A 56645-nucleotide genomic window follows, 5' to 3' on the forward strand; every position below is an offset into this window, starting at 1 on the left:
TTTGGTCCTGCCGATGATGACACCGAGTTCGTTGATGTGCGGGTTGCTCGGGGGATTGATTTGGGGTGCATCGCTCATGAGGATCCTCACGTGGTCCTGCAGGGCGTTGGTAGCGCGTCACCGTACCCACCCAGGAGTGGTCCGCCCGGATCCGGTATGGCCTTCGCTTCGGCTCATAACGCTTGGTGCTGCGCAGGATCCACGCCTACACCTCGCCGTTCGCAAGGTCGGTGCGGGCCTTGGCGTAGGCACCGGTGATGTAGTCCTCGAGTTTGGTGCGTTCGATGCGCCACTGGCCTCGGCCGCCGATCTGGATGGCCGGCAGGTCTCCTGAGGCGATGAGTGCCCGGATGGTGTTGTGCTTGGTGTTCAGCTCGTCGGCTACCTGCTGCAAGGTGAGGAACCTCAGCGCCCTGGGCTGCCCCATCGTCCTGAGGTTGGTCTGTCATATACCCACCATTTCAGGGGCAAAGCACGCCGAGGCTCACTGACGCCTTAAGAGGTGGAAGTGGGTCCAGCACCATGAACTGCTCCCCCGGAAGTCACGCCGCTCTGTACAACCCCGAACCCTGCTGAACCCGAAACCACAAGGCCGGAACGAGGGCAAACACTCCCTGACTGATCCAACAGCCAGGGCTCAAGCACTACGGCGATGCTTGCGGTAACAATGGGGCATGATGGCGCACGGTGAGTAAACACAAGGGAGCACCGGGTGGAAGGCAGACGGAGTTCAGTTCGTGGAGCGGACGGCGTGGACATTGGTCTTCTGACCTGCGGATCCGGGCGGCCGTTGCTTCTTATCCATGGCGGGATGGGACGCCTTGAGCGCTGGGAGCCGATGTGGCAACTACTGACCGACCAGTGGCGTGTGACCGCGATGGACCGCCGCGGGAGGGGTACCAGCGGGGACAGCGAACCGTATCTGGGCAGCAAGGAAAGTGCCGATATCGCCCATGTAGCCGCCGCCTTGGCTCACGAGCATGGCGGTGCCATCGACGTGTTCGCACACAGTATTGGCGCAACCTTCGCTTTGGGAGCTGCCGCCTCGGCTGCTTTTCGCCGCCTCGCCCTCTATGAGCCTCCTGGCCCACTGACCGTTGCCGGCGGGTGGGTGAACCGCGTCTCGGCCCTGGTCTCCGAAGGCCAAACTGGCAGGGCTGCATTCAGTTTCCTCACCGAGATCATTGGTCTGAGCGCGGAACAGGTGCAGTCGCTTCGAGATTCACCCCGAGATATGGATGTCCTGCCCATTGTCGCCGCGACGATCGAGCGCGAAGCCCGCGCCCTGACAGAGGTCGATCTCGTCTCCGCGGCCCAAAAGGTGACGTCTCCAGTCATGCTCCTGCTCGGTTCCCGCAGCCCTCACTGGGCACACGAGATCACCGGCTCTCTCGCAGACAACCTTGCTTCAGCCCATGTCGTCACCCTCCCGAACCAGGGACATGAGGCTATCGATCATGCTCCCGGCCTCGTCCTGCACGAGCTGGAAATTTTTTTCAACAACTAGCTGCGAGGCCCACCCGGCATGTCAGCCCGGGGCCGAGAATGATGGTCACCTGAAGCCATTCACTGAGTCTCCCGGGCTTTCACTCGTCCTCCTAATAACTCCCCTACTTGTCGCCGTACGGCTCCTCCGATACCGGTCAGAGAATGCTCAATCAACTTCTGCTGCGAGATCTCCTCGGCCTCAGCCACCCGCCGTGTGCGTCGCTGCGCCGGCAATCGGTTAGTGCTGGCGGCGAACAGTTCCGCGTGGTCCTGGTAGCCATTCCTTTGATGATTCTTGGAGTGAATTACAATCGTCTCTGTTCCCCTCCGGCGACACCACTGCACCGGACCTGTACCGTTCGATGAGTGAAAAAGAGTCGAATGAAGAGGATCGACCGGGCGCTTCGGCAGTCGATGTCCGACGCCACTCCGGTCGCCATACGCCGATCGGTTGAACGGCACGAAACCCAGCAGGGCGTCGTCCTTGCACTGAGCGATGAGTGGGCGCTCTTTGCCAACCTCAACGATGCCGTCATCCTCAACGGCTACGACGTCGTTCGCCGGGCAGAGATCATCCGTGCCTGGCACAAGCCACTCTTCGCCGACTACCTGACCCGCCACAACGTATGGCCGCCGACGGCACCGCAAGGAATCGACCTTACCGATACCCGCACTGTCATCGAGTCGACCTCCGTGTCGACCGTGGCCTCCATTGCCTGCGAGGAGAAGCATGCCCAGAAGCTGCTGATCGGCTTCGTCGCTCAGTGGCGGAAGAAGAGTCTGTGGCTGCGCACGATCGACACCGACTGCCAGTGGGAGGACTTCGATGTGAAGCTCCGTCTGAAGGACATCACCCAGGTCAGTTTCGGCAGCGCGTACGAGAGAGCTGTCCTCGAGGTGGCCGGCCCGTTCCCGTCCCGGAATTCCGAGGGTGCGGTTCCCGCGCGTGCTTGATCAAGCCCGCTGCTCGTTAGTCGATCTGGCTTCTCGACAACCCTGTCCCGCTGGCTGGCTCACGGTTTACGGTTTACGGTTCAGGGTTCACGGCAGAACGTCGTAGACATATCAGGACTGGATGCGACGAGGAACAGCCTGGCCCGAACAGGGCCGGAGCGAAGCGAGAGGACCGCTCAGAGCTTGTGATTGTAACTAGGCTCGGTGGGCGTGTACGGGGCAGTAGTAGCGGCCGACGTCGACGGTAATCGTCCGGTACACCCAGCCCTTGGGTAGGGGCTGCCCTCATCGTCAAGTTTGATAGTGGCGCGGCAGATGCAGCACTGCGCCAGGGCTGGCCTATCCACGCTCTGGTGCGGGCTGATCGAAGCGTGCACGGACTTCGTTCACAGGCAGCTGCAGCACCGTCGCTATCTCAGACCAGGACACGCCCTCATTGCGCGCGAGTCTGACAGCGGCCACCATCTCACGTTCCGCGCGCTCGAATTTCGCCTGCTGGCCTTTCAGGAGATCGCGCCATCCCTCGATGAGCCACCCCCGCCCAAACATGTCCTCGTCGTCGGACAACTCAAAGCAGTCACCGAGGAGCCGATAGGAGTTGAGCATCCTGGCAGCCCCGTGGGGCGTGAGGCTGTCGAAATCATTGGTGCCATTCGGGCCGGTGTAGGGCGTGTTCCTCATCGTGCGACTCCTCATGCTCTGATTGGCCGGAAAACGGTCGCCCGGGGTACAACTATGGGGAAGGTCCAGCCGCCTACGTGTTTCCCCCATTCACGTAGTCCGCTGGGCCTTCACTCATCTGGGAAAGATCCTGCTGGTAGTGCCTTATGGCCTTTACCGTACTTCTCTGCCAGCTCGGCCCGGCTGTAGGTCTGAACAAAGTCCTTCCACTCGGCTGGCGGCTGGAACCTGTTGGATAAGCTCTCCGGCGGACAGCAACAAAAGATTCAACTCGCGGTGACGATCATGAACGAGCCCGAGCTGTTGATCCTGGGGCTTGATCAGGCCGGCGTTTGACCGAGGCGATTGATGATGGCGATCTGCTGCTCGCGGAGAACCTGGTCGGACACAGCCACGGAGGTGACCCCACCGGAAAACATCCCTGATCTGAGGGACCACCGGTTGATGCCTCTTGACGATCAAGAGGTCCATCCTTTCCTCAGCCCAACGTGCGCTCTATGTCTGGTCTGGGTGCGGTCATCCTTGCGCTGGATCGCCCGCCGCACTACCCGCCGGGCAGTGCATCGAAGGGACAGGGCGCACACTAGGGGTACCTAGCTGTTATCGGACGCGGCACGTGAAATCTCACTACGGCACTGCAGCAACCCGACATAGGAGTATCACCATGAACACCAGCAACACCTCACCCAAACCGGTCATTGTCGGATACGACGGCTCCGACGGATCCCAGCGGGCCGTGCGTTGGGCGGCCCGGCATGCCTCAGCAACCAAGGTCCCCCTGCTCGTCGTCCACTGCTCGACATGGCCGCTCTTCACCCACAATCTCGGCCCGGTGGAGGGCATCAAGGACAGCGGTTTGCAGCACGAAGCCGAAAAGACGCTTGCTGAGGGCTGCGAACTCGCCGCACAGGCCGCGCCCCATCTCGAGATCACACAACGCCTCCTCACCGGCTTCCCGGCCGAGGTACTGACCAAACTCTCGGCAGACGCCTCGTTGCTCGTCACGGGAACCCGGGGGCTGGGTGGTTTCGCAGGATTGCTCGTGGGGTCCGTCAGCCTGCACCTGGCAGCTGGTGCATCCTGCCCGATCATGATCGTGCGCGAAGACCAGCCCGACCAGGACAAGGTCCTGGTCGCCGTGGATGGGTCACCCGAGAGCGACCGCGCAGTGCTTCAAGCCGCGGACCTGGCAGAAACCCTGAACCAGCCCCTCCACCTTCTTCACGTACTCCCTCACCGCCGGCACCTGAAGGACGTCGCCGTCGACGCCGAGCGCGACCCCATCATCCAGCAATCCTTCAACCTGCTGCCGACCGACACGAAACTCACCATCACCGAGGAAACCACGACGGCCACCTCGACACCGAAAGCGATCATAGAGCGAGCCCGCACCGCATCCTGCGTCGTGCTCGGAGCCAAAGGCCGCAACACTCTCGGCGCCCGACTGGGATCCACGGTCCACGCCGTCCTGCACCACACCAAGGGCAACGTCATCGTCGTACGCTGATACACCCCTTCTTCAAGGTGGCCGGTCAGTCGAAGGCCGCACTGGTTACTCGCTCCTGGGTGTGAGGGGGCCTGTGCAGCAGGACAAGTCAGCTTCGGTCCTCGGCCCCCTGGTCGGCGATGCAGAAAACCTGCGCGAGAACCTCCTCGCCTCTATCAAGGCGTTTTCCGACAACGTCCGTGACATCTTCACCCAGTACAAAATCGAGGACCGCATCGAAGAACTGGAGGAGAGCAATCTCCTCCTGCTTGTCCTTCAACGGTTTGCTGAGGTCGATCTCCACCCCGCACCGCAGGACCACGTAAGGCACCTAGACTGGCGACGGGCCCGGCCACCAGGACGGGCCGGTGGAGTGAGGACGGACATGCGATGACGGTGCTGATAGCGGGCTGCGGGGACCTGGGCACCGAAGTGGGGCTGCGGCTGGCGGCTCGCGGAGAGCGGGTGATCGGGTGGCGCCGCTCACCCGGACGCATCCCCGAAGGCATCGAGGGAAGAGCCGCCGACCTGACGCAGCCGCTGCCACCGATCCCGCAGGACACCGACGTCGTCGTCATCGCGACCGCCGCCGGTGACCGGAGCGAGGCCGCCTATCGCAGTGCGTACGTCGACGCCACCCGCAATGTACTGGACGCCCTCGAGCGCGACGGCGTGACGCCCCGGCGCATCCTCTTCGTCTCTTCGACGGCGGTCTACGGCGATGCCGACGGCGGTTGGGTCACTGAACAGTCACCCGCGGAGAGTGCCGCGCCGACGGCTCGTCTGATCAGGGAGGCCGAGGAAGTGCTCCTGGGCCGGACGGACCGCGGCACCGTCCTCCGGCTCTCCGGCATCTACGGGCCCGGCCGCACACGCCTGATCGACCAGGTGACAGGGGGAAGCGCCGTCCTCCCGTCCGAACCGCAGTGGACCAACCGCATCCATCGCGACGACGCCGCCGCCGCGATCGTGCACCTCGTCCTGGACGTCCATGCACCCGCTCCGATCTACCTCGGCAGTGACGAATTACCCGTGGACCTCGGCGAGGTGCTGCAGTTCCTGGCCGCCGAGCTCGACCTGTCGGAGCCGCCGCGCGGTGTGACGTCGTCGAGCCGGGGCGGAGCCCGCCGCGTGGACAGCGGCCTGCTGCGGTCCACCAGTTTCGCCTTCTCCTACCCGACCTACCGGGAGGGCTACCGGGCGGTGCTGGCAGGAAAGGGCGTCAGGCACCCGTAGCCGGGCCGGCGGGGCGCAGGACCTTGGCCTGAGCCGTCAACCGACCGAGCCGCAGGAGCGACCAGACGAAGATGCTGACCACGAGCAGGTTGCGCAGTGTGAGCAGGACGGCGACGGCGGGATCGAGGTCGTAGCGCAGGGCGTCGTAGAAGATCGGGTACACGAGGGTGGTCAGGGCGGCGGTCGCCAGCATCGCAACAGCCGGGTAGCGCCACTCGGACGCACGGTCGAGCACGAGGCCCACGGCGATCACCGCCGTGATCCACAGCATGAACTGCGGGGAGCCCACCTTGTTGAACACCACGAGGGTGCTCACGAGCGCCAGCGATCCCGTGGCGAGCAGCGCTCCGGCCGGCGCGCCGCGGTGCAGGGCGATCGCGAGGAAGGCCGCGACCAGCAGCACGGACAGGACGAGCAGCGGGGTCATGAGGTCCCCGACCAGCCCGCTCAACGCGCCCCGGACCTCCATGGTGTTGATGACCTCGTCCTCGAAGAAGTAGGCGCCGGAAGTTCCCGTGATCGCCTGCCAGACTCCCGGCGTGCTGAGCGGCGCCTCGAGCTGCATGCCCCGGGCACCCTGGGCGCTGAGGAAGCCGGTGAGGTTGCGGATGTCGCCGAAGACCGCGACCACGACGGCGATCCCCGCGCTCACCGCGACACCTGCGCCGACGATGCGCAGCCTCCCCTGCCGGACCACGACGAGCGCGGCGAGGACGACGGCGGCCGGCCACACCTTCATCCAGGTGGCGGCGCTCAGCACCAGGGACGCGACGAAGGGACGCGCGGCGACCAGGAGGAGCGCCGTGATGACGAGCGGCGCCGTCAGGCCGTCGATCCTGCCGACCGCGACGGGCCCGAGGAGTGCGGTGGCTGCGAGCCACCAGTATGCCGCGGTGAACGACGACGCGGTGCCCCGCCGGACCAGCGCCGCGGTGCCGAGCGCGTTCAGCCCGGCGAAGAGGACGAACCAGGCCAGCTGGTACAGGTAGGGCCCGAACGCGCTGGCGAGCACCATCGGCACGAGTGCTCCCACGGGGTAGACCCACGCCGTATCGATACCCTCCCAGACGCCGTCGTCCAGGGCACTGTAGGCCCACTCGCGGTAGAATCGGATGTCGCTGAGCACTCCCCCACCGATGATGAACGGGAGCAGCCGTGCGAGGAAGCCCGCGTGGATGATCGCGAAGAACACCCAGACCGAGGACGCGGTGTTCCGGGACTCCGGACGGGGCAGGCGGATGCGCACGGGTTGCTCCTGGTCAGCGGGGTGGCGGCAGCGGCAAGTCTCTCACCCCCCGCGGCGCCCACGCCAATTCCACCGGAGTGCCGGAACCTCAGCCGCCGCCCGCACGAAGACCGAGTTGCTGGGCGATCCGACCGACCGCGTACCCGAAGAGCGCATCAGTATCCGCGAAGGTGCCCGCACCGTATTGCCCGAAGACCTCGAACGAGACGGCTCCGAAGAGCGCAGACCACGCCTGGACCGTCGCCGCGACCAGGGTGTCGGGAGTAGCAAGGAACAGCTGATCCCGGATCGCCTGGAAATCCGCCTCCAGGCCGGCCGGCACGGTTCCACCGACCTCTTCGAGCTCCCCTGACCGCCAGGCGTCGTCCATGATGCGCGCGAGCAGTGTGATGACACGGGTCCCCTGGGCGGTGGTCCGCTCCGCCGGTGCCGCGTACCCCGGCACGGGGCTGCCGTAGAGCAGCGCATAGCGTGATGGCTCGCGTACCGCCCAGGCCCGCACGGTCAGTGCGAGCGCAGTGAAACGGTCACCGGCGCCGGCTCCGGCCGCCTCCACGGCGGCGTCCACCTGGTCCCCGAGTTCCGTGTAGGCGTCGACGACGAGGAGCGTGAGCAGCTCGTCGCGGTTGGCGACGTAGCGGTAGATGGCCGACGACACGACACCCAGCTCGCGGGCGACGGCACGCAGTGAGAGTGCGGCCGCCCCCACCTCGACGAGCTGCTGACGCCCGATGCGGGTGATGTCCTCGAGGGTCTGTTCGCGGGCACGTTCCCGGGGGGTTCCTGGCATGGGGCCACTTTCGCACCTTTTTGAGAGCAGCGTCAACTTATGAGAGCACCGCTCTTGACAGGGGCGCGGACGAGGGTCATCGTTGATCGAGAGAGCGCTGCTCTCGCTTCTCCGTCCCTCCGTCGAAAGGCCCCATCATGACCCTCTACGTCGTCACAGGAGCAGGACCCGTCGGCTGGACCGTCGCCGAGCAGCTTGCGCAGAGCGGCAACACGGTGCGCATCCTCACCCGGTCCGGCACCGGTCCGGATCATCCAGATATCGAGAAGCTGCGCATCGACGCCTCCGACCCCGTGGCCCTTGCCTTCGCCGTGCAGGGAGCAACCGCGATCTTCCACTGCATCCACGGCAGCGCCTACAGTGCGGCCGCCTGGCAGCGCGAACTCCCGGCGGCGGAAGCCGTGGTCCTCGAGGCCGCGCACCGGGAGGGCGCCGTCGTCGTGTTCCCCGAGAGCCTCTACTCCTACAGCCGCCCGGACGCCATCATGACCGAGGACAGCGAACGGTCCGCCGACGGCGGCAAGCGCGGAGTCCGCACGCAACTGCTTGCCGCGCGGGCGGCATCACCCGCCGACACGATCTCCGTGGTCGCATCCGACTTCTACGGCCCCCGGGTCAGGACCGCGCACGCCGGCGACCGTATGGTGCCGGCAGTCCTGAAGGGATCGCCGATCCAGCTCCTCGGCAGCCCCGACGCACCCCACTCCTTCACCTACATCCCCGACCTGGCCGCTGCCATGATCGCCGCCACCCATCTGCCGCGGACGTCGAACCGCGTCCTGCACGCTCCGACGCTTCCGGCCCTGTCCCAGCGCGCCCTCGTGTCGGCCCTTGCCGAGGACGCCGGCGTGGTCGCACCCAGGCTCACCGGCATGCCGGGCTGGCTGGTGCGGGCCCTCGGCCTGGTTCTGCCCTCCATGCGCGAACTCGCGGAACTCGCCTACCAGTTCGAACGCCCGTTCGTCATGGACTCCTCCGCCTCCGAGGCACTCCTGACACTGACTCCGACGCCCTTGGACGAGGCCGTCGCCCGGACGGTCCGGTGGTGGCGGGCCGAGCTGGCCACGGCTCAGGTGAACGCCGTGTCGGATCAGCGGCTGGTGCCGGACGGGACATAGCCCAGCGCCTTGTCGACGACGCCCGGCAGCGGCTCCCCCGCCATCCACAGCAGGAAGTTCCGCTCGAACTGCGCGGCGAGGTCATCGAGCCAGGAGTCGGCGTTGCTCGCCATGTGCGGTGTCACCAGCGCCGATGGCAGGGACCACAGGGGATGTCCGGGAGGCAGCGGCTCGACGGCGAACGTATCGAGCACGGCGCCGGCGAGCGTCCTGTCGGTCAGGCTGCGCACGAGGGCTTCCTCGTCCACGAGCCGGCCGCGACCGGCATTGATGAGGACCGCATCGGATGGAAGGGCGTCGATGACACGTGCGTCCACGAGGTTCTCGGTGGCCGGTGTCAGGGGCGCCACGAGGATCAGCCAGTCGACTTCACCGACCACGCCGGCCAGGTCCGCCGACGCGTGCACCCGCCCGAAGTCGTCGTCGTGCTTTCTGGCGGTGCGTCCGACACCCTCGACGTGCACGCCGACGGCTCGCAGCAACCGGGCCGTGTGGCGGCCGATACTGCCCGTCCCGACGACGAGGGCCCTGGTGCCGGCGATGATCCTGCCCTCGCGCCAGCCCCACAGGCCCTCGTTCTGCTGGTCCCGCAGGGGACCGAAGCCCTTCGCGGCGTGCAGCATCGCCCCGAGCACGTATTCGGCCATCGGCTGGTCGAAGATGCCGTGCGCGTTGGTCACGACGACGTCGGAGGCCACCAGCTCGGGGAACAGGAGCTTGTCGACGCCGGCCGCCGCGACGTGCAGCCAGCGCAGCGACCCGGCCGCGTGCCACGCCGCGGGGAGGGCACCGGAGAAGTAGTCCCACAGGTAGAGCACGTCGGCACCGGCGAGAGCCTGACCGAGGTCGGGCGCACGGGTGATGCGTACCTCGGCGAGTCCGGCGACGCGCTCGAGGCCGCGCACGGCACGGGTTCCCTCCAGCACCGCGACCACGGGACGCCTAGGCACCGGGCTGCTCCGTGCGGTGGCCCACCGGCCCTGCCTCGGGCACCGCGGCGTCGTCGGGCGGAGATCCGCTCGGAGTGCCACCGGCCCGCATACTGGCCGGTACCGCGTCCGGATCACCCGAAGCGACACCGGTCTCCGGTCTGTTCTCGATCGACTGGTCACGCAGGTACCGCAGCACCACGATCGCGACAGCCGTCGTCGGGACCGCGAGGAAAGCGCCGATGATGCCGAACAACGTACCGCCGGCCGTGACGGAGGCCAGTACGACGGCAGGGTGGATCTCGAGGGTCCGTCCCACGAGCAGGGGCTGGATGAAGTTGCTCTCGAGCTGCTGCACCAGGACCACGAGCCCCAGCACGGCTAGCGCACTCACCCAGCCGTAGGCGAGGAAGGCGACGAGCGTCGCGACGAGGCCGGACACGATGGCCCCGACCACCGGGATGAACGCCGAGAAGAAGACGAGTACCGCCAGCGGGAAGGCGAGCGGGATGTCCATCAGTGCCAGGCCCAGTCCGATGAAGACGGCGTCGACGAAGGCCACGGCGGCCTGCGCGAGGATGTAGGAGGAGAGCGCCTTCCAGGTTCCGCCCGCGATCATGGAGGCGTGCCCGTAGGCGGTGGAGTTCGTCCAGCGCGACGCCCACGGCATGAAGCGGTCGCCGTCCTTCAGGCAGAAGAACGTGAAGACGAGGGCCAGCAGCACGACGACGGTGCCCGAGGTCAGTCCGCTCAGGCCCGTGGTGATACCGGTGACGACGTTGCCGACATTGGCCTGGAGCTGCGCGAGGGCCGTGTCCACGATGGTGTCGAGGTTCGCCGCCTCGAAGTTCAGCGGCGGACCGGCCGCGAACTCGGCGAGATCGGCCACGTTGTCCCGGGCAAGGCCCGAAAGCTCCGTGATCCCGCTCCCGATGGCCGGGATGGTCAGTGCACCGATCCCCACGACGACCCCGATGAATCCGAGGAGCGTCACCACGGCGGCAAGGACCTTCGGGAGTGCGCGCCGCAGGAACCGGTTCACCGGCCAGAGCACCGAGGCGAGCAGCAGGGCGAGGAGCGTGGGCAGGACGATGGACCAGAGCGCCTTCGTCAGGTACCAGAGGACCACCAGTCCCGCGAGGACGATGATGCTCCGGCCCGTCCACGCCGCGCTCACCTTCAGGCCGTCGGCGAAGGCGTGCGGCCGGAAGCGCCGCGCGACGGAGGACCCGTGCGACTCTCGAGCATGGACCACGGGCGTCGGCCTCCACCGCCGCCGGGCTGGGCTACGGGAGTCAGGCGTGGTGGCGTCCGTGCTGGTGGAATCTGCGTCTGTCACGTAGCCATCCTGCCCTAGTCCGGAGCGCGCGGGCAGGACGTGGCGGACGACGGCACTCCTTGCGGCGGCCCCTCGCCTCCCTCGTCCGTGCAGGCGGCCCGGACTAGGGTGGGAGGAAACCCCCGACGCCAGCAAAGGTGACCCATGCGATACGTGAAACTCGGATCCACAGGCCTCGACATCTCCCCGCTCGCCCTCGGTTGCATGAGCTACGGCACGCCGGATCGCGGCAACCATGCATGGACCCTGCCCGAGGAGGAGAGCCGGCCGCTCATCAAGGCCGCCGTGGACGCCGGGATCAACTTCTTCGACACGGCGAACGTCTACTCGGACGGCTCGAGCGAGGAGATCGTCGGGCGCGCGCTGGCCGAGTTCACGCGCCGCGAGGACACCGTGATCGCCACGAAGGTCCATGGGCGCATGCACGAGGGACCCAACGGCGCCGGGCTGTCCCGCAAGGCGATCATGGCGGAACTGGACAACAGCCTCCGTCGGCTCGGCACCGACTACGTGGATCTCTACCAGATCCACCGATTCGATCCGGCGACTCCGCTGGAGGAGACCCTCGAGGCCCTGCACGACGTCGTGAAGGCGGGCAAGGTCCGCTACCTCGGTGCGTCCTCGATGTATGCGTGGCAGTTCTCGAAGGCGCTGTACCTGCAGCGCATCAACGGCTGGACCCGCTTCGTGACCATGCAGGACCACTACAACCTGATCAATCGCGAGGAGGAGCGCGAGATGTACGGTCTGTGCGCGGACCAGGGCATCGGCGTCCTGCCCTGGAGTCCCCTCGCGCGCGGCAAGCTCGCGCGTCCGTGGGACGAGACCACGTCGCGCTCCGCGTCGGACCAGTTCGGCAAGACCCTCTACGGCACCTTCGACTCGGACCGCCGCGTCTCGGATGCCGTCGGCGCCGTGGCCGACTCCCGCGGGATGACGCGGGCCCAGGTGGCCCTCGCCTGGGTGTCGCGCAACCCCGTCGTGTCAGCGCCGATCGTCGGCGTGGGCAAACCGCACCACCTCCAGGACGCCCTCGCCTCGCTCGAACTGGACCTGTCCGAGGACGAGGTGCGCGCCCTCGAGGAGCACTACGTGCCCCACGCGATCGTCGGGTTCTGACGGTGGCGCTCACGCGGTTCGCCTTTCACGCCGGTGGCCGGACGGTCTTCGACCGGGCCGGCGCGCCGTGAGCCTCCCCCAGCATCCGGGCTTATAACGCAGCGGCTGCGGCACTTCAACTGCTTCGCTCGGGCTGGAGGTGTGTTGTACGTTGTGACCATCCTCACTCGGAAGGCATCACGATGACCATTTCCAGACGACAGATCCTCGGCGGAGCGGGCTTCCTCGCAGCCGCTGCAGCACTGAACGGCTGCGCCGGATTCTCGGGTGGTGGCAACAGCGACGGAGAGGGCGGCGGCGACGAGAACACCCTGACCTTCACCACCTGGGGCAGCCCGGCCGAGGAGGAGGGCTTCAAGCGCGGGATCGCCGCGTTCGAGGCCGCGAATTCCGGCACCAAGGTGGAGCTCAACCTCGTGCCCTACGAGCAGATCTTCCAGAACATCGACGCGCAACTGCAGTCCGACACCGCTCCCGACCTCTTCCGGGTGGACTACGGAACCATCGGCGCCTACAGCAGCCAGGACCAGCTCCTGGACCTCAGCAGCTACTTCGATACAGCGGCCGGCGAGGAGTTCCTGCCCGCGATGTGGCAGGCCATCCAGTTCGACGGAAAGCCCTTCGGCGTCCCGCACCAGACGGATACCTCCGCCCTCGTCTACCGGACTGATCTTTTCGAGCAGGCGGGGATCAGCAGTGTCCCGGACAGCCTCGACTCCGCGTGGACCTGGGACGAGTTCCGCCAGGTCGCGGAGCAGCTCCGCGGATCCCTTCCCGATGACCTCTACCCCTTCGTGTACAACTGGCAGCTCGGCGGATCCACCCGCTGGCTGAGCTGGCTGTTCCAGGCGGGCGGGCGGCTCTTCAACGACGACCTCACGGGCTCCGCCATCGAGTCCGATGCCGGCACCAAGGCCCTCGCCTTCACCCAGGGCTTCTTTACCGACGGCCTGGTGCCTCCGAGTAGCTCGGTGAAGTCCTCGACGTACGCCGACGGCGCGTTCTCCGCCGGTACAACCGCGATGGCCTTCGTCGGGAACTTCGTCCTTCCGAGCCTGGACGAGGCGATCACGGACTTCGAGTGGAGCGCCACGTACCTGCCCCGCGACGAACGGGGTGCGTGCGATCTCGGCGGCAACGCCCTCGTGGCCACGAAGAACGCCCGCAACCCCGATCTGGCAGCCGAGTTCCTGAAGTTCATGACGCAGCCGGATCAGATGTCGGACTTCTGCGCCCGGGCCATGGAGCTCCCTACCCTGAACAGCCTTGTGACCACCGAGCTCGATTACCAGACGCGGCCGGACATCGCCGGGATCTTCGTGGAGCAGGCCACCACGCTCGAGCCGTCCGATGTCCAACAGCTCACCTCCCCTGCCATGGCCGCGATCAACCCGAAGCTCCGCGACGAGCTCGAGGCAGCGTTCACGCAGGGCCAGCCGGTGGACCGTACCCTGGCGAACATCGCCGCCGCCGTCGATGAGGCAGCCAGCTGATGTCTGCCGACACCTCCGCCCGCGAGGAGTCGACCGACAGTACCGGCCCCCCGCCGTCCCCGGCGGACACGTACGCCGTGAGGTCGGGGAAACCGTCCCACCGCCAGCTCGCCACGCTGACGTCCTACGGCTTCCTCGGGCCGAACCTGATCCTGCTCGGCATCTTCCTCTTCCTGCCGCTGGGCTGGGCTTTCCTGATCAGCTTCCAGGAGTCGAACGGTTTCGGCGCCAGCGGGTGGGTGGGCCTCGAGAACTACCGGCGACTGGCGACCGACCCCACGTTCTGGCAGTCGGCGCTCAACACAGCGGTGTTCACGCTCATCACGGTTCCGCTGAGCCTGGCACTCGGCCTGGGCCTCGCGGTCCTCATGAACTCGGTGCTCCCGGGGCGGAAGCTGTTCCGCACCCTCATCTACCTGCCGATGGTGATCTCGGGAGTCGCCACGGCCCTCATGGGCGTGCTGCTGTTCGACGAGGCGACGGGCATAGTCAACAAGCTCCTGCGCGAAGGCGGCCTCGGCGGAATACCGTGGCAGTCCCAGGGCTCCGCCGCCTTCGCCTCGATCGTCCTGGTGACCCTGTGGATCCGCGTGGGCTTCAACATGGTCATCTACCTCGCCGGACTGCAGGGCATCTCCCCCGAGCTCTACGAAGCCGCCCGCCTCGAGGGAGCGAGCTCCTGGCAGCAGTTCCGCTACCTCACCGTGCCCCTCGTGGGTCCCTCCACGTTCTTCCTGCTGATCATGGACGTCATCTACTCGTTCCAGGTGTTCGACACCATCTTCGTCATGACCGGCGGCGGGCCCGGCCGGTCCACCTCGGTGCTCGTCACCTACGCCTACGAGAACGGCTTCGTCACCCGCGACCAGAGCTACGCGGCGGCGATCGGCATCGTCATCTTCCTGCTCACCCTCATCTTCACGGCCATCCAGTGGCGCGGCAACCGCTCGCGCGACACCGCCGGATAGCCCCCCCGGAGCACCAGGACAGGATCCCCATGGCTCATCCCCTACCCCTCACGGGCGACGGCACCGCAACGGACGCGGCGTCGCGCGGCGCCCGTCCAGGTTCTGTTTCCCGCTCCGGCACCGGGTCGGGCAACGGGACCGGGGGCTTCGTGCCGCGCGTCAAGCGCGTATCACCGGCGCAACGGGCGTCGGCCATCGCCCGCCTCGTGACCGCCGTCGTCGTGGGCCTCGTCATGATGTTCCCGCTCTACTGGATGGTCACGCTGGCCTTCTCGCCGAACGCCGACGTCTTCAGCCGGGAGCTGCGCATCTGGCCGTCCTCGTGGACGCTCGACAATTTCCGCACCGTGTTCGGCAGCTTCCCCACCGCCACGTGGTTCGGCAACTCCGTGGTCATCACGGCGATCGTCACGGTCCTCACGGTCACCGTGAACCTCCTGGCCGGCTACGCATTCGCCAAGCTCGATTTCCGCGGCAAGGGCGCCATCTTCCTGATGGTCCTGAGCACCATGATGATCCCCGTCCAGGTGCTGATGGTCGCGCAGTTCCGCCTGGTGACCCAGCTCGGCATTTACGGCACGTTCTGGGCCGTGATCCTTCCCTCGGCAGCCTCCGCGTTCGGGATCTTCCTGGCCCGCCAGTTCATCATCGCCATTCCGGACGAGCTGATCGAGGCGGCAAAGGTGGATGGGGCCGGTCCCGTCCGGATCTTCCTGCAGATCATCCTGCCGCTGTGCAAACCCCTGATCGCCGTCCTCGTGCTGCTCACCGTCATGTACCAGTGGAATGATTTCGCCTGGCCGCTGATCGCGCTTAAGGACAGCCAGCTGTTCACGCTGCCCATCGGCCTGCTGTACCTGCGGGGCCAGTACGGTGCCGACTACGGCGCCATCATGGCCCTGGCACTGATCTCCATCACGCCGATCATCATCATGTTCCTCGCGTTCCAGAAGTACTTCGTGCAGGGGCTGGCACGCAGCGGTATCCGCTGATCGATGCGGCTGGTGTCACCACCTGCGGAAGCCTCCCTCGGTACTCAGGACCTGGCCCACCATCCAGCGGCCCTCGTCGGTCAGCAGCCAGGCGATGAGGCGCGCGGGGTCGTCCGGTTCGCCGAAGCGGCCGCCGGGGAAGTGAGCCAGGACATCCCGAAGGATCTCGGGTGGTCGGTCTGCGGTGTCGGCATCGAGATAGCCCGTGTTCACCGGTCCTGGGTTGACGGTATTGAGCACGATCCCCCGCTCCACGAGGTGATCGGCAACGGAGGCTGTCAGTCCCGCGAGGGCCGCCTTCGAGGCGACGTAGGCGATCTCCGATGACATCGGACCTGCCACCTGCCCAGAGGTCATCCAGATGACGCGTCCGCCCTCCCGCCCGTCGTGCTGGTGGGCGAAGTGCTTCGTCGCGAGGATGGTCGAGCGCGCGTTGACCTGCCAGTGCGCATCGAGGTCCTCCCAGGAAATGTCGTCCAGCCGTCCGTCCCCTCCGCTCTTGGCGTGGTTGCAGACGAGGCCGTCGAGGTGCCCGAGAGCTGCGCGGGCATCAGCGATCAGCAGTTCGCCACCGTCGGGCTGCCCGAGGTCGATGCTTCCGTGGTCGAGCAAGGCACCCTCGCGGAGGTGGCCGCGGACACCTTCGACGACGTCGTCGATGCTGTCCCCACCCCACGGCTGCTCGGCGTCGTGCGGGGCGAAGTGATGGAGGTACAGGGAGGCGCCCATACCAGCGAGACGGGAGGCGATCGCGTAGCCGATGCCCTTGCGGCGGCTCACCCCGGTGACCACGAAGGCGCGCCCTGTCAGCGGACAGATGGAATCCATGGGCCCAGCCTAGGTCGGTGCGCTTCGCTAGGCTGGAAAGACCGCTCGTCGCTTTCCAGCACCTCCCGACCCCCGAGGAATGTCATGCACTGTCTGGCCGCCCGCTCCCGCATCCTGGCCGCCGGGATGTGCCTGGCCGTCCTCGGGCTGGCCGGCTGTGCCGGCCCGGTACTCGGCGTCCTGGACCGGGACCAGACCGATCAGGACGTCCTGACCATTCAGACGGACCTCGACGGCATAGACCTCGCCTCCACCCGGTTCCTGGCCGAGCGCGACGGCGTCGAATACTTCGCGGCACGGCCGGTGGAAGGGAACGGCACCGCGGACACCGTCTGCCTGCTGATCGAGGAAGGCATCGGGGTGGGGCTCGAGTGCGCCCCACTCATGGCGGGCGAGGCGGGTGCGACCATCCGGGACAGCAGGGTCACGGCCGTGCTCCTGCCGGACGACATCGACCGCAACGACCTGGCGGACGAAGGCTTCCAGTTGCTCCACCCGAATCTCGCGGTGCGGCCTGCGGACGCCGGGTGATCCCCGTGCCGCCGGCCGGGGTCGGGTAGTCCCCGTGCCGCCGGCCGGGGCCGGATAGTCCCCGTGCGACTCGGGCTGCCGCCGGAGCCCCGCACCCGGCCCGGAAATGCTGGACACGGCCATCGCCGCCGTGCCTAGCATGGAAAGGACCGGCGGACGGGATCGAGGAGGAACCATGGCAGTTGCAGAGGACGACGGCGGCGAACTGATCGTCGGCGACGTGACGAGGACAGGCGGCCGTGCACTCGCCGTGGGCTTGTCCCACACGGCGGACGCAGAGGGCAGGCCGATGGTCGGCATCGGCTGGGTGGAACAGGATCAGCGGCTCGAGATCACCGTCGACGAAGCACGCGCCCTGCGGGACGAGCTCACACGCATCATCAGCGACGCCGAGAGCTCCTAGGCCGAGACCTGCGTCTCCCCGACCGTGATGCGGTGGTTCTCCTCGCACTGGAACACGGCGAGCGTTCCCGGCGGCACCGGCCCCTCGGCCGGCCACTGGTCCTCGCCCAGTTCCATCAGGGCGGAACCGCAGCTGGGGCATCGAGCTTCCATCGGGTACGTCCTCTCTTCGCTTCGGGCCCGGCCGGCGGAGGCAGGACCGGGACTGGGCCGGCAGCCGGAGGGCGCTCAGCCCAGTACATACCGCCCGGGCTGCCGGCGCCATCCACAGGCTGGGAACCACACGGAACTGGACGGGCGGCGGGACAGGGTCTAGCCGTTCCGCCTCACCGCTCTCAGGGCTTCGGCTCCGATCAGCCCGGCTGCCGCGATGGCCAGGACCGCCGTTCCCCAGGGAAAGGGCGGCGTGCCGGCGACAGAGCGGGTCGACGGGTCTTCTCCTGTCCGCATGATCGGCAGCAGTTCGACAGCATGCGAGGCCTTCGCGAGCGCCGAGCTGACCCGGTGCAGCACCGGCACCAGGTTCCCGGGAGCCGAGAGGATCGCGAGGTCGACGGCGTCGCGCCCCCTGTCGAGCACCGACAGCGGCAAAGCGGCCACCACGTTGCCGGGAGGCCTCCGCGCCACCACGGGGTGGGCTCGCGTGGGAGCGACTCGCCGCACCAGTTCCCAGAGCACGCCCAGCACCTGGAGCTCACGCCGGGAGACCCTCGCCTGGAGCCGCGGGAACAGGGCGTCCTCCTCGTCCCGGACGTCGTCGTCGAGCACCTCGGTCAACCGACCGAGAACATCGGCGCGCTCGGGAGAGCTGTCATCAAGCCCCTCGAGCTTCTTCACCAGCTCGTTGACCTCCTGGTGTTCGCGCTCCACCTCGAGGGTGAGCTCGCCGCCGTCGGGCAGGACCCTGCGCATGACGGGCCACAGCACGGATTCCTCTGCGAAGGCGTGCGGGAAGACCAGGCGGTAGATGTCGAGCAGCACCCCGGCCTGGTCCTCGCCCGTTGTCCCCCGTAGCCGTTCGATCAGCGCGTTGAGCTTCACGTGGTCGCGCTTCTGCCGTACGAGGACGCTGAGCGGTCCGCCGAGCTGGTCGGTGGTCTGGTCTGCAACCGAGGTGTACACGGGTTCTCCTGGTCTGGATGGTGCTCCGGATGGCGGTTCGCGGCGCCGGGCGTGAGCGGGCGCCTCCTCCATCTGAACCCCTTCATGACCGCCCGATACAGCGACCCTTGCCTCTGGTGGGCCTTCCCACCGGTGCCTATAATCGGGGATGCTCACAGCGGGCTGGACTCGCCGCCGAAGAGAAGGGCAGGCGTACCGGCCGTGGGACGGTTGCAGGACGTCGCCGATGGCAGGGCATCCTGATGTCGAGGAAGGACGTGTGGCCGTGGACCTGACGGACCAGGCAGCAGAGCTCTATGCCCTTCCCCTCGACGAGTTCATCGGGGCGAGGAACGCAGCCGCCAAGGAGGCAGCGCAGCACGGCGACAAGGACCTTGCAGCCGCGGTGCGGAAACTCCCGAAACCGGCGTCGGCCGCCTGGCTCGTCAATATGCTCGTGACCCGCAGGCGCGACGAGGTGGAGCAGGTGCTCGAGCTCGGCGCGTCCCTCAAGGAGGCGCAGGCAAGCCTCGACCGGGCACAACTCCATGCCCTCGGCCAGCAGCGACAGCGGCTTCTCACCGCCGTCGCCCACCAGTCCCTGGACGCGGCAGCCGAGGCGGGGCACGAGGTCGGACCCGCAGCCCTGCCCGGCGTGGAACAGACCCTCAGGGCGGCCCTTGCGGATCCGGCCGCGGCGGCCGCGGTGCTCACGGGCCGGCTCGTGAGGACGCTGGAAGCCACCGGCTGGGAGGCCGTGGACCTCGAGGATGCCGTCGCGGGCCCCTTCACGCCCCCGGCGCCGGATGACGACGGGGACGGCTCCCCGTCCGAGAAGAGACCCTCGGCCCCGCAGTCGGCGGGTAGGAAGCCCTCGGCCGCGGACCGCCAGAAGGCCCAGGCCCGGCTCGACGCCGCGCGGGACGCGCTGACGGACGCACAGGAGGCGGCGGCCACGACAGAGCGGGCCGCGCGGAGACTCAGCGTGCGCCGCGACGGCCTGGTGGCGTCCGTCGAGGACCTCGAGGAGCGGCTCGACGCCCTGCGGCGGGAGCTGGCCGACCTCGAGGCGGAGACGGCGCGTCGCGAAGCGGAGAGGCTTGCCGCCGAGCGGAGCGTCGAGGAGGCGGAGAGGATTGAGCGGGGTGCACGGGCGGCGTTGGAGGAGTTGTCGGCCTAGGTCGGCTCGGCCCGTCGACCAGGGAGGTCCCGGCGGCGCTGCGACAGGGATTTCGCGGCACCGGGGCGGCAACGACGGCGTAGGATGTGTCGGATAGCAGCGGAATCCGCGATGCCAGGGGGAATGGTGACCGAGCAGGAAATACTGAGCGACGTCAACGACGAACTGTTCGCGCTCCTGACCGAGACGGCCGGCATGCAGGAGTTCCTCGACGACTTCGCCGTCATGGCGGCGCGACGCCTGTCGACGCCCGGCCACGTCTCGTGCGCGATCACCCTCGTCCGGCGCAAGAAGGCCGGCACACTGGCCGCCAGCGACGACGTCGCGCGTGCTGCCGACGAGTTTCAGAACCGCTTCCACGAGGGTCCCTGCGTGCAGGCCGCCGAGACGCTCGAAGCCGTGTACTGCCCGGATACGTCGACGGACGTGCGCTGGCCCGCCTATCTCTCGAAACTCGATACCCAGCGCATCCGGTCCATTCTCGGTGTCCCGTTCTCCCTCGAGGACAGTGGCCGCGCCGCCCTGAACATCTACTCCTCGCAGCCCGACGCCTTCGATGCGGCCAGCATCAGTGCGGCCCGGGCGCTCGCGGAAGCAGCCTCGTCGTCTATCAGGTTCACGGTCCGAGCGGCATCGGCGGATGACGAGCGGCTCAATCTCGAGGCGGCGCTGACCTCGCGCCAGACCATCAACACGGCAGTGGGCATCATCATGTTCCAGAACAAGTGCTCGCAGGCCGACGCCCTGGCGATCCTGCAGCGCGCTTCCAGTAGCCGCAACGTGAAACTCAGGCTGGTGGCCGAGCGGGTGGTGGGATCGGCCACGCAGGAATCCTAGACGGACCGTCGGGCAGCCGGTGCGAAACCCTGGGCGTTAAGCCTCAGGCGAATGGCGCGCCGCTCGGATTGCTCCCTCCCGCTCGGATTCAGTATTCTGAAGGGGTCCAGAAGCGGGCGGCTGACTTTCGCCGGGTGAACCGGCACCTGGACATTCGAGGCTTATCTTGGACTCAGAGCCTACCCTCAACGAACTTGCCGTCGTGTTCGGCCGCGTCCGCGGTCTCCTTCTCACAGAAGAGACGGTGCAGCACGCCGTCGACCTCCTCGCCGAAGCCGCGCGTGATCTGATCCCCGGCGCGATCGGGGCCGGCGTCTCGCTCATCCACCACGGACAGCGCACGAGCACCGGGGCGACCGATGCCCTCGTCCGGCGGGCGGATGAATTGCAGTACGAGTTGTCGGAGGGACCATGCCTCAGCGCCTGGTCCACCTCGACTCCGGTCCGGACGGATGACACCACCGCGCTCGACCAGCGGTGGCCCCGCTGGGCGGCGGCTGCCGCCGGGATGTCGGTCCGTTCGTGCCAGAGCGTCCCCCTGATCCAGGGGGACACCACGATCGGAGCCATGAAGGTCTACGCGACCGAAGCGTTCGCCTTCGACGGGACCACCGAGCGGGCGCTCACCCGCTTCGCTGTGCCGGCCGCCGCTCTGCTCAGTCACGTCCAGACCACGGACACACCGCAGCAGATCCGTTCGGACCTTTCCGCGGCCCTGCAGACACGCGACCGCATCGCGATGGCGAAGGGAATCCTCATGGCGCGCCTCGGGATCGACGATCGCGCCGCTTTCGCCGAGCTCGTCACACGTGCTCGGGATGGTCGGTGCTCGGTCGGGGATGTCGCCCTCGAGCTCACCGAAGGGGCGGGACGGCCCGCCACCTAGCACCAGCCGTCCGGAGCGGCAGGTGATATCCCGGGCTTCGAGGTGCTGACCCCGCAGCAGTGTCAGCGCAGGCCGGCCGACGGTCCGACGAGCCGGACGATGTTCCCCAGCAGCGCCGCGTTGAAGTCCACGCCGAGCTGGTTCGGGATGGTGACGAGTAGCGTATCGGCTGCCTGCACGGCGGCATCGGAGGCCAGTTGCTCGGCGATGACGTCGGGCGCCCCGATGTAGCTGCGCCCGAAGCGGGACCGGGCGCCGTCGAGGATGCCCACCTGGTCGTGCGACTCGCGCTGTGCCCGGATACCGAAGTAGTACTCGTCCGCCTCGCTGACGATCGGCAGGATGCTGCGGCTGACCGAGACCCTCGGCGTCCAGGCGTGTCCCGCGTTGGCCCAGGCCTTCCGGAAGATGTCGATCTGCTCGGCCTGCAGCTCGTCGAAGGGCACGCCGGTGTCCTCCGTCAGCAGGGTCGAGCTCATGAGGTTCATGCCCTGCTCCCCCGCCCACTGCGCGGTGGCCCTGGTGCCGGATCCCCACCAGATGCGTTCGGGCAATCCGGGCGAGAGCGGGTCGATCGGCAGTTTTTCCGTGCTGCCCGACATGCGCGGGTTCACATCGGCGATGCCCTGTCCCGCGATAGCCCTGCGGAACAACGCAGCCTTGTCGCGGGCCAGGTCCGCGTCGGTGGCGCCCACGTCCGGCAGGTAGCCGAAGGTGCGGGATCCGTCGAGGGCGGTCTCCGGTGAGCCCCGGCTGATCCCGAGCTGAAGGCGCCGATTGCTGATGAGGTCGGTGACCGCGGCCTCCTCCGCCATATAGAGCGGGTTCTCGTAGCGCATGTCGATCACGCCCGTACCGAGCTCGATGGTCTTCGTCCGGGCAGCCATGGCGGCAAGGAGCGGGAAGGGTGACGAGTACTGCGGCGCGAAGTGGTGCACACGCATGTAGGCGCCGTCGACACCGAGTTCCTCGGCAGCCACGGCCAGTTCGATGGCCTGGACCAGGGCCTCCTGGGCAGTGGGCACCAGCGACCCGCGCACATCCTGGTAGTGGCCGAAGGACAGGAATCCGATCTTCTTCATGCCGGGTGAAGCGCTGGAAGGCGTCGCAGCATTCCCGCAGGAGGCGTCATGCCGACGGCGGGTCCCCTCCTTCTGGAGGAACCCGCCGTCGTGGAAGAAGCGTCAGGTCAGCTTGACCGCTAGGACGTTGCAGCGTGCCGAGAGCAGGATGGTCTGCGCCGTCGATCCCATGATCAGCTTGCCGACCGGGGTCCGGTGCCGCAGCCCGATCACGATCAGGTCCGCATCCACCTCCTCGGCCGTGTCCACGACCTCCTCGGCCGCGGTGGCCTCGGAGATGCTGTGGCGGATGGAGTACGGGACACCCGTGGCCTCGAGCATGCCCTCGAGCTTGGATACGTCCTCGGAGTCGGCGTACGCCGGATTGACGAGGCGATCGGCGCGCGTGGTGTTGATGACTACTAGCTCCGCCCCCCGGCGTCGTGCCTCCTCCACGGCCTCGGTCACGGCCGCCTCGCCCAGGGCGTTGGGTACATAACCCACCACGATGATGCTCATCGGTCGGTGTCCTCTCGTTGATCGGTGGTCTTCGCGGTCGGTGCGACAGCGGCCTCGGAGTTCGAAGCGGAACCGCGCACGACGTCGGACGCGTCGGCATTCGCCGCGACCATCGCCTCGAACTGGCGCTGGCGACGCTTGAGCAGCAGGGACAGCGCGAAGATCACGATCAGGACCACGTAGATGGTCGCGGCAACCGGCGACTGCACGAGGGCCACGGGATCGCCCTGCGAGATCGCCAGCGAACGGCGCAGCTGGCTCTCGAAGATAGGGCCGAGGATCAACCCCACCACCATCGGCGCGATCGGATAGCCGTAGCGCCGCATGAAGAACCCGAGGATGCCGACGATCAGCAGGATGATGACGTCGATCGGGGTGAAGTTCACCGAGAAGGCGCCCAGCACGGCGAACACCAGGATTCCCGAGTACAGGTACGGCCGCGGGATCTGGAGGATCTTCACCCAGATACCCACCAGGGGCAGGTTCAGGACGAGGAGCATCAGGTTGCCGACGTAGAGGCTCGCGATGAGCGCCCACACCAGGGTGCTGTTGGACTCGAAGAGCTGCGGGCCCACAGGGATCTGGTAGCGCTGGAAGGCGACGAGCATCATCGCAGCCGTGGCCGTCGTCGGGATGCCGAGTGTCAGCAGTGGCACGAGGACACCGGCCGCAGCCGCATTGTTGGCGGCCTCCGGACCGGCGACGCCCTCGATGGCGCCCTTGCCGAACTGCTTCTTGTTCTCACCCTTGGCGAGCTTGCGCTCGGAGGCGTAGGACAGGAAGGTCGCGACGTCGGCGCCGCCCGCCGGAATGGTCCCGACGGGGAAACCGATGAACGTGCCACGGAGCCAGGGCTTCCAGGAGCGGCGAAAATCCTCCTTGCGGAGCCAGCTGGTCCAGCCGCCGGTCACGGGGATGATCTTGATGGGCCCGTGCCGCAGGCGGGAGCCCACGTACAGGGCCTCCCCGACGGCGAAGAGGGCAACCGCCACGAGGACGACGTCGATCCCGTCCGCCAGGAAGGGGCTTCCGAACGTGTAGCGCTGCTGCGCGGTGAGCGAGTCGAAGCCGATGAGCGCGATGAACAGGCCCAGGCCCAGCGAGGCAAGGCCGCGCAGCACCGACGAACCGAGGAGCGCGCCGACCGTGAGGAAGGCGACCACCATGAGCGCCACGTACTCGACGGGACCGATCTGCACCGCGAACGCCGCGACATAGGGTGCCACGAAGCTCAGCAGGACGGTGGCGATGGTGCCGGCCACGAAGGAGCCGACCGCCGCCGTCGCCAGCGCTGCCGCTCCCCTGCCGGCCTTGGCCATCTTGTTGCCCTCGAGCGCCGTGACGATCGAGGACGACTCCCCGGGGGTGTTCAGCAGGATCGACGTCGTCGACCCGCCGTACATGCCGCCGTAGTAGATGCCGGCGAAGACGATGATCGCCGCCGTCGGCTCGAGGCTGTAGGTGATGGGCATCAGCAGCGCCACGGTCATGGCGGGGCCGATGCCGGGCAGCACGCCCACTGCGGTTCCGACGAGCACGCCGCCCAGCGCGAACAGGAGGTACATGGGCTGCATCGCCGTGGCGAAGCCCTCCATGAGCAGGAAGAAGTTATCCACCGAAGACACCGAGCCCTTCCAGGAATCCGGGGGGCAGGGAGACGCCGAGGAGCCCCCCGAAGACGAACTGCAGCACCAGCGCGAGGATGATCGCGGTCATGAGGTTGCGCCACCACGGGCGGGCTCCGAGCGACCAGGCGGCGCCGAAGAACAGGATCGCTGCGGCGACGGGCCACCCGAGCGGAACGATCAGGAACGAGTGCAGCAGGACGAAGCCGGCGAGCTTGCCGACGGTCAGCCAGTCGGTCTTCGCGTCGAGGTCCACGTCCTCGCCCTCGTCGGCCGCGCCCCGGTGGCCGCGGAGCACCTGGAACACCAGGCTCGCCCCGACGGCGACGAGCAGGCCCGAGACGGCGAAGGGGAAAGCGCGGGGGCCGATGTCGCTGGCGGACGGAGGGGTCTGGATGCCCGCGCCGGACACGAAGCCGACGACGCCGATGCTGACGATGATGAGGGCGAAGACCAGCTCACCGATCGGCGCGCCGGGAGCGGCGGCCGTGCCGCTCCCGGGGGCGTTCTGGACGGAGGTACTCATCGGCTACAGCAGTCCGATGTCGGTGAGGGTCGTCTTGACGCTGGCGATGTCCTCGTCGAGGAAGGTTCCGAATTCCTCGCCGGTCAGGAAGGCGTCCGCCCAGTTGTTCTCCTCGAGGGTGGCCTTCCAGGTGTCCGTCTCGTGCAGGTCGGTGACGAGCTGGGTCAGCTTCTCCGCCTGGGCGTCGTCGATGTTCCCGGGGGCGACGACGCCACGCCAGTTGGTGAGGACCAGGTCGATGCCCTCTTCGGTGAGTGTCGGGGTGTCGGGCAGCTGCGGTGCGGCTTCCTCGCCGGAGACCGCGAGGGCGCGGAGCTTGCCGGCCTCAACCTGCTCCGCGTACTCGCCGACGCCCGAGATGCCGGCGTTGACCTTGTTGCCGAGCAGTGCCGCGAGGGACTCGCCGCCGCCGGAGTAGGGGATGTAGTTCAGGTTCTCGGGCGCGATACCGGCCTCCTTGAGGACCGAACCGGCGAGGATGTGGTCCGCGCCTCCGGCCGAACCGCCGGTGATGGAAACGCCCTGGCCCTTGGACTCGATGTCATCGAGCAGGTCCTGGACGGACTGGTACGGCGAGTCGGCGGGGACCACGATCACGAGGGGCTCCTCGGTGAGGCGGGCGATCGGCGTCGTGTCCTCGATCCGGTTGGCCGCGTTGTTGGTCTCGACCGCGCCGACCATGACGTAGCCCATGACCATGAGCGTGTTGGGGTCCGTCTCGGTGACGAGCTGGGCGAGGCCGTTGGTACCGCCGGCACCACCGACGTTGACCACGGAGGCATTGCCCACGAGGTCGTTCTCCTTGAGGTCCGCCTCCATGGCACGGCCTGTCTGGTCCCAGCCGCCACCCGGATCTGCGGGAACCACGATGTTGAGCTTCTCGATGGTTCCGTCCGGTTCCTCGGCGGTAGTGCTCTGCGTCATCGAACCGCAGGCCGAAAGGGCCAGGGCGGAGACGAGGGCGAGGGTGGTGAGGGTCGAACGGCGCGCCGTTGTGCGATCGATCGTCATGATCTTCTCTTCCTTGAGATGTGCTGCGAGGTGTGATGGGGGTCACCACTGCTTTCCTCAGGGTAGGAAGCACACCGACCGGGGGTAAAGAATGCGGTCGTAGTGCTCGTAGTGGTCTTTGTGGTCACAGGTCCTCAGGCAGCCGATCGGAACGCAGAAGTGCGTGTCACACTAAGGGGATGATCAAAACGATGTCGCTTCGATCGCAGCTGTTCCTGCTGCAACTGGCCATCGTGCTCGTCATCGTCGCCGTCGCCGGTTCCACTGCCGTCACCATGCAGCGCATGCAGATCCGCGAGCAGTACGAGGACCGCATGGTCGGCGTCGCCCAGTCGGTGGCGCAACTGCCCTCCGTGATCGAGGCCTTCGACGAAGCGGACCCCAGCGCCACGATCCAGCCCATCGCGGACCTCATCCGCCAGTCCACGGGCGTGACGTACGTCGTCGTCACCGATGAGGAGGGCATCCGATACTCGCACCCGAATCCCGACCTGATCGGTCGACTCGTCTCCACGGACCCATCGGTCCCCCTGTCGGGAAAGACCTTCGTAGGCACCCAGACCGGGACCCTCGGTGAGTCGTGGCGGGTGAAGGTACCGATCTACGGCGACGACGGCGGCATCATCGGCACTGCGTCGGTGGGTACCCTCGAATCAGAGCTCGACGCCGACCTCTACGAGGACCTTCCCCGCCTGCTGGCGTGGCTGATCGTCGCCGCACTCGTCGGGTCCGCCGGGGCCATCTGGATCTCCAGGCTCGTCTGGCGGCGGATCTACCGCCTGGAGCCGGAGCAGATCGCCTCCCTCCTCGAGACCCGCGACGCCATGATCCACGGCATCAGCGAAGGCATGGTCGCCGTCGACGAGCACCACCGGATCGCGCTCCTCAACGACGAGGCCAAACGGCTCCTCGATCTCGACGATTCCGCCACCGGCCAGCTGGCGGAGGACGTCATGGAGCCCGCCCTCGCGCTCCTCCTCACCGATCCCGCCGACACCGATGAAACAGTCCTGTCCGGGGAACGTGTGCTCCTTGCCCGCACCTCCGATGCCTCCGTCGACGGGACCCGGGTGGGACGCGTGATGATCCTTCGTGACCGCACGGAGCTCTACCAGCTGCTGACCGACCTCGACGGCGAGCGCGACGCGACCCAGGCCCTCCGCGCCCAGGCCCACGAATTCGCCAACCGGATGCACACCATCTCGGGGTTGCTCGAACTCGGCCGGACGGAGCAGGCCGTGGACTTCATCTCCCGCTCGGGCCACGGCGGGTCGCTGGTCTCCGGGACCATCGCACCCGGGATCCAGGACCCGGACGCGGCGAGCCTGCTCATGACCAAGAGCACCATCGCCGCAGAGAAGGGCATCACCCTGTCCATCAGCGACACCTCGACGCTCGAACCCGACGGCACCACCGACGTCGTCACCATCCTCGGCATCCTGATCGACAACGCGATCGAGGCCGTGACCGGGAGCGGCCGGACGGACGGCCGCATCACCGTCCACCTGGAGATGGATGCCGACGCCCTGCGCATCGAGGTCTCGGACAACGGACCCGGCATCGCGGCCGAGGACATCGACGGCATCTTCTCGTCCGGCTACTCGACCAAGGACGGCGGGCACACCGGGACGCGCGGCTTCGGCCTCGCGCTCGTGGACCGCATCGCCCGACGCCGCTCCGGGCAGGTCGTGGTCGATGACGCCGAGCTCGGGGGCGCGGAGTTCACCGTGTGGCTCGCACCCTCGCTCGTCGCGGCGCCCCGTTCCACGCTGCAGGTGCCATGACCGTGCTTCCCCCGGGTTGTCCGCTGATCCCCACCCTCGTCGTCGACGACGACCACGAGGTGGCGGGGATCCACACCGGGTTCCTGCTCGCCCACGGCGCCTTCGACGTCGTCGGCGCGGCCCACACCGGGGCCCGGGCGCTGGAACTGGCGGACGAACTCCGGCCGCGGCTGGTGCTGCTGGACATCCACCTCCCGGACATGACGGGCATCGACGTGCTGCGCGCGCTGCGGAACCGGCCGGGCGAGCCGCTCGACGTCATCGCCATCACCGCCGCCCGGGAGCTCGACACCGTGCGGGCCGCAGTCGCGGGCGGCGTGCTGCATTACCTCGTGAAGCCCTTCAACGCAGCCGTCCTCAACCAGCGGCTCGACCACTACGTCGCCTACCGCCGCGAGCTCGACACGCATGCGGTCGACGGGTCCGCGGCGCTCGACCAGGGGCGCATCGACCAGCTGCTGCGCACGACGGCGGGAGCAGGCGCGGGCGGGGCGCCGTCGGGCCCTGTCACCGTCGCGACGCCCAAGGGACTGTCGGCTCCGACCCTCGACGCCGTCATGCTGGACCTGCGCGGCCACGGGCGCGGCACCTCGGCCTCGGATGTCGCCGATCGTCTCGGCATGGCCCGTGTCAGTGCCCGTCGGTACCTCGAGTTCCTCGTCTCGCGGGGGCAGGCACGCATCGTGCCGCAGTACGGTTCGGCGGGGCGCCCGGAGAAGTTCTACGTATGGACCGACGGCGGACGGGCCGGCTGAGGAATAACCGCGGTTCCCAGGGGTTGTCCAGGGCATGACTGAGAACACGACACCCTCGACGGACACCACGCGCAGCACCATCGGCTTCATCGGCAGCGGCAACATCGGCTCGCAGCTCGCCCGCCTCGCCGTCGCCCGCGGCTACCACGTGATCATGAGCAACTCACGGGGTCCGGAGACGCTCCGCGGCCTCGTGGACGAACTCGGCGACGCGGCACGGGCCGGGAGCGTCGAGGACGCCGCGAGGCTGGGCGACGTCGTCGTCGTCACCATTCCGCAGAAGGACATCGACTCCGTTCCGGTGGAACCCCTCGCGGGCAAGTTGGTGATCGATACCTGCAACTACTACCCGCAGCGTGACGGCCGGATCGCCGACCTCGAGGACGAGACCTCGACCACGAGCGAGATGCTTCAGCGCCACCTCCCCGACTCGTCCGTGGTCAAGGCCTTCAACACCATCCATTTCGCGCAGCTGACCACCGGCGGCACGCCCGCCGGGACACCGGGCCGGCGGGCGCTTCCGATCGCGGGCGACGCGCCGGATGCCAAACAGGCCGTCGTGGACCTCCTTGACGAGTTCGGCTTCGACGCCGTGGACGCGGGTGCCCTCGCCGAGGGATGGCGATTCCAGCGGGACACCCCGGCCTACGGAACGGTACTGGACGCCGACGGCTTGCGCGGAGCGCTCGGGCAGGCGAAGCGGTACGCGGAGATGTAAGGACACACCGTCTCCAGCCGACCCCCCGCGTGTACGGTCGTCGTCCCACTCTCGGGTATTTTGGATCCAATGCTGCGAAGGTCCCTCAGGGACCCGGTGAGTGTCTCAGTGCGGTCAGCCCGGCGCACATAAGTCACCGAGGCGGTGCCGCCGTGCGCCGTGGCAGCGAGTGGAGAGACCTGGACCATGTCAGCGAGCCATCCTTCCGCCGAGGCACCACGCTCGGATTCCGGCGGCAGGACCTTCCTCATCCGTGCCATCGTGCTGGTGACGGCACTCCTCGGCATCAACTACATCGCGTGGCGCTGGCTGTTCTCCATCAACTGGGATGCGTGGTGGATCGCCATCCCCCTGGTGCTGGCGGAGACGTACTCGCTGATCGATTCGCTCCTGTTCGGCTTCACGGTCTGGAGACTGAAGCGGAGGGAGCCCCCGGAGGCGCCCGAGGGCCTCACGGTCGACGTCTTCATCACCACCTACAACGAGCCCCTCGACCTGGTGCTGACGACGGCCCGGGCCGCGAAGGCCATCCGGTACCCGCACAACACCTGGATCCTCGACGACGGCAACCGGGCCGAGGTGCGCGAAGCGGCAGAGGCGGAGGGCATCGGCTGGATCACGCGGTCGGCTGACTGGAAGGACATGCCGCGCCACGCCAAGGCCGGAAACCTGAACAATGCGCTCATGTCCACGGACGGTGAGTTCCTGGTCATCCTCGATGCCGACCAGATCCCGGATCCGCTCATCCTCGACCGGACGCTGGGGTACTTCACGAACGAGAAGATGGCCCTGGTGCAAACGCCCCAGGTCTTCATCAACGTGCCGGACTCGGACCCCCTGGGCAGTCAGGCACCCCTCTTCTACGGACCCATCCAGCAGGGTAAGGACGGGTGGAACGCCGCCTTCTTCTGCGGATCGAATGCGATCATCCGTCGTGAGGCGCTCATGCAGCTCGGCGTCACCCGCTACGTCACCGAGATCGAGCTCGCCCTGCACAAGGCACTGAAGACGTCGGGGAAGGTCCTTGCGAAGGCCAAGAAGAACCTGGAGCCGGACAACGAGCGCGTGGAGGAAGCCCTCGACCTCGTGGCGAAGGATCTTCGGCGCGTACGGCGCCGCCTCCAGAAGGGCCACGGCATCTCCGAGGTGACCTACGAGTTCCAGCAGCGGGTCGTGGCGGTCACGCGCAACCTCGTCGCCGCGGATATCGCCGCCTTCCACGAGGACCTCGCGTCCCTTGCGGACCTCGGCATCGAGGGTCTCGACGAGGGACTGCAGAACGCCTCGCTGGGCACCCCCGGCCTCGCCGTCGTCGACGACACCGCGCTGGACCAGCTGGCGCAGCGCTCCTGGTCCCCCCTCGCCGCGATCGACGCCGTCCGGCTGCTCCTCGAGTCGGTGAATGCCGACCGCGGCGGCGAGGCGCAGGCCGTCATGCCGATGGCCACCATCTCGGTCACCGAGGACATGGCCACCTGCATGCGCCTCCACTCCCTGGGCTGGGAATCGGCCTACCACCACGAGAAGCTCGCGGACGGCCTCGCCCCCGAGGACTTGAACTCCATGCTGACCCAGCGCCTGCGCTGGGCCCAGGGCACCATCCAGGTGATGTTCCGCGAGAACCCGTTCGCCCAGAAGGGCCTGACTTTCGCCCAGAAACTGATGTACGGGGCAACGATGTGGAGCTATCTCTCCGGCTTCGCCGCCCTCATCTACATCGCGGCACCGATCATCTACCTGACCCTCGGGATCCTTCCGGTCAACTCGATCAGCACCGAGTTCTTCGTCCGCCTCATCCCGTTCCTGCTGGTCAACCAGCTGCTGTTCGCCGTCGTCGGGAAGGGTGTGAAGACCTGGCGCGGCCAGCAGTACTCGCTCGCACTCTTCCCGGTCTGGATCCGTTCGATCACGTCGGCGTTCGGCAACGTGTACATGGGCCGCAGCCTTGACTTCGCCGTGACGCCCAAGACCCTGCAGCAGGACACGACGCTCCGGTGGGACCTCGTGAAGCCCCAGCTGTGGGCTATGGGCCTGCTGGTCGCGGCGGCGGTGGTCGGCGTCATCCGCATGGCGGTCGGCCAGGCCGACATCCTCGGCACATCGGTCAACATCGTCTGGGTCGTCTTCGACCTGGTGATCTTCAGCGTCATCATCGAGGCCGTCAGGTACCGCGGCTATGAGCACTACCAGTCGGACATAGCGGCGGCGAAGGCGAGGCAGGAAGCGAAGGGATGACGGCGATCACTGCGGGGCCGAGGCAGCGGTGGACGGCCACCCTGCTGCTGATGGTGACCCTCGTCGCCGGCATCCTGACCGGCGCCCTGCCTGCGCAGGCGGCTCCGGGTAGCGTGCCTGCTACCACCACGACCACCGACCAGCAGCCGGTCGAGGATCCGGGGGTGTTCGCGGAGGGCCTCTCCTTCGGTCCCGAACTCGACTGGTCGACCGACAATGCCCGCGCCTACGCCGACCGCACGGGCATCACGCCGTCGTTCTTCAGCAGGCCTGTCGCCTACCCGCTCGACGACGAGGCCGAGCGGTCCCTCGAAGACCTCGCCCGCCAGGGATCATCGCTGGGTTCGCTCGCCGTCATCACCCTCGAGCCCACGGTGTCCCTCGATCAGCTCACCGAGGACGACGCCCGACGCCTCGCCGGCACCCTGCACCGCATCAGCGAGGAGTTCCGCACCGCGTTCTTCGTCCGCTTCGCGCCGGAGATGAACGGCACGTGGTTCCGTTGGGGCCAGCAGCCCGAGGACTACATCGATGCCTTCCGCACCGTTGCTGTCGCTGTCCACGCCGAGGTTCCGACCGCGGAGATGGTGTGGTCGCCGTCGTACGCGGCCGGCTATCCCTTCACCGAGGCCTACGGAGCACTGGAAGGGCGCACGGCAGGAGCCGTCACTACCCTCGACACGAACGGCAACAGCCTGATCGACGCGGGCGATGACCCCTACCAGCCCTACTATCCGGGTGATGACGCCGTGGACTGGGTAGGCCTGTCCATGTACCACTTCGGCAGCTACGAGTTCGGCAACTCCGAGCAGGGAACGACGACGGCCGAGGACGGCACGCGCGAGTACTCCGGCGCGATCACGACGTCCGTGCTGCCTGAACCGGACAAGTTCGCCGACCAGCTCGCGGGCACCTACGGAATGGCCCCCGGAGCCCCGCGTATCGATTTCGCCAGAACCTACGCCGCGGAGAAGGGCAAGCGGTTCCTGGTCCAGACCGCGGCGCTGTTCGACCCCGAGGACGCTGACAGTGCGCCCGAATCCGACATCAAGCGGGCGTGGCTCGATCAACTGTTCGACCCCGCACTCGCAGCGCAGTACCCGGAGCTGGGCATGGTGGCCTGGCTCGAGGCATCCCGGCCGGAGCCCGAGGCGGACGGGCACGTCGTGGACTGGGGCCTGTCAGCGGACAGTGCGACGGCGGCCGTCCTGCGCGGCACCCTCGACCGGACGCCCGGCATCATCCGTGGTCCTGTCACCGACGTCGTCGAGCAGGAGGACGCGAACGAGTCGACGAACCAGGTATGGCAGCCTGGTGGAACGGTCAGCGCGGTCATGGGGTGGCTGGTCCTGTGCGTCGTCGGACTCTTCGCCCTGGTCCTGCTGGCAGGAGTCGCCAAGCGTGTCGTACCGCAGTGGCGCTACCCCCATGAGCGGGAGCCCCGGGACGCCCGGATCGACCTCCTCCGCGGCTGGATCATCACCTCGGTCGTGGTCACCCATATCGAGGTGGCCGGGCCGTGGTCCTTCATCTCACGCAACCTCATCGGCACCATCACGGGCGCGGAACTGTTCGTCCTGCTGTCCGGAGTAGTGCTGGGAATGGTCCACCCCATCGCCGTGGAACGGCGGGGAGCCCTGGCTGCCGCGAAGGCCACCTCGCGCCGGGCACTGAAGCTCTACCTGACGGCCCTCGCGGTGGTGATCACCGTCTACCTGCTCTCCCTGGTGCCCTTCATCGATGCCTCCGTGCTGACCACCTTCACGGACCGCGGGACCGGTGGAGCGGGCACGGAAGCCGCAGGCCGCGTGTACGACCTCTACCCGAACGTGCAGCGACTGTTCGACTATCCACCGCCCGGCTACGCCGTGCGGGACCTGCTGCTGCTGAGTATGGGCCCGTGGGCGTTCAACATCATGGGCCTCTACGTGGTGCTGACCCTCACTGTTCCCCTGCTGGTCCTGATGCTCCGGAAGAAGCTGTGGTGGCTTCTCCTGGCCATCAGCTGGGCTCTCTACCTGCTCGATGCGATCTTCTCCCTGCGGGTGCTGAACTCCCAGTTCCAGGATGTCTTCCCGCTGCTGACCTGGCAGGTGATCTTCGTCCACGGCGTAGTCCTCGGCTTCCACCGCCGGGCCATCATCGACGCGCTGAGCACGCGGAAGGGGAAGATCCTGGTCGCTGCCCTCACCGGCAGCTATGCACTCGTGCTCGGGACGCTGTGGCTCAACCATGCGCTGGGGGTCGGGCTTCCGTTCGTTCCCCCCGGCTTCTACGAGACGCTGTACGAGTCCGCGTACGTACGGGTGTCCCTCCAACCCGGCAGGCTCGTCAACCTGGCCTTCTTCATCCTTGCCGCACACGTGATCCTGACCTCGTTCTGGCGACCGATCAGCAGGTTGACGGGCTGGTTGTACGTTCCGCTGGGGCGCGCGAGCCTGTACGTGTTCATCGTCCACGTCTACTTCGTGCTCATGGTCGGCAACCTGCCGGGCCTGGACCGATCGAGCTTCTGGCAGGGCTTCGTCATCCACGCCGTGGTGACCCTGGTCATCTGGGTCATGGTGAGAAAGAAGTTCCTCTTCTCCGTCATTCCCAACTAGGAACCGGCCCGCAGGAGAGGCCGGAACGAAGCGTCATACCCGCGACCCGCACTCAGCTGGAGCCGCGCCAGACCCGGCGCCAGAAGGTCGCTTTCACAGGCTCGGGCGGAGCGGCGGCCTCGGCTGCCCGGCGGGACGCCTCCCGGCGCTCGCGCCAGCGCTGCACTTCGGCGTCGACGTCGCGGAGCTTCGTGATGACGGGTGGGCCGCCGAGGAGCTGTCGTCGCGCATCGATGACGCGGTAGTTGAAGTCCTCGAGGACCTCCCGCACCTGTTTCTCGGTGTACTGGCGGTCGAGGCGGTCGTCCAGCTCGGCGTCCTCCGTCCGCAGCAGGATGGCCCGCGGTCCCAGACCCGTGATGTTCTCGCGCTGGATCAGGCCCTTGACCCACCAGTCGGGGTCGTGGGCCTCCCCCAGCCCCGGGATCGGCTTGCCGGCCAGCGCGAGGTTGTCGAATTCGCCGCGCGCCATGGCACGGTCGACGATCAGCCGCGCCCGCTTGACCTCGTCCTCGCCCTCGCGCAGCGGCGCGAGCTCGCCGTTCGGTGCGTCGCCGTCGTCGTTCTGGCGTGCCAGTTCGGCCATCACGTCCGATGGATCGCCGCCGTCACGCGCCGCACGATACTGGCTTGCCTTCCGCAACCGCTCCTCGTGCTCCCTGGACCCGCTGATGCTGCTGCCCTCCCGCGTCGTTTCCACTTCGACTCCAGTATTCCGAGGCCGCGACAGGGCGTGCAACCCATTTCCCTGGGCCGGACGAGCTGGCGGTGCGGTGCCGCTGCGTGTGGGTTCGGGTGCGGAGTGCGGGCTGTGCCGCGTGCGGGCTGTGCCGCTGCGTGTGGGTGCGGGTGCGGCGGGTTCGGGTGCGGGCGCGACGCTCGTTCACGGCTTCAGCGGACAGATCGGCCGGACGACGGCGTGTCCTGGTGCGACACACGTTTCCCGCGCAGAAGACGTGAACGACGGCCGTTCGAGCACGCTGCGGAACTACCCCGGACGACGGCGTGTCGTGGCACGACACTCGCTTCCCGTGCAGAAGACGTGAACCACGGCCGTTCGAGCACGCTGCGGAACCACCCCGGACGACGGCGTGTCCTGGCGCGACGCTCGTCCGGTTGCGGGTGCGCTGGCGTGCGGGCGCGACGCTCGTTCACGGCTTCAGCGGACAGATCGGCCGGCCGACGGCGTGTCCTGGCGCGACACACGGTTCCCGCGCAGAAGACGTGAACGACGGCCGTTCGAGCACGCTGCGGAACCACCCCGGACGACGGCGGCGGGCCGCCCTCGAAGGGTGACCCGCCGCCGGCCGGGAAAGCGAGGAGCTAGACCAGCCAGGCCGTCGTGCCGGCGGGCAGCCTGCCGTCCTCCAGGGGTGAGCTGCTCAGCAGCACCGTCCCTGAGGGCAGGTCCACCGGGGCCGAGCCGAAGTTGGTGATGCTGTGCCAGCCGCTCGGACGCGTGAAATGCAGGACGTCGGCGGAGGGCTCGTCGATCCACTCGAACTCCTCCTCCCCCTGCAGCTCGCGCCGCAACTCGAGCGCGCGGCGGTAGAAGCTGAGGGTGGAAGCGGCGTCGCCCTCCTGCACCTCGACGGCGTACTCGCCGAACCAGGAAGGCTGCGGCAGGTGCGCCCCTGCGAAGCCGAAGCCGAAGGACTCCCCGTCGGCCGTCCATGGGAGTGGCACCCGGCACCCGTCGCGGCCCACGTCCACGCCCCGGTTACGGAAGAACGTGGGGTCCTGGCGATCCTCGTCGGCGATGTCGGCGACCTCGTGCAGGCCGAGCTCCTCCCCCTGGTAGAGGTAGGCGGAGCCGGGCAGGGCGAGCATGAGCTGCGAGACTGCGCGCGCCCGTCGCTCACCGAGCTCCCGGTCCAGTTCCGGCTCCGTGCCGCCGCTCATCAGCCACGCGGCGCCGTCCTGACCGCCCTGACCACCCTGGCCGGCCTTGCCGTCGTTGCTATCGGGGCCTGCCGGCGGCAGGCCGTAGCGCGTGGCATGGCGGACGACGTCGTGGTTGGAGAAGACCCAGGTCGACGACGCGCCGGAGGACGTCGCCTCGACGAGGTTCTTCGTGATGATGTCGCGGAACTGGCGGGCATCCCAGTCGGCCTTCAGCAGGTCGAAGTTGAAGGCCTGGCCGAGTCCCTCCGGGCTGGCATAGCGGGCGCGGCGGTCGGCGTGCACCCAGGCCTCGGCGACGGCTGTACGCGGTGGGGTGTACTCGTTGAAGACCTCCCGCCACTCGGCGAACACCTCGTGGACCTCGTCGCGGTCCCAGAAGGGGTGCAACCCATTGTTGTTCCCGCCCTCTGGGCCGAGCTCGGCCTTGGACGGAAGCGGCTCGGTCATATCCTTGGTGAGGGCATGAGCCACATCGACGCGGAACCCGTCCACGCCGCGGTCGGACCAGAAGCGGAGGGTCGTCAGGAAGTCGTCGCGGACCTCCCGGTTGTCCCAGTTCAGGTCCGGCTGCTCCCGGGCGAAGATGTGCATGTACCACTGGCCATCCTCGGTGCGCTCCCACGCCGGGCCGCCGAAGACGGACTCCCAGTCCGAGGGAGCCTCGTCCCCGTTCGGTCCCCTGCCGTCGCGGAAGATGTACCGGTTGCGGGCGGCGGAATCCCTCGGAGACGCCAGCGCCTCCCGGAACCAGGCGTGCCGGTTGGAGGTGTGGTTGGGAACGATGTCCGCGACGAGCTTGATACCCGCCTCGTGCAGGGCGGAGATCATCTCGTCGAAGTCCTCGAGCGTGCCCAGCTTGGGATCGACGTCGCGGTAGTCGTCGACGTCGTACCCGCCGTCCGCGAGCGCGGAGGGGTAGAAGGGGCTGAGCCACACGGCGTCCACTCCGAGTGCCTTCAAGTACGGGATGCGGGACGTGATGCCCTTCAGGTCGCCGATGCCGTCGCCGTTGGAATCGGCGAAGCTCCGCGGGTAGATCTGGTACACGGCGGCCTGGCGCCACCAGTCCGGATCCTGCATGCGCTCCGCGAGTGCCTCGGGAGCGAGCTGCGCAGTGGCGTCAACGGCTGATTCGACGCCGGGGTTGACGGTTGAAGTCACGGGTTTGGTCCCTCTTACTGCGTGGGGGGATGAATGTATCGGCGGAACAGGGCCGGAGAGGGGGCGCCGTTCCACGCACAGCATTCTTCTTACGGGAGGGATCAGAGGCGTGTCAATCGAGCGACGAAGGCCTGCGGGGCCTTGCGGCGGGCGCCCTGCTTGCCCTGGCGCCGCAGAGCCCGGCGCATGCGATCGCACCGATTCGCCGCAGGGCCCGGCCTGTGCGCTTGCTCGGATTCAGTGCACAGCCCGGCCCTGCGCTGCTGCACCGAAGCAGCAGCCGTGGCCGCTCGCCCGGAATTATTCAGAGGCCTGATCAATTGCACCAAGCATGACAACTATTGCGATCATCGGAGCAGGACGCGGCCTCGGGGCCGCGGTGGCACGGCGTTTCGGGGCAGAAGGGTTCTCCGTCGCCCTCATCTCCCGCAGCCAGGGAAAGCTGGACGCCCTCGCTGAGGACCTCGGCAAGGAAGGCATCCAGGCCCGCGGATTCGCCGCCGACGTCCGTGATCCGGAGTCCATCGCCGCGGCACTCGAGGCAGCCACCGAGACTCTCGGGCCCATCGAGGTGCTGCAGTACAGCCCCCTTCCGCAGAAGGACTTCATGCGGCCCGTCCTGGAGACGACTCCGGCCGACCTCAAGGGTCCGGTGGAGTTCTCCATCTACGGCCCGGTGGCAGCCGTCCACCAGGTTCTTCCGGGCATGCGGTTCCTCGGCGAGAACCGCGGCACCATCCTGTTCATCAACGGTGGTTCGGCCGTGAAGCCGGGCCGTGCCGTCACGGGTACGTCGGTCGCCTTCGCCGGCCAGGCCGCCTACGCCCAGCTGCTGCACGAGGTGCTCGGCGAGGAGGGGATCCACGTGTCGCAGCTCATCATCGGCGGCCGGATCATCGAGGGCGACCCCGAGAAGGACCCCGCTGTCCTGGCCGGGGTGATCTGGGATCTCCACGCGCAGCGGAGCACTTTCCGCCACCAGATCAGCGCCGACTGATTCCCTCCCGCCGGCGAAGGAGAACACCATGAGCAAGATCTGGTTCATCACCGGGACATCCCGCGGCTTCGGCCGTGAGTGGGCGGAAGCCGCCCTCGAACGGGGAGATTCCGTCGCTGCCACCGCGCGCAGCACCGACAGCCTCACGGCCCTGGTCGATACGTACGGCGATCGGGTCCTGCCGCTGGCGCTCGACGTGACTGACCGCGCCGCCGTCTTCGCCGCCGTCCGGCAGGCGCAGGAGCGCTTCGGCAGGCTCGACGTCGTCATCAACAACGCGGGCTACGGGCAATTCGGCATGGTCGAGGAACTGTCGGAGGCCGAGGTGCGCGATCAGCTCGAGACGAACCTCTTCGGCGCCGTCTGGGTCACCCAGGCGGCACTTCCGTACCTCCGCGCTCAGGGCAGTGGCCACATCATCCAGGTGTCCTCGATCGGCGGTATCTCGGCCTTTCCGACCGTCGGCGCCTACCACGCGTCGAAGTGGGCCCTCGAAGGGCTGAGCCAGGCGTTGTCCCAGGAGGTTGCCGGGTTCGGCGTCAAGGTGACGCTGATCGAGCCGGGCGGGTTCTCGACCGACTGGGGCGGCAGCTCTGCGAAGCATGCCACCGCGATCCCCGCCTACGACGGCGTCCGGGAGCAGGCCGCGAACCGACCGAGCCGTGCCGGGACGCCCGGCGACCCCAAGTCGACACGCGGACCCATTCTCACGATCGTCGACAGCGACGATCCGCCGCTGCGCGCGTTCTTCGGCGAGGCACCGCTCGGCATCGCGAAGGCGGACTACGAGTCGCGGCTGGCGTCGTGGGAGAAATGGCAGCCGGTGGCCGTCGAGGCCCACGGCGGCAAGGACTGAACCACGCCCGACGCAATACTGTCGTGGGGACATCAACCAGCACCCGGAGGACTTCATGAAGATCGCACTGCTCGGCGTCGGACGTATGGGACACGAACTCGGTGTGCACCTGCTGCAGGCCGGCCATGAGGTGACCGTTTGGAACCGTACGGCCGCCGCTGCGGAAGGCCTGCGTGACGCGGGAGCCACGCAGGCGACCTCCCCCGAAGACGCGGTTCGGAAGGCGGACGTCGTGATGACCGTGCTCTTCGGGCCGGACACCGTCCGGGAGGTGGTGCTCTCCGGCCTGGAGATCCCGGCGGAGGCCGTCTGGTTCGACGTCACCACGGTCTCGCCCGAGGACGCCCGCGAGTTCGCCAACTACGCCTCGGCGGCCGGCATCCGCTATGTGCACGGCCCCGTCATCGGAAGCCTCGCCCCGGCGCGGGCCGGTCAGCTGGGCGTTCTGCTCGGCGGCGCGAAGGAGGACGTCGACGTCGTCGAGCCCCTCGCGATGCTCTGGGGCGACGCCGAGCGCCTGCGCCGCGTCGCGACGCCGTCGGACGCCGCCACCGGGAAGCTGCTCGCGAACCTCGCCCTCGGCGTCACCCTGCAGGGACTCGTCGAGGCCCTGCGCCTCGGCAAGGCGAACGGACTCGATGCCGCTACCGTGCTGGATCTGCTGAAGGGCACCGGTCTCGGCGTCATCGCCGGCATGAAGGGACCCGTGATCACCGCAGGGACCTTCGGGGACACACAGTTCTCCGCCGACCTCCTCGCGAAGGATGCACGCCTGATGCTGCGCTCCACGCCCGATCCCCTGCCGGCCGTGACCGCCGTCCTGCAGTCACTGACCGAAGCGCAGCGCGCGGGAGCCGGCGACGACGACATCGCCGTGATCGCGAAGCCCGAGCTGGGCTAGTGCCTTCACCGGCCGGCGGACTCCCGGTCCTGGTAGGGAGTCCGCCGCCGGTCAGGGGTCAGTCGACCTGGGGGAAGCCGAGGTCGATCTTCGACGTCGACGGGTCCGGCCAGCGCGTCGTGACGACCTTGCCGCGCGTGTAGAAGCGGATGCTCTCCGGCCCGTACATGTGGGTGTCGCCGAACAGCGAATCCTTCCAGCCGCCGAACGAGTAGGTGCCCACGGGCACGGGAATCGGCACGTTGACGCCCACCATCCCTGCCTCGGCCTCGACCTCGAACTGGCGCGCAGCCCCGCCGTCGCGCGTGAAGATGGCGACGCCGTTGCCGTACTGGTTCTCGTTCACGAGCCGCACCGCGTCCGCGTACGACCCGACGCGGACCACGGACAGGACGGGCCCGAAGATCTCGTCGTCGTACACCTTCATGCCCGGCTTCACATGGTCCACGAGGGAAACACCGAGGAAAAAGCCGTTGGAATCGAACTGCTGCTGCGTACCGTCGACGACGACGGTGGCGCCCTCGGCGGGCGCGTTGGTGACGTAGGACGCCACACGGTCCCGGTGCTCGGCCGTGATGAGCGGACCCATCTCGGAGCTCGGGTCCGTGCCTGGTCCGATGGTCAGGCCCGTCATCCGGGACCGGACGGCTTCCACGAGGTCGTCCGCGATCTCCCCCACGGCGACGATGACGCTGATCGCCATGCAGCGCTCGCCGGCCGAGCCGTATGCGGCCGAGATGGCGGCGTCGGCTGCCATGTCGAGATCGGCGTCCGGCAGGACCACCATGTGGTTCTTCGCGCCGCCCAGGGCCTGGACGCGCTTGCCATTGGCTGCCGCACGGGAGTAGATGGTCTTCGCGATGGGCGTGGACCCGACGAAGCTGACGGCCTTCACACCGGGGTGGTCGAGGATGGTCTCCACGGCCTCGCGGTCGCCGTGCACCACGTTCAGGACGCCGTCGGGCAGGCCTGCCTCCGAGAAGAGTTCGGCGATGAACACCGAGGAGGAGGGGTCCTTCTCGCTGGGCTTCAGCAGCACGGTGTTGCCGCAGGCGATGGCGCTGCCGATCATCCACAGCGGCACCATGGCCGGGAAATTGAACGGCGTGATGCAGGCGACGACGCCGACGGGCTGGCGGATGGAGTGGACGTCGACGCCGGTGGACACCTGCTCGGACCGCTCGCCCTTCAGCATGTGGCCGAGGCCGGTGGCGAACTCTATGTTTTCGAGTCCGCGGGAGATCTCTCCCTCGGCGTCCGAGAGCACCTTGCCGTGCTCGCTCGTCAGGATGGCCGCGAGCTCCGACTTCCGCTCGGTGAGCAGTTGCCGGACCTTGTAGAAGACGGCGGCCCGCTTGGCGAGGCTCGCTGAGCGCCAGCCGGGCAGGGCTGCCTCGGCTGCCGAGACGGCCTCGTCCACGCGCGACGGCGACGCCAGGGCCACCTCCTTCTCCTGCTCGCCCGTGGCGGGATTGAACACCGGTCCGAAGCGCTCGGCGTCGGACACGCGTGTTCCGTTGATGTAGTGCGGGATCTGCTGCATGGGAGTCCTTCGGGGATGTGGGGAAGCGGAGACTAGAGGGTGCCGTCGACGAGCTTGATGATCATGGAGCAGTCCTTGCCGCCCTCACCCTGATCGATGAGGCGTTGGAACAGCTGCTGGACGTGCTCGCCGATCTCCAGTGGGGTATCGGTGCTGCGGGCGGCCGCGATGGCGAGCCCGATGTCCTTGTTGGCGAGTTCCGTGGTGAAGGTCGGCGTGAAGTCGTTGTTCGATGCGGCGGTGTCGACCACCCCCGGCACGGGATACCAGGTGCGCAGGGCCCAGCTGTCGCCGGAGGACACCGAAGCGATGTCCCAGAACACCTGCTTGTCGAGCCCCAGCCGGTCCGCGAGCACCGCGCCCTCCGCGGTGGACGCGAGATTGATGAAGAGCATCAGGTTGTTGCAGATCTTCGCGGCCTGTCCGGTGGTCGCACCGCCGGTGGGGATGATGTTCCTCGCCATGGGTTCGATGAACGCGGTGGCGTCCTTCACGGCGCCCTCCTCGCCCCCGATCATGAAGGTCAGCGTGCCGGCCTTCGCTCCGCTGATGCCGCCCGAGACCGGAGCATCGACGAATCGGAAGCCCTTGTCCGCTGCTGCTTCATGCAGTGCCGCCGCGGACTCGATGTCGATGGTGGAGGAGTCGACGAGGAGCGTGGAGGTCTCCACGTGGGCGAGGACGCCGTCGTCGCCGAGGTACACCGCCCGCGCGTGGTCTCCTTTGGGGAGCATCGTGAAGACCACATCGGCGCCCCTGACGGCCTCAGCGATGCCCGGCACCGCCGTGACACCCTCTGCCTCCGCTGCGGCGACCGCATCAGCGCTGAGGTCGAAGCCCCGCACCGTGTGGCCCGCCTTGACCAGGTTGGCGGTCATGGGACCGCCCATGTTTCCAAGTCCTATCCAGCCGATCGTTGCCATGTCCAAGCTCCTTTGCTCGTGGGTACCTTCTGCCACCCTCTCCCACTGCTACAGTGCGATCAAGGGGAAAAATCACAGACTGTGTGAACATTTGTGCACAGGCGGACGCGGATGGAGATGTGTGGTCGACTTCCGACGCCTGCCGAGTCCCGATGACCTCCTCATCCTGCTGACCGTGGCCCGCCTGGGCCGCTTCAACGCCGTCGCGGAGGCCCTCGGTTCCACGCACACGACCATCTCCCGCCGCATCCTCGCCCTGGACAGGCAGCTCGGCGGCCGGACCCTCGAACGCACCCCTCAGGGGTGGGAGCTGACCGCGCTGGGGGCCGACGCCGTCTCGGCGGCGGAGGCGATCGAGCTGAGCCTCGGCGAGCTCGACGCACGCCTCTCGAACACGGACACGCTGACCGGCATGCTGAGGATCAGGGCACCGGACGGCTTCGGTGCCCGCTTCATCACGCCGGCCCTCGTCCGCGTGCAGCGGGACAACCCGAGGCTCGACGTCGAGCTGCTCAGCGCCACGCGGAAAGCCAGCCAGAACCGCTCGGGCGTCGACCTCGAGGTGGTGGTGGGGCGCACCGAGACGGTGACCGCGGAGCCCCTCTTCCTCACCAACTACTTCCTGCGCCTTTACGCCGGCACGGCCTACGCGGACCGTCGCGGACTCCCGGAGCGGCTGGAGGACATCCGGCACCACAGCTTCGTCTCCTATGTCGAGTCCGCGCTGCAGGTCTGGGAACTCGGCCACCGCTCCTCGCAGCTGCCCATGCCGGTCACGTCCTTCCAGTCCACCAGCATTTTCGCGCAGCTGGAGGCCGTCCACGCGGGGGCGGGCATCGGTCTGCTCCCGAACTTCATGGTGCCGAACGGCTCGGGGCTGCTGCCCGTCCTCCACGACGGTTTCCACCGGCAGCTGCCCATCTGGGCCGTCGCACGGCCGGAGTCGCTCCGATCGGCAGCCGTCCAGGCCGTGGTGGCCGCGATCCAGCGGGAGATCAGCGAGCGCGACGGCGAATTGACCGCCTGACCAGCCCGATCTGCACCGCCTCGGCGCAGGCGCATCCCTACGCTCCGCACGGACAGGAACGACGACGGCGTGTGTCCGCCGCCGTCGTCGTTCCTGTTTTATCACCGTGTCCGACCGGGCGTCGCTACTTCTTGGAGGCGGCCAGCAGGTCCGCGGTGCCGCGGGCATCCGCCTCGTCGACGTCGAGCAGGCTGATGCCTCGGGTCTCCTTGAGCAGCAGCACTGCGACCACCGTGACGCAGCAGGCCAGCAGCAGGTAGATCGCGACGGGGGTCGAGGACCCGTAGTCCCGCAGGAGCGTGGTCGCGATGATCGGGGCCAGCGATCCTGCGACGATCGAGGTGACCTGGTAACCGAGGGAGACACCCGAATACCGCATGCGGGTGGGGAACATCTCGGCCATGATCGCGGGCTGGCCGGCGTACATCAGGGCGTGGAAGAACAGGCCGATGGTGACCGCCGCGAGGATGATGAGATCGTTGCCCGTATCCATCATGGGGAAGGCGAAGAAGCCCCAGGTTGCGCCGAGCACGGCACCGGCGAGGTACACCGGCTTGCGTCCCAGCTTGTCCGAGTAGCGCCCGACGATCGGCACCGCGCAGAAGTGCAGGAAGTGCGCCACGAGGAGGAGCAGCAGGATCCGCGTACGATCCTCGCCCACCACCGTGCTCAGGTACGTGATGCTGAACGTGACCACGAGGTAGTACAGGATGTTCTCGGCGAAGCGCAGGCCCATCGCGGTGAAGACGCCACGCGGGTAGCGCTTGAAGACCTCGATGACGCCGTAGCCCTTGGACTCCTCGACGACCTCCTTGCGGGCTTCGAGGAAGATCGGGGCGTCGTTGACCTTCGTGCGGATGTAGTAGCCGACGATCACGATCACGGCCGAGAGCCAGAACGCCACGCGCCAGCCCCAGCCGAGGAAGGACGCCTCGTCGAGCACGGCGGAGAGGCCGAACAGCACGCCCGTCGCGAGCAGGTTGCCCATGGGAACGGCGGACTGAGGCCAGCTGGACCAGAAACCACGGCTCTTGCTGGGGCTGTGCTCGGCTACCAGGAGGACGGCGCCGCCCCACTCACCGCCGACGGCGAAGCCCTGGATGAAGCGCAGCACCACGAGGAGTCCGGGAGCCCAGTAGCCCACCTGGTCGAACGTGGGCAGGCAGCCCATGAGGAAGGTCGAGACCCCCACGAGGATGATGCTGACCTGCAGCAGCTGCTTGCGCCCGTACTTGTCGCCGAAGTGCCCGAAGACGATTCCTCCGATGGGCCGCGCGACGAAGCCGACGGCGTAGGTCAGGAAGCCGGCGATGATCGCGTCGAGCTCCGAGTCCGCAGTGGGGAAGAACACCGAAGCGAACACCAGGGTGGCGGCGGCCGCGTAGAGGAAGAACTCGTACCACTCGACCACGGTGCCGGCCATCGACGCGACGACGACTTTCTTCAGGCCCGACGCATCGACGTCGGGCTCCTCCCGCTGGGGCGGTGTGTGCTGCGCTGAACTCATGCGGACTACTCCTTCAGTGTCTTCGTTGACACGGCCGGCCGGGAACGGCCTCCGCTGGCCGGCGCGCACTGTGACTGGAGGCACACCGGGGCGTTATGAGTATTGCGTCGGACAGCAGGCCGATCAACGTCGAATAGTGCAGACTGCTTCTGCATTTCCGCACAGCCGCGACGGCCTTCTGGTCCTGGCGCCGGCCGATGCGCTCGGCCGCAACGACCGGGCGAGGGCTCGAAAGAGGTGTGTGAGGATCGGACTCTGTGGGTACGGTACGAAGTATGGCTACTCCTGATACTCCCGGTCCCGATTCGAACCACCAGCGTCCCGACGGCGTCTCCGACATCACGGTCGAGGCCCTCGGGAAACTCTCCGAAGCCCTTGAGGTCGTAGAGCACGCCCGCGGCTACCTCTACGGCTTCCACCGCCTCACCGGCAAGGCGGACCTCAACCTCTCCGAAGCCGAGGAGCTGTTTCGGAAAGCCGGCCACACCGAGATCGCGGACAGGCTCGTCACCGAGATCATCGGGCGCAACGTGATCGAGGGTCGCTGGACGTTCCAGATCATGGAGGACTACGACGACCACTACTACTCGGAGTTCAAGTCCTTCGAGAAGGAGGCCAGGGATTCCCTCGTCGAGGGCAAGCGCCACCTGTTCGAGGCGGAGATGAAAGAGGACCGACGCACCAAGGGCGAGGCACACCACGAGGCACTGCCGCCGGAGGCCTGAATCGGCGTCGTTCCGCACGCTGCCCGCATATCTGCATCGCCGGTTCCTTGAACCGCTGTCGAGCCTGCCTTCGTGTGTACATCCGTACCCATCATGGGTACGGTTGTACGCATGACCTCAGGCGATGACGACGGGAAGTGGATGACGCACGGTCTTCAGGTAGGCGACGACGGGCGGACCAGGACTCCTGTCCTGCCGGCTGGTTCGGATGACGCCACCGGGGATTCCGCTCCCACAGCAGGCGGCCGGTCCGGTCCCGACGGCGCCCGTTCACGGCGGCACGATCCGCGCCGCCGTGAACGGCTCATCGATACCGCGCTCGGCGTCATCGCCGAACACGGCGTCGCCGGGACCACGCATCGCCGGGTCGCCGCCGCCGCGGATGTGCCCCTCGGTTCCATGACGTACCACTTCGACGGCATGGACGACCTCCTTCATGCGGCCTTCACCGCGCTCGCCGGCCGGACCGCGGACACCTTCGACGCGGCGCTCTCCGGCGCCGCCACGCGCGACGAGGCGGGTGAGGCAGTCGTCGGCCTCATCACGGGGACGGCGCTCAACGCGCCGGACACCATGCTTGCCAGCCTCGAGCTGTACGCACTGGCTGCGAGGCGTCCCGAGTTCCGGACCATCACCGATGCCTGGATGGCGCGTAGCCGCGACGCCCTGCACAATCACTTCGATCCGGAGACCGCACTCATGCTCGATGCGCTGATCGAGGGAACCACGCTGCATCGGGCCCTCTCTCTCAACCCCATGAAGATCGGCACGATCCGCACTGCCGTCGAGAGGATCATCCGACCGTGAGCGCCCCCGCTTCCGTACAGCGGGCCGAGCACACGCCGCAGCAGCTCGGCCGGGCACGCTTCGCTGTCAGCGCCCTGTTCCTTTCCAACGGCGCGCTCTTCGCGAACATCCTTCCGCACTACCCGGCGATCAAGGATGGACTGGACCTCAGCAACGCTGCGTTCGGCATCTCCGTAGCGGCGTTCCCCCTCGGCGCCATCACGGCAGGACTCGCGTCGGGTGCGCTGGTCCGGCGCTACCGGTCCTCCCGCGTCGCGACCGCCGGCACCCTCCTCATCGGCCTGTCGATCCTCCTCGCCGGCGTCGCTCCGTCGTGGGCGGTCCTCACCGCCACCCTGTTCCTGGCCGGCACCATGGACGCGATCACCGACGTCGCGCAGAACTCGCACGGGCTGCGCGTGCAGAAGCTCTACCGGCGGTCCATCCTCAACTCCTTCCATGCCGTATGGAGCATCGGAGCCGTGCTCGGCGGCCTGATGGGGGCGGCAGCGGCAGGCCTCGCCGTTCCCCGGGGACTCCACCTGACGGTGTCCTTCCTGCTCTTCACCGCGCTCACCCTCGTGTGCTACCGCTTCCTCCTGCCCGGGGCAGAGCCATCGGAGCCGGCAGAAGCACCACCGGTAGCGGCGCCCGGCGGTGCCGCCCGGCGGAGGTCGATGATGACCTTCGGCATCCTTGCCGCGCTGATCGTCATCGGCATCGCCGGAGCGCTCGTCGAGGACGCCGGAAGCACGTGGGCGGCGGTCTACCTCAGTACCTCCCTCGATGCCACGCCCACCATCGCCGGCCTCGGCTTCGTTGCGCTCGTCGGCCTCCAGTTCGTGGGACGCCTCTTCGGCGACCGACTGGTGGACAGGTTCGGTCAGCGCTCGGTGGCACAGGCAGGTGGCATCCTGACCGCTGTCGGCATGGGCACCGCCCTTCTGTCCCCGTCGATCCCGCTCACCATCGTCGGCTTCGGACTGGCCGGCCTCGGCGTCGCCACCCTCGTCCCGGCGGTGATGCACTCGGCGGACGAGCTTCCCGGCCTCAAATCAGGCACGGGATTGACGGTCATCAGCTGGCTGATGCGACTCGGATTCCTGTTCTCACCTCCGATCGTCGGTGCTGTCGCGGATGCGTCATCGCTCCGGGTCGGCCTGGTCGTCGTGCCTATTGCCGGCATCCTCACGCTGCTCGCTTCTCCTGTGCTGCCGAAACGGGTTAGACCGCACCACTGATACACATCGGGCCGGCCCCACTGTGTCCTGTTAAGCGTTTTCCACAATGTCCGAAGCATCTGTTACACAGGAGTTGTCACTGGTTGAAGCTTCATGCGAGGTGGATCACGGGGACTTCTCAGGGGGACAGAACTACATGCGTTTCGGAGATATCCTGCGCCAGGCACGCAGCGCCAAGGAACTGACACAAGCAGAGCTCGGGGCGGGAGTGTATTCGGCCCGCTACATCTCGCTCCTCGAGCGGGGACAACGCCAACCGACGACCGATATGGTGCAGCATTTCGCGTCCCGGCTCGGCATGGATGTGCAGACCCTGAACTGGTGGGTCGAACCTCCGTCTGTCGACGATCAGCCCGCTCTCACCTCCGCGATGTTCGCCGCCCATCACGCACGGGACCTGCGGGACGATACGCTCGCGGCCTCCGAGGCCGAGTACGCCGCCAGCATCGCCTTCGAGCAGCGGAACGGGCCCGCCTGGTGGGACATGTCCATGCTGCAGGCGCAGTCCCTGATCAATCTTCGCCGGCTGGAGGAGGCCGAGACGGTGCTCCTGCGCGTCCAGTCCTCCTCCCTGTTGGCCCAGACGCCAGAATTGCGCTCTGTGGTACAGATGCGGCTCTCTTTGATCGCCCGGGGCACAGGCCGACTGCTGGAGGCAGTCGATCTCGCACACCGCGCAGTGGAACTAGCGGCGGAGCTACCTGGCAGTTCGCCCGCCCGTCTGCAGGCAGCATTCATCCTCATTGCGGCTTTGGCGGTGAAAGGTGATCTCGATGAAGCGTGGGACATCGCCATGAGCCTCGACGTCACGGAGAACGTTCCCGCAGTGCCGTCCCGCATCATCGCTCACGGGGCTTGGGCCATCGGCAATGTGGCCTTCCGCAGGGGTGAGGTGGCAGTGGGCTACGAACAGCACGCTCTCGCGGCGAAACTTCTGCTCCCCCAGGCCGATCTGGAGATGTGGACCAATTTCCATAAGTCGAGTGCGAATCTGAAACTCGAGGCCGGCCTTGTCGATGAGAGCGTTCGTGAGTCTATTCGGAATGCCGAGGTGGGACTCGAATTGGTCGGAACGAAAGGTCAACAACTCGAGCTTCTTCTTGCGAAGGCCCGCTTTGCGCTCCTGACCGCTGATCTCCCGGCGGCGGCGGAATTGCTCGGGGAAGTGAATGGCCAACGCGAGAACCTGGACTTCGAGTCCGGAATCGAGCTGGAGTCCTGCCTGGGTCACTACTATGTTGCGCTGAAGTCCCGCAAGCAGGCAGCGCACCACCTGTCCGAAGCAGCACGGCTCTACACGGAAGCCGGAGCGGACGAGAAGGCCCACGAGTTGCTCGACCAGGTACGGGCGCTCGGGGCCTGATCTCCTGGAAAATCACGCGTCCACCTGCGGCCGGAAGCGCCGGATGCTGTAGACGATGAAGGCCGCGGCCAGGAGTCCGGACAGGATCAGGCTCGTACCGACGCTCCACCCGCCGGGAAGCCACCATCGCCCATCGAGCGGCCACCAGCCCGGCACCGGAGGATTCACCCCCCACAGCAGGCCGAGCAGCACCAGGACAAGGGCACCTGTGAAGCTGAGGGCAATGGCACTCCTGGTCCTCACCCCGTGCGCGGCCGCAGCGAAAGCCTTCTGCTTCACGGGCTGCAGCCAGCGCCTCGCCCACTCGTATTGCTGCGCGAGCACGGCGAGTCCGGCCACGAGGGCCAGCAGCCCGGGACCTGGAAGCACGAGGGCGGCGAGGCCGATCAGCACCAAGAGCCATCCGACGACCAGGCCAATGACACGGCGGGCCCCACGGGGCCTGGTCCGCCCGGCGAATACTGAACCATGGGGGCGGCGCTGTCGAGGGGACCGCGCCATCAGAAATTCCTCAGTAAGCTTCGCATTCCTCTATCGTTGGACTGATCGACGTTGGTGGCAACCCGGCCATGCGTGAGCCGTGCCCTTGCCGCAGGGCGATCCGCAAGGCCGACGCGGCGCCGGCACCAGCATTACCAAGGGACTTCCCGCAACCGCGGGCTTAGAGAAGGACATTGACCATGATCGGATTCATCCTCGCCGGCCTCATCATCGGCGCACTGGCGCGGCTCATCAAACCGGGCAAGCAGAACCTCGGCCTGGTCGCCACGCTGTTATTGGGCCTCGTCGGCTCGATCATCGGCGGCACCATCGCGAGCCTCCTCGGCACCGGCCAGATCTTCGAACTGAATGTGCTCGGGTTCATCGTGTCGGTCATCGCGGCGGTGCTGCTGATCGGCGTCGCCGAGTCCGTCGCCGGCCGCCGTCGCGTCACCCGCTGAGCCACCAGCAGGCAGGAAGGGGCGGCTTCGGCCGCCCCTTTCCGCGTGTCGGGCGCAATCAGCCGACGTGTCGTTCCAAAGCAGCCATACCGCGGCACGCCTCAGCTGTCCCGCACGTTCATCCAGTGCACGTACCCCGGGAAAAAGTCGGTCTGCAGGTGTAGCGTCGGCATCAGATGGGGCACAGATACGTTCGGAAGGTTCAACCATGAACAAGAACTGGCGCTGGCTACCCGCCGGCATCGTCCCAGTCGTCATCGTCGCTGCTGCCGTGAGCGGTTCCGCCGTCGCCGAAGCTCAACCGCAACTCCCCGCGAAGACCGCGCAGGAGCTGCTCGAGTTCGTAGCCACCGGTGCCGACGACGCCTATTCCGGCACCGTGGAGCAGTCGTCCAACCTCGGACTTCCGGACATGGCTGGCGTTGCCACTCCGCCGGGAGGCACCTCGAGCTCGGATCCGACGTCCGCAGCACTCGAACTCCTGACAGGCGAGCACACCGCCCAGATCTACGTCGACGGGACGGACAGGGCGCGTGTCCAGGTCCTCGATCAGCTGGCGGAGCGCGACGTCGTCATCAACGAGAACGACGCCTGGTACTACGACTCCCGGTCCAACGAGGCCACTCACGCCGTCCTGCCGGACAAGGACGCCACCAGGGCGCAGCTCGAGGCGAAGCTCCAGCAGAAGGCCGCCGAGTACCCCGAACTGCAGAACGTCCCCCGCACCCCGGCCGAACTCGCGCAGACCTTCCTCGCGACGATCGATCCCAGCACCGAGGTCACGGTGGACGGCACCAGCCGCGTTGCCGGCCGCAGCGCCTACCAACTCCTGCTCACCCCGGAAGACTCCGCCACCCTCATCGGATCCATCGCCGTGAGCGTGGATTCGGAAACGGGCGTCCCCCTCAGCGTCAGCGTTGAGGCCAAGGGCCAGGAGGAGGCCGCCTTCACGGCAGGCTTCAGCGCAGTGGACTTCACCACCCCTGACGCGGCGATCTTCCAGTTCACCCCGCCCGTCGGCGCCACCGTCACGGAAGCACCCACGGCCGATGAGGCGAGGGCGAAGCTCGAGGCCACACCGGAGGCGATGCCGGCAGAGGCTCCGGAGAAGCCCGACATCATCGGCGAGGGTTGGAGCACCATCGTGGAACTGCCCGCCGGAAGCGCAGCCGGGCTCGGACTGAACCTCGGCAGCGGTGAGGCAGCCGGCATGGGCGAGATCATGGAGATCAAGCCGGGCATGGATCCTGAGGATGTGGCCGGCGCAGGGGCCCTCCTGGAGCAGGCACTCACCGAGGTCGACGGTGGACGCGCGCTGCAGACCTCGCTCGTCTCGGTGCTGGTGACCGATGATGGACGCATCCTCGCAGGCGCCGTCGGCGTGGACCAGCTCGTCGCAGCTTCACAGCAGTGACCGCAGGATTACCGGCGCGGTCCGCACCCTTCGTGCGGGCCCGCGGGTGAGCGCCGGCGACTTCGCGATCGAGACGCACGGCCTGACGAAGGCCTTCGGCAGACAGAAAGCCGTCGACGACGTCGATCTGGCCGTACCCCGCGGCACGGTGTTCGGGTTCCTCGGCCCCAACGGGTCGGGGAAGACAACCACCATCCGCATGCTCCTCGGCCTGGCCGCGGCGTCAAGCGGTGAGATCCGCCTGCTGGACGGCGGAATGCCGAAGGATGCCCGAACGGTGTTGCCGAGGGTAGGCGCACTCGTCGAAGGCCCCGCCATCTACCCGTTCCTCTCCGGGCGGGCGAACCTCCAGCGTTTCGATGCCGCGGACCGCCACACGTCCCCCGCCACCAGGAATGCCCGCGTCGACGCCGCCCTCGAGCGCGTGGGCCTCAGCCACGCAGCCACGAAGCGCGCCCATGCCTACTCCCTCGGCATGAAGCAGCGCCTCGGGATCGCCAACGCGCTCCTCGCACCGAGGGACCTGCTGATCCTCGACGAGCCCACCAACGGCCTCGATCCACAGGGCACGCGCGAGGTCCGTCATCTCATCAAATCCCTGTCCGACGACGGCACCACCATCTTCGTCTCCAGTCACCTCCTCGCCGAGGTGGAGCAGATGTGCAGCATGATCGCGGTCATGAGCGCCGGACGCCTCGTGGCACAGGGCACCCTCGATGAGCTCCGGTCCGGCGGCACCGCCCGCGTCCGCGTCACCACCCCCGACTTCGCCGATGCCCATCGCGTCCTCAGCGGCCTCGGGCTCACACCGGAACTGCACGGGCGCGACGACGTCATCACGGCCGAGCTCTCGGTACAGGGTTTACTGCCGGAGTCCGTCAACGCCGCCCTCGTCCGAGCCGACGTCCGGGTCCGGGGTTTCGAAGCAAGCGGCGCATCACTCGAGGACCGTTTTGTCGCACTGACCGGAGAGGGGTTCGACGTTGCCGGCTGAATCCGCAGTAGCCAGTCCATCGCGAGCCGGAGGCGGCCTCGGGCTCACGCTCCTGGTCTCGGAGATCACGGTCCTGTTCCGGCGCCTGCGCACCTGGGCGATGATCGGGGCCCTGGCGCTGATCCCCATCCTGATCGCCGTCGTCGTCCGTGTCTCCTCCGACGGCTCAGCCAGCGGACGTGGCCCGGCGTTCCTCAACAGCATCACGCAGAACGGCCTGTTCGTGTCGCTGACGGCGCTGACCGTTGCCATTCCACTGTTCCTGCCACTGACCATCGGCGTCGTCGCGGGTGACACGATCGCGGGCGAGGCGAATCTCGGCACGCTCCGCTACCTCCTCGTCGCCCCGGCCGGACGGGTCAGGTTGCTCCTCGTGAAGTACGCGGGCGCTGCACTGTTCTGCTTCGTGGCAACCCTGACCGTCGTGGTCACGGGTGCCATCATCGGTGCCCTCCTGTTCCCGGTAGGGCCGGTGACACTCCTGTCCGGGGACACCGTCGGGATACCCGGCTACTTCGTGCGGTTGCTGCTGCTCGCGCTCTACGTGACGGTCTCGCTCATGGGACTCAGCGCCATCGGACTCTTCATCTCGACCCTGACGACCATCCCCGTCGGCGCCATGGCGGCGACGGCTGCGCTGGCCGCCGTCGCCCAGATCCTGGGCGCCCTCCCCCAGCTCGAGTGGCTGCACCCGTGGCTGTTCACCAACTACTGGCTGGGCTTCGCGGACCTGCTGCGGGAGCCGATCGTCTGGAACTCGTTCGCGGACAACGCCCTGCTGCAGCTCGGCTACATCGCCGTCTTCGGCACCCTGGCATACGGCCGCTTCAGCACGAAGGACATCCTGAGCTAGCCCCCGGACCTACCAGCGGTGCGTGGTGCCGTCCTCCGGTCGGTCGAAGGGTAGAACTGCTGCGGAAATACTGCCCCAATCCTGCCGCGCCGTCCGCCCGAGGCAGGCGCTTTCCTGCAGTCCTGGCGATAGATTCGTGGTACCCGGGGCGGGGCTCAGCCTGCCAGGGTACTTCTGCACAGGGAGCTGCTGGATGGGGACCAATATGCCTTCGAGGACTGCAGCGTGAGCGCTGCCGCGCCGATCGATGCCTCTAGCTCCTACGCGGAGCCGGCAACACTCGGCCTGCTGAGGCGGCGCGCCCCCGGCCAGGCGGTCATGGAGGAACTCCTCGAGGCGCACAGCACCCGCCGTCCCCGGGGTCGGCTGGCACGAGTCCTCGGCGTCCACCCGCTCAGCAATGACAGCAAGCCCTGGTACTGGGGCGCCCTCGGCGAGCGCGCAGTGGGTCGGGTCCTCGCGACGCTCGGGCCGGAGTGGGCCGTCCTCCACGCCGTTCCGGTCGGCGAGAAGTCGTCCGACATCGACCACGTTGTCATCGGACCCACGGGCATCTTCACGCTCAATACCAAGCGGCATGTCGACCAGAGGATCTGGACGGCCAAGGGCACGTTCATGGTCGCGGGAACGAGATACCCCTACGTCCGCAACTCCGAGCATGAAGCCGCACGAGCGGGGAAACTGCTGTCCGCCGCGGTCCGGCATCAGGTCGTCGCTGAGGCGGCCATCGTCGTCGTGGGCGCCCGGCAGGTGACGGTCAAGGAGAAGCACCGCGCCGTGACCGTCCTCACGTCACCACAGCTCCTGCGCTGGATCACGCGCCGGCCGGTGATCTACACGGGTGAGCAGGTCGCCCTCCTGTCGGCGGCCGCCGCACAGCCCTCGACCTGGCGGCGCACGCCCCCGGTGCTTCGTGACGCGGCCGACGTCATCGAACCGTTCGAGGCCCTGCACAAGCTGGTGGAACAGGCCCGACGACGGCGGATCGGCTGGCTGCTCGCGGTACCCGTGAGCGTCATCGCTTCGGTGGTCGGCGTCCTGCCGCCCTTCTGAGCACCACCTCCAGAAAGCACGGATCACTTGCTTCACTTCCCGTCGAAGAACACGGCCGCGCACACAGCAGACCCTACCGACGTAACGCGCCTCCACCAGCTGCTCGGCCACCACATCTGGGCCTTCAGCAACTGCCGGGTCGATGCGCCGCCCGTTCGCGTGCAGGAGGTCGACTGGCTGTTCTACAACTCCCTGAACGGCACCTTCATCCTCAGCGAGTGGAAGCGGTTCCCCGCGCAGGTGAGCCAGGTGAGGGACGTCGGGGAGCCATGGGGCCTCGCCAACGGTGCGAGCGTCGCGAACCCGCTGGAACAGGTAGCGCGGCAGCTCGATGCCGTCCGTCGTGCGCTGAGGCTCAGCGTCGTCGGGAAGCATCTCCCCGCGGTGGACCAGCATGCCATCAACGTCTACCAGAGCGTCTACTGTCCGCAGGTCACGGAGGCGACACGGCAGGAGCGGCTCCGCTACGGGACCGTGCACGCGACCCTCGACGAACTGGCGCGGACGGTCGAACGCCGAGCCGTCACTGCTCCGCTGGTGGTGGTCAGCGGCATCGCCCAGGTCGCCCTGGCTGATGCACTGGCCGAACTGTTCCGGTGCTCGGTCGGCACCGCGGTGCGGAGGAAGCTCGATCCTCCGGTAGCCGTAGGACCCCCGGCACTCCCCGAACCCGCGGCAGCCGCCCCGCGTACCCGAGTCGCTGCCATCCATCGCGAACTGGCGGCGCTCCACCTGGAACTGGCGTCCCTCGTCGATGCTCCGGCTCCGGCTCCGGTTCCGGCTCCGGTTCCGGCTCCGGCTCAGGTTCCGGTTCCGGTTCCGGTTCCGGGCACACCCGCCAAGAAAGCGCTGGCCGCACAAGCCAAGAAATCGCCGCCCGTCGCCGGCCACCTCCAGCACCACGTGATGAAACATGTACCGTCGGCGAGAGCAGGCTCAGATCACGTCCGCGTCGCCTTCCTCGCCGCGCTGCAGGACGGCCAGTTGCGAAAGAGCGGGGTGCATGTCGGCGAGTTCGGCGCACTCGTGGGACAGCGCCTCGAGGGGAGCGTGAAACTCGCGAGCCTCACTCCCGGCGGCCTCAAGAAGTGGTGCCTGACGCAGGCCGAGGCTGCTGGAATCCCTGCCGAGCCCGACGCGACCCATCCCTCCGTCGTGAGGCTGGTCAGGACGGCCGGCCAGCGGTAGCAGCTGCAGGGACCGACTCTGCCAGGACGGCCGGAGGGACTTTTCGATGTCCGGCTGCGACAGGTCTTAAGTTAGGCTTACCTTGCCTTTCTTTCGACTACCGCGCTTTCGCGGGACTGCCCGCCACCGCCTGAGAAGAGTTTCGGATGCACCCTCGCCCACTCATGACCACCCTCGTCGGCCTGACCGCTCTGACGTCGATACTCACGGGCTGCAGTGCCATCGGTGGCCAGTCCGCGGATCTCCAGATCTATTCGGCCCGACACTACGATCTCGAGGGCGCTTTCGGGCAGTTCACCGACGAGACAGGCATTACCGTCGAGTTCATCAGCGGCGACGACGCCGAACTTCTCGAGCGGCTGAAAGCCGAGGGCGAGGACACTCCGGCGGACGTTTTCATGACCGTGGACGCGGGGAACCTCTGGAACGGCGCACGCCAGGACGAACTGGCCGCGACCAGCTCGGCCGTGCTCGATGAGGCCGTGCCCGACGACCTTCGCGACACGGAGGGCCGCTGGTACGGACTCGCCCTGCGTGCCCGCACCATCACCTATAACCCCGAAGCCGTGGACCCGGCCGAGTTCAACGCCACCGACACCTATGCAGGACTCGCGGACCCGCAGTGGAAGGGCCGTCTGTGCATGCGCGACGCGACGTCCGCCTACACGCAGTCGCTCGTGGCGAGTCTGATCGAACTCCACGGCCGGGACCGTGCCCTGGAGATCGTCCAGGGGTGGGTGGCCAATGATGTGGCCATCATGAGCAACGACGTCCTGCTGCTGGAAGCCATCGATGCCGGGACGTGCGACGTCGGCATCAACAACCA

General features: G+C 67.7%; 55 protein-coding genes and 1 pseudogene (1 of these 56 running past the window's edge). 35 read left to right on the top strand and 21 right to left on the bottom strand.

The features are described from left to right. Nucleotides 1-205: 205 nt before the first annotated feature. The gene (locus tag RCH21_RS12490; RefSeq protein ID WP_326964645.1) at nt 206-427 is read right to left on the bottom strand and encodes a helix-turn-helix domain-containing protein; all 222 of its coding nucleotides are present in this window, start codon (nt 425-427) and stop codon (nt 206-208) included. Nucleotides 428-751: 324 nt separating this feature from the next. Here RCH21_RS12490 and RCH21_RS12495 point away from each other — a divergent pair, with 324 nt between their 5' ends. Together RCH21_RS12495 and RCH21_RS12500 are read left to right on the top strand one after the other, a co-directional pair. After that, complete coding sequence (locus RCH21_RS12495) at nt 752-1507, top strand: alpha/beta fold hydrolase (protein ID WP_326964646.1); 756 nt, start codon at nt 752-754, stop codon at nt 1505-1507. Between the two features lie 362 nt (nt 1508-1869). Then, on the top strand, nt 1870-2442 hold the full coding sequence (locus RCH21_RS12500; RefSeq protein WP_326964647.1) for a hypothetical protein: 573 nt from the start codon (nt 1870-1872) through the stop codon (nt 2440-2442). 339 nt (nt 2443-2781) lie between these two features. Here RCH21_RS12500 and RCH21_RS12505 read toward each other — a convergent pair whose 3' ends face one another. Further along, the gene (locus tag RCH21_RS12505) at nt 2782-3123 is read right to left on the bottom strand and encodes a hypothetical protein (protein WP_326964648.1); all 342 of its coding nucleotides are present in this window, start codon (nt 3121-3123) and stop codon (nt 2782-2784) included. 231 nt (nt 3124-3354) lie between these two features. Between RCH21_RS12505 and RCH21_RS12510 the strand changes: the two are divergent. Both RCH21_RS12510 and RCH21_RS12515 read left to right on the top strand, forming a co-directional pair. Next, nucleotides 3355-3435, top strand: a pseudogene (locus RCH21_RS12510) (ATP-binding cassette domain-containing protein); the annotation flags it as partial. A 352-nt stretch (nt 3436-3787) separates the two neighbouring features. Beyond that, nucleotides 3788-4630: a universal stress protein gene (locus RCH21_RS12515; protein WP_326964649.1), complete on the top strand. Its 843-nt coding sequence runs from the start codon at nt 3788-3790 to the stop codon at nt 4628-4630. Between the two features lie 88 nt (nt 4631-4718). On the opposite strand, the gene RCH21_RS12520 is transcribed toward RCH21_RS12515, so the two are convergent. Beyond that, nucleotides 4719-4913, bottom strand: a complete 195-nt coding sequence (locus RCH21_RS12520; protein WP_326964650.1) for a hypothetical protein — start codon at nt 4911-4913, stop codon at nt 4719-4721. 86 nt (nt 4914-4999) lie between these two features. Here RCH21_RS12520 and RCH21_RS12525 point away from each other — a divergent pair, with 86 nt between their 5' ends. Then, on the top strand, nt 5000-5845 hold the full coding sequence (locus RCH21_RS12525) for an NAD-dependent epimerase/dehydratase family protein (protein WP_326964651.1): 846 nt from the start codon (nt 5000-5002) through the stop codon (nt 5843-5845). Here RCH21_RS12525 and RCH21_RS12530 read toward each other — a convergent pair. Together RCH21_RS12530 and RCH21_RS12535 are read right to left on the bottom strand one after the other, a co-directional pair. Next, nucleotides 5832-7091, bottom strand: a complete 1260-nt coding sequence (locus RCH21_RS12530; RefSeq protein ID WP_326964652.1) for a glycosyltransferase 87 family protein — start codon at nt 7089-7091, stop codon at nt 5832-5834. The genes RCH21_RS12525 and RCH21_RS12530 overlap by 14 nt on opposite strands. An 88-nt stretch (nt 7092-7179) precedes the next feature. Then, nucleotides 7180-7881, bottom strand: a complete 702-nt coding sequence (locus RCH21_RS12535) for a TetR/AcrR family transcriptional regulator (protein WP_326964653.1) — start codon at nt 7879-7881, stop codon at nt 7180-7182. 137 nt (nt 7882-8018) lie between these two features. On the opposite strand from RCH21_RS12535, the gene RCH21_RS12540 reads away from it, so the two are divergent. Continuing rightward, nucleotides 8019-8999, top strand: a complete 981-nt coding sequence (locus RCH21_RS12540; protein ID WP_326964654.1) for an NAD-dependent epimerase/dehydratase family protein — start codon at nt 8019-8021, stop codon at nt 8997-8999. Here the strand turns inward: RCH21_RS12540 and RCH21_RS12545 are convergent. Further along, nucleotides 8972-9949, bottom strand: a complete 978-nt coding sequence (locus RCH21_RS12545; protein WP_326964655.1) for a D-2-hydroxyacid dehydrogenase — start codon at nt 9947-9949, stop codon at nt 8972-8974. The two genes, RCH21_RS12540 and RCH21_RS12545, sit on opposite strands and share 28 nt — an antisense overlap. After that, nucleotides 9942-11267 (bottom strand): AI-2E family transporter, encoded by a 1326-nt coding sequence (locus tag RCH21_RS12550; protein WP_326964656.1) that lies wholly within the window; start codon nt 11265-11267, stop codon nt 9942-9944. The genes RCH21_RS12545 and RCH21_RS12550 overlap by 8 nt, the downstream gene beginning before the upstream one ends. Nucleotides 11268-11411: 144 nt before the next feature. On the opposite strand from RCH21_RS12550, the gene RCH21_RS12555 reads away from it, so the two are divergent. The 4 genes from RCH21_RS12555 (at nt 11412) to RCH21_RS12570 (ending at nt 15839) form a co-directional block, all read left to right on the top strand. Continuing rightward, the gene (locus RCH21_RS12555) at nt 11412-12386 is read left to right on the top strand and encodes an aldo/keto reductase (protein WP_326964657.1); all 975 of its coding nucleotides are present in this window, start codon (nt 11412-11414) and stop codon (nt 12384-12386) included. A gap of 182 nt (nt 12387-12568) precedes the next feature. Beyond that, nucleotides 12569-13879: an ABC transporter substrate-binding protein gene (locus RCH21_RS12560; protein WP_326964658.1), complete on the top strand. Its 1311-nt coding sequence runs from the start codon at nt 12569-12571 to the stop codon at nt 13877-13879. Continuing rightward, entirely contained in the window at nt 13879-14847 is a 969-nt protein-coding gene (locus RCH21_RS12565; RefSeq protein ID WP_326964659.1) for a carbohydrate ABC transporter permease, read from the top strand. Before RCH21_RS12560 ends, RCH21_RS12565 begins: the two co-directional genes overlap by 1 nt. A 29-nt stretch (nt 14848-14876) precedes the next feature. Then, nucleotides 14877-15839, top strand: a complete 963-nt coding sequence (locus RCH21_RS12570; RefSeq protein WP_326964660.1) for a carbohydrate ABC transporter permease — start codon at nt 14877-14879, stop codon at nt 15837-15839. 15 nt (nt 15840-15854) lie between these two features. Here RCH21_RS12570 and RCH21_RS12575 read toward each other — a convergent pair whose 3' ends face one another. After that, nucleotides 15855-16667, bottom strand: a complete 813-nt coding sequence (locus tag RCH21_RS12575; protein ID WP_326964661.1) for an SDR family oxidoreductase — start codon at nt 16665-16667, stop codon at nt 15855-15857. Nucleotides 16668-16751: 84 nt separating this feature from the next. Here RCH21_RS12575 and RCH21_RS12580 point away from each other — a divergent pair, with 84 nt between their 5' ends. Together RCH21_RS12580 and RCH21_RS12585 are read left to right on the top strand one after the other, a co-directional pair. Continuing rightward, entirely contained in the window at nt 16752-17198 is a 447-nt protein-coding gene (locus RCH21_RS12580) for a hypothetical protein (RefSeq protein ID WP_326964662.1), read from the top strand. A gap of 175 nt (nt 17199-17373) precedes the next feature. Beyond that, nucleotides 17374-17601 (top strand): hypothetical protein, encoded by a 228-nt coding sequence (locus RCH21_RS12585; protein ID WP_326964663.1) that lies wholly within the window; start codon nt 17374-17376, stop codon nt 17599-17601. On the opposite strand, the gene RCH21_RS12590 is transcribed toward RCH21_RS12585, so the two are convergent. Both RCH21_RS12590 and RCH21_RS12595 read right to left on the bottom strand, forming a co-directional pair. Then, nucleotides 17598-17753: a hypothetical protein gene (locus RCH21_RS12590; RefSeq protein WP_326964664.1), complete on the bottom strand. Its 156-nt coding sequence runs from the start codon at nt 17751-17753 to the stop codon at nt 17598-17600. The two genes, RCH21_RS12585 and RCH21_RS12590, sit on opposite strands and share 4 nt — an antisense overlap. A gap of 159 nt (nt 17754-17912) precedes the next feature. Beyond that, nucleotides 17913-18722: a hemerythrin domain-containing protein gene (locus RCH21_RS12595; protein WP_326964665.1), complete on the bottom strand. Its 810-nt coding sequence runs from the start codon at nt 18720-18722 to the stop codon at nt 17913-17915. Nucleotides 18723-18948: 226 nt separating this feature from the next. Between RCH21_RS12595 and RCH21_RS12600 the strand changes: the two genes are divergently transcribed. The 3 genes from RCH21_RS12600 (at nt 18949) to RCH21_RS12610 (ending at nt 21604) form a co-directional block, all read left to right on the top strand. Continuing rightward, nucleotides 18949-19881, top strand: a complete 933-nt coding sequence (locus tag RCH21_RS12600) for a transposase (RefSeq protein ID WP_326964666.1) — start codon at nt 18949-18951, stop codon at nt 19879-19881. A gap of 111 nt (nt 19882-19992) precedes the next feature. After that, nucleotides 19993-20718: a GAF and ANTAR domain-containing protein gene (locus RCH21_RS12605; protein WP_326964667.1), complete on the top strand. Its 726-nt coding sequence runs from the start codon at nt 19993-19995 to the stop codon at nt 20716-20718. 166 nt (nt 20719-20884) lie between these two features. Further along, nucleotides 20885-21604: a GAF and ANTAR domain-containing protein gene (locus RCH21_RS12610; RefSeq protein ID WP_326964668.1), complete on the top strand. Its 720-nt coding sequence runs from the start codon at nt 20885-20887 to the stop codon at nt 21602-21604. Nucleotides 21605-21666: 62 nt separating this feature from the next. Here the strand turns inward: RCH21_RS12610 and RCH21_RS12615 are convergent, their stop codons facing one another. The 5 genes from RCH21_RS12615 to RCH21_RS12635 all read right to left on the bottom strand — a co-directional run bounded on the left by RCH21_RS12615 (nt 21667) and on the right by RCH21_RS12635 (nt 26346). Continuing rightward, entirely contained in the window at nt 21667-22686 is a 1020-nt protein-coding gene (locus tag RCH21_RS12615; protein WP_326964670.1) for an LLM class flavin-dependent oxidoreductase, read from the bottom strand. A 102-nt stretch (nt 22687-22788) separates the two neighbouring features. Beyond that, nucleotides 22789-23184: a universal stress protein gene (locus RCH21_RS12620; protein WP_326964671.1), complete on the bottom strand. Its 396-nt coding sequence runs from the start codon at nt 23182-23184 to the stop codon at nt 22789-22791. Beyond that, complete coding sequence (locus RCH21_RS12625; RefSeq protein ID WP_326964851.1) at nt 23181-24800, bottom strand: tripartite tricarboxylate transporter permease; 1620 nt, start codon at nt 24798-24800, stop codon at nt 23181-23183. The genes RCH21_RS12620 and RCH21_RS12625 overlap by 4 nt, the downstream gene beginning before the upstream one ends. Next, the gene (locus tag RCH21_RS12630; RefSeq protein ID WP_326964672.1) at nt 24793-25335 is read right to left on the bottom strand and encodes a tripartite tricarboxylate transporter TctB family protein; all 543 of its coding nucleotides are present in this window, start codon (nt 25333-25335) and stop codon (nt 24793-24795) included. Before RCH21_RS12630 ends, RCH21_RS12625 begins: the two co-directional genes overlap by 8 nt. 3 nt (nt 25336-25338) lie before the next feature. Further along, on the bottom strand, nt 25339-26346 hold the full coding sequence (locus RCH21_RS12635) for a Bug family tripartite tricarboxylate transporter substrate binding protein (RefSeq protein ID WP_120149593.1): 1008 nt from the start codon (nt 26344-26346) through the stop codon (nt 25339-25341). A gap of 179 nt (nt 26347-26525) precedes the next feature. Here RCH21_RS12635 and RCH21_RS12640 point away from each other — a divergent pair, with 179 nt between their 5' ends. From RCH21_RS12640 to opgC, 5 genes are all read left to right on the top strand, one after another. Next, nucleotides 26526-28130, top strand: a complete 1605-nt coding sequence (locus tag RCH21_RS12640) for a sensor histidine kinase (RefSeq protein WP_326964674.1) — start codon at nt 26526-26528, stop codon at nt 28128-28130. Further along, the gene (locus tag RCH21_RS12645; RefSeq protein ID WP_326964675.1) at nt 28127-28885 is read left to right on the top strand and encodes a response regulator; all 759 of its coding nucleotides are present in this window, start codon (nt 28127-28129) and stop codon (nt 28883-28885) included. Before RCH21_RS12640 ends, RCH21_RS12645 begins: the two co-directional genes overlap by 4 nt. Nucleotides 28886-28919: 34 nt before the next feature. Next, nucleotides 28920-29603: an NADPH-dependent F420 reductase gene (locus RCH21_RS12650; protein ID WP_326964676.1), complete on the top strand. Its 684-nt coding sequence runs from the start codon at nt 28920-28922 to the stop codon at nt 29601-29603. A gap of 186 nt (nt 29604-29789) precedes the next feature. After that, nucleotides 29790-31838 carry a glycosyltransferase gene (locus RCH21_RS12655; protein ID WP_326964677.1) on the top strand — a complete coding sequence of 683 codons (2049 nt, stop codon included), beginning with the start codon at nt 29790-29792 and terminating at the stop codon, nt 31836-31838. After that, complete coding sequence (opgC, locus tag RCH21_RS12660) at nt 31835-34441, top strand: OpgC domain-containing protein (protein WP_326964678.1); 2607 nt, start codon at nt 31835-31837, stop codon at nt 34439-34441. The genes RCH21_RS12655 and opgC overlap by 4 nt, the downstream gene beginning before the upstream one ends. A gap of 52 nt (nt 34442-34493) precedes the next feature. Here the strand turns inward: opgC and RCH21_RS12665 are convergent, their stop codons facing one another. Next, nucleotides 34494-35141, bottom strand: a complete 648-nt coding sequence (locus tag RCH21_RS12665) for a J-domain-containing protein (RefSeq protein WP_326964679.1) — start codon at nt 35139-35141, stop codon at nt 34494-34496. A 623-nt stretch (nt 35142-35764) separates the two neighbouring features. Next, nucleotides 35765-37426: a glycoside hydrolase family 13 protein gene (locus RCH21_RS12670; protein ID WP_326964852.1), complete on the bottom strand. Its 1662-nt coding sequence runs from the start codon at nt 37424-37426 to the stop codon at nt 35765-35767. Between the two features lie 412 nt (nt 37427-37838). Between RCH21_RS12670 and RCH21_RS12675 the strand changes: the two genes are divergently transcribed. Genes RCH21_RS12675 through RCH21_RS12685 form a run of 3 tightly spaced genes read left to right on the top strand, consistent with a single transcriptional unit; the run spans nt 37839 to nt 40261 of the window. Further along, nucleotides 37839-38504, top strand: a complete 666-nt coding sequence (locus tag RCH21_RS12675) for an SDR family NAD(P)-dependent oxidoreductase (RefSeq protein ID WP_326964680.1) — start codon at nt 37839-37841, stop codon at nt 38502-38504. Between the two features lie 28 nt (nt 38505-38532). After that, nucleotides 38533-39360, top strand: a complete 828-nt coding sequence (locus tag RCH21_RS12680) for an SDR family oxidoreductase (protein WP_326964681.1) — start codon at nt 38533-38535, stop codon at nt 39358-39360. A gap of 55 nt (nt 39361-39415) precedes the next feature. After that, a complete protein-coding gene (locus RCH21_RS12685; protein ID WP_326964682.1) occupies nt 39416-40261 on the top strand; it encodes an NAD(P)-dependent oxidoreductase in 846 nt (281 codons plus the stop codon). Between the two features lie 58 nt (nt 40262-40319). Here RCH21_RS12685 and RCH21_RS12690 read toward each other — a convergent pair whose 3' ends face one another. After that, on the bottom strand, nt 40320-41804 hold the full coding sequence (locus RCH21_RS12690; RefSeq protein WP_326964683.1) for a CoA-acylating methylmalonate-semialdehyde dehydrogenase: 1485 nt from the start codon (nt 41802-41804) through the stop codon (nt 40320-40322). 32 nt (nt 41805-41836) lie between these two features. Beyond that, complete coding sequence (mmsB, locus tag RCH21_RS12695; RefSeq protein WP_326964684.1) at nt 41837-42763, bottom strand: 3-hydroxyisobutyrate dehydrogenase; 927 nt, start codon at nt 42761-42763, stop codon at nt 41837-41839. An 85-nt stretch (nt 42764-42848) separates the two neighbouring features. On the opposite strand from mmsB, the gene RCH21_RS12700 reads away from it, so the two are divergent. After that, a complete protein-coding gene (locus RCH21_RS12700) occupies nt 42849-43754 on the top strand; it encodes a LysR family transcriptional regulator (protein ID WP_326964685.1) in 906 nt (301 codons plus the stop codon). A 124-nt stretch (nt 43755-43878) separates the two neighbouring features. Here the strand turns inward: RCH21_RS12700 and RCH21_RS12705 are convergent, their stop codons facing one another. Continuing rightward, a complete protein-coding gene (locus tag RCH21_RS12705; protein ID WP_120149605.1) occupies nt 43879-45261 on the bottom strand; it encodes an MFS transporter in 1383 nt (460 codons plus the stop codon). A 275-nt stretch (nt 45262-45536) separates the two neighbouring features. Here RCH21_RS12705 and RCH21_RS12710 point away from each other — a divergent pair, with 275 nt between their 5' ends. From RCH21_RS12710 to RCH21_RS12725, 4 genes are all read left to right on the top strand, one after another. Continuing rightward, entirely contained in the window at nt 45537-45986 is a 450-nt protein-coding gene (locus tag RCH21_RS12710; RefSeq protein ID WP_326964686.1) for a hypothetical protein, read from the top strand. Nucleotides 45987-46097: 111 nt separating this feature from the next. Further along, on the top strand, nt 46098-46793 hold the full coding sequence (locus RCH21_RS12715) for a TetR/AcrR family transcriptional regulator (protein ID WP_326964687.1): 696 nt from the start codon (nt 46098-46100) through the stop codon (nt 46791-46793). Further along, nucleotides 46790-48013 (top strand): MFS transporter, encoded by a 1224-nt coding sequence (locus tag RCH21_RS12720; RefSeq protein WP_326964688.1) that lies wholly within the window; start codon nt 46790-46792, stop codon nt 48011-48013. Before RCH21_RS12715 ends, RCH21_RS12720 begins: the two co-directional genes overlap by 4 nt. A 136-nt stretch (nt 48014-48149) precedes the next feature. Continuing rightward, the gene (locus RCH21_RS12725; protein WP_326964689.1) at nt 48150-49376 is read left to right on the top strand and encodes a helix-turn-helix domain-containing protein; all 1227 of its coding nucleotides are present in this window, start codon (nt 48150-48152) and stop codon (nt 49374-49376) included. Between the two features lie 12 nt (nt 49377-49388). Here RCH21_RS12725 and RCH21_RS12730 read toward each other — a convergent pair whose 3' ends face one another. Then, a complete protein-coding gene (locus RCH21_RS12730) occupies nt 49389-49877 on the bottom strand; it encodes a PGPGW domain-containing protein (protein ID WP_326964690.1) in 489 nt (162 codons plus the stop codon). A gap of 179 nt (nt 49878-50056) precedes the next feature. Between RCH21_RS12730 and RCH21_RS12735 the strand changes: the two genes are divergently transcribed. From RCH21_RS12735 to RCH21_RS12765, 7 genes are all read left to right on the top strand, one after another. Beyond that, nucleotides 50057-50317: a GlsB/YeaQ/YmgE family stress response membrane protein gene (locus RCH21_RS12735; protein ID WP_326964691.1), complete on the top strand. Its 261-nt coding sequence runs from the start codon at nt 50057-50059 to the stop codon at nt 50315-50317. A gap of 208 nt (nt 50318-50525) precedes the next feature. Next, nucleotides 50526-51731: a LolA family protein gene (locus RCH21_RS12740; protein WP_326964692.1), complete on the top strand. Its 1206-nt coding sequence runs from the start codon at nt 50526-50528 to the stop codon at nt 51729-51731. Between the two features lie 46 nt (nt 51732-51777). After that, complete coding sequence (locus tag RCH21_RS12745) at nt 51778-52725, top strand: ABC transporter ATP-binding protein (protein ID WP_326964693.1); 948 nt, start codon at nt 51778-51780, stop codon at nt 52723-52725. Next, nucleotides 52715-53578: an ABC transporter permease gene (locus tag RCH21_RS12750; protein WP_235830756.1), complete on the top strand. Its 864-nt coding sequence runs from the start codon at nt 52715-52717 to the stop codon at nt 53576-53578. Before RCH21_RS12745 ends, RCH21_RS12750 begins: the two co-directional genes overlap by 11 nt. Nucleotides 53579-53803: 225 nt before the next feature. Next, nucleotides 53804-54631, top strand: coding sequence for a nuclease-related domain-containing protein (locus tag RCH21_RS12755; RefSeq protein ID WP_326964694.1), 828 nt, complete (start codon nt 53804-53806; stop codon nt 54629-54631). Between the two features lie 27 nt (nt 54632-54658). Beyond that, a complete protein-coding gene (locus tag RCH21_RS12760) occupies nt 54659-55819 on the top strand; it encodes a hypothetical protein (RefSeq protein ID WP_326964695.1) in 1161 nt (386 codons plus the stop codon). A 164-nt stretch (nt 55820-55983) separates the two neighbouring features. Beyond that, a protein-coding gene (locus tag RCH21_RS12765; protein ID WP_235830757.1) for an extracellular solute-binding protein crosses the window boundary here: on the top strand, nt 55984-56645 show its 5' portion. It continues 343 nt past the right edge of the window; 662 of the gene's 1005 nt are visible here — the first part of the coding sequence; the start codon lies at nt 55984-55986; its stop codon lies beyond the right edge, outside the window.

It is taken from the genome of Arthrobacter sp. PL16, assembly GCF_035985055.1.
Lineage (GTDB): Bacteria > Actinomycetota > Actinomycetes > Actinomycetales > Micrococcaceae > Arthrobacter_D > Arthrobacter_D cheniae.

Bases quoted from the DNA above. Each gene is read 5' to 3' on its own strand.
- RCH21_RS12650 (WP_326964676.1), top strand. From the start codon at position 28,920: ATGACTGAGAACACGACACCCTCGACGGACACCACGCGCAGCACCATC.
- RCH21_RS12710 (WP_326964686.1), top strand. From the start codon at position 45,537: ATGGCTACTCCTGATACTCCCGGTCCCGATTCGAACCACCAGCGTCCC.
- RCH21_RS12535 (WP_326964653.1), bottom strand. From the start codon at position 7,881: ATGCCAGGAACCCCCCGGGAACGTGCCCGCGAACAGACCCTCGAGGAC.
- RCH21_RS12705 (WP_120149605.1), bottom strand. From the start codon at position 45,261: ATGAGTTCAGCGCAGCACACACCGCCCCAGCGGGAGGAGCCCGACGTC.
- RCH21_RS12605 (WP_326964667.1), top strand. From the start codon at position 19,993: ATGCCAGGGGGAATGGTGACCGAGCAGGAAATACTGAGCGACGTCAAC.
- opgC (WP_326964678.1), top strand. From the start codon at position 31,835: ATGACGGCGATCACTGCGGGGCCGAGGCAGCGGTGGACGGCCACCCTG.
- RCH21_RS12620 (WP_326964671.1), bottom strand. From the start codon at position 23,184: ATGAGCATCATCGTGGTGGGTTATGTACCCAACGCCCTGGGCGAGGCG.
- RCH21_RS12575 (WP_326964661.1), bottom strand. From the start codon at position 16,667: ATGGATTCCATCTGTCCGCTGACAGGGCGCGCCTTCGTGGTCACCGGG.
- RCH21_RS12725 (WP_326964689.1), top strand. From the start codon at position 48,150: ATGCGTTTCGGAGATATCCTGCGCCAGGCACGCAGCGCCAAGGAACTG.
- RCH21_RS12515 (WP_326964649.1), top strand. From the start codon at position 3,788: ATGAACACCAGCAACACCTCACCCAAACCGGTCATTGTCGGATACGAC.
- RCH21_RS12505 (WP_326964648.1), bottom strand. From the start codon at position 3,123: ATGAGGAACACGCCCTACACCGGCCCGAATGGCACCAATGATTTCGAC.
- RCH21_RS12655 (WP_326964677.1), top strand. From the start codon at position 29,790: ATGTCAGCGAGCCATCCTTCCGCCGAGGCACCACGCTCGGATTCCGGC.
- RCH21_RS12715 (WP_326964687.1), top strand. From the start codon at position 46,098: ATGACCTCAGGCGATGACGACGGGAAGTGGATGACGCACGGTCTTCAG.
- RCH21_RS12600 (WP_326964666.1), top strand. From the start codon at position 18,949: ATGGCAGGGCATCCTGATGTCGAGGAAGGACGTGTGGCCGTGGACCTG.
- RCH21_RS12590 (WP_326964664.1), bottom strand. From the start codon at position 17,753: ATGGAAGCTCGATGCCCCAGCTGCGGTTCCGCCCTGATGGAACTGGGC.
- RCH21_RS12645 (WP_326964675.1), top strand. From the start codon at position 28,127: ATGACCGTGCTTCCCCCGGGTTGTCCGCTGATCCCCACCCTCGTCGTC.
- RCH21_RS12555 (WP_326964657.1), top strand. From the start codon at position 11,412: ATGCGATACGTGAAACTCGGATCCACAGGCCTCGACATCTCCCCGCTC.
- RCH21_RS12630 (WP_326964672.1), bottom strand. From the start codon at position 25,335: ATGAGTACCTCCGTCCAGAACGCCCCCGGGAGCGGCACGGCCGCCGCT.
- RCH21_RS12525 (WP_326964651.1), top strand. From the start codon at position 5,000: ATGACGGTGCTGATAGCGGGCTGCGGGGACCTGGGCACCGAAGTGGGG.
- RCH21_RS12735 (WP_326964691.1), top strand. From the start codon at position 50,057: ATGATCGGATTCATCCTCGCCGGCCTCATCATCGGCGCACTGGCGCGG.
- RCH21_RS12615 (WP_326964670.1), bottom strand. From the start codon at position 22,686: ATGAAGAAGATCGGATTCCTGTCCTTCGGCCACTACCAGGATGTGCGC.
- RCH21_RS12635 (WP_120149593.1), bottom strand. From the start codon at position 26,346: ATGACGATCGATCGCACAACGGCGCGCCGTTCGACCCTCACCACCCTC.
- RCH21_RS12675 (WP_326964680.1), top strand. From the start codon at position 37,839: ATGACAACTATTGCGATCATCGGAGCAGGACGCGGCCTCGGGGCCGCG.
- RCH21_RS12570 (WP_326964660.1), top strand. From the start codon at position 14,877: ATGGCTCATCCCCTACCCCTCACGGGCGACGGCACCGCAACGGACGCG.
- RCH21_RS12740 (WP_326964692.1), top strand. From the start codon at position 50,526: ATGAACAAGAACTGGCGCTGGCTACCCGCCGGCATCGTCCCAGTCGTC.
- RCH21_RS12730 (WP_326964690.1), bottom strand. From the start codon at position 49,877: ATGGCGCGGTCCCCTCGACAGCGCCGCCCCCATGGTTCAGTATTCGCC.
- RCH21_RS12565 (WP_326964659.1), top strand. From the start codon at position 13,879: ATGTCTGCCGACACCTCCGCCCGCGAGGAGTCGACCGACAGTACCGGC.
- RCH21_RS12690 (WP_326964683.1), bottom strand. From the start codon at position 41,804: ATGCAGCAGATCCCGCACTACATCAACGGAACACGCGTGTCCGACGCC.
- RCH21_RS12670 (WP_326964852.1), bottom strand. From the start codon at position 37,426: ATGCAGGATCCGGACTGGTGGCGCCAGGCCGCCGTGTACCAGATCTAC.
- RCH21_RS12490 (WP_326964645.1), bottom strand. From the start codon at position 427: ATGGGGCAGCCCAGGGCGCTGAGGTTCCTCACCTTGCAGCAGGTAGCC.
- RCH21_RS12585 (WP_326964663.1), top strand. From the start codon at position 17,374: ATGGCAGTTGCAGAGGACGACGGCGGCGAACTGATCGTCGGCGACGTG.
- RCH21_RS12560 (WP_326964658.1), top strand. From the start codon at position 12,569: ATGACCATTTCCAGACGACAGATCCTCGGCGGAGCGGGCTTCCTCGCA.
- RCH21_RS12500 (WP_326964647.1), top strand. From the start codon at position 1,870: ATGAAGAGGATCGACCGGGCGCTTCGGCAGTCGATGTCCGACGCCACT.
- RCH21_RS12685 (WP_326964682.1), top strand. From the start codon at position 39,416: ATGAAGATCGCACTGCTCGGCGTCGGACGTATGGGACACGAACTCGGT.
- RCH21_RS12580 (WP_326964662.1), top strand. From the start codon at position 16,752: ATGCACTGTCTGGCCGCCCGCTCCCGCATCCTGGCCGCCGGGATGTGC.
- RCH21_RS12680 (WP_326964681.1), top strand. From the start codon at position 38,533: ATGAGCAAGATCTGGTTCATCACCGGGACATCCCGCGGCTTCGGCCGT.
- RCH21_RS12540 (WP_326964654.1), top strand. From the start codon at position 8,019: ATGACCCTCTACGTCGTCACAGGAGCAGGACCCGTCGGCTGGACCGTC.
- RCH21_RS12640 (WP_326964674.1), top strand. From the start codon at position 26,526: ATGATCAAAACGATGTCGCTTCGATCGCAGCTGTTCCTGCTGCAACTG.